The sequence below is a fragment of the Streptomyces sp. NPDC036822 genome (assembly GCF_055609145.1).
On the sequence record NZ_JBVJPY010000010.1, the window covers coordinates 113006 to 167903 of the forward strand.

General features: G+C 71.8%; 54 protein-coding genes, 3 tRNA genes, 1 pseudogene and 1 riboswitch (2 of these 59 cut by a window edge). Of the genes and pseudogenes, 21 read left to right on the plus strand and 37 right to left on the minus strand.

Annotated features, from left to right (window positions below):
* Nucleotides 1-765, minus strand: partial view of a glycosyl hydrolase family 18 protein gene (locus tag ACZ68P_RS22875; RefSeq protein ID WP_471008992.1) — the 5' end (the start) only. It extends 921 nt beyond the left edge of the window; the window shows 765 of its 1686 coding nt (coding positions 1-765); its start codon is at nucleotides 763-765; its stop codon lies beyond the left edge, outside the window.
* A gap of 255 nt (nucleotides 766-1020) precedes the next feature.
* Nucleotides 1021-2100, minus strand: coding sequence for an LLM class flavin-dependent oxidoreductase (locus tag ACZ68P_RS22880; protein ID WP_471008994.1), 1080 nt, complete (start codon nucleotides 2098-2100; stop codon nucleotides 1021-1023).
* 145 nt (nucleotides 2101-2245) lie between these two features.
* On the opposite strand from ACZ68P_RS22880, the gene ehuB reads away from it, so the two are divergent.
* The 6 genes from ehuB to ACZ68P_RS22910 all read left to right on the plus strand — a co-directional run bounded on the left by ehuB (nucleotide 2246) and on the right by ACZ68P_RS22910 (nucleotide 6287).
* Nucleotides 2246-3097, plus strand: a complete 852-nt coding sequence (ehuB, locus tag ACZ68P_RS22885; protein ID WP_471008997.1) for an ectoine/hydroxyectoine ABC transporter substrate-binding protein EhuB — start codon at nucleotides 2246-2248, stop codon at nucleotides 3095-3097.
* Nucleotides 3094-3753 (plus strand): ectoine/hydroxyectoine ABC transporter permease subunit EhuC, encoded by a 660-nt coding sequence (gene ehuC, locus ACZ68P_RS22890; protein WP_365715293.1) that lies wholly within the window; start codon nucleotides 3094-3096, stop codon nucleotides 3751-3753. The genes ehuB and ehuC overlap by 4 nt, the downstream gene beginning before the upstream one ends.
* Nucleotides 3750-4400 carry an ectoine/hydroxyectoine ABC transporter permease subunit EhuD gene (ehuD, locus tag ACZ68P_RS22895; protein ID WP_365715294.1) on the plus strand — a complete coding sequence of 217 codons (651 nt, stop codon included), beginning with the start codon at nucleotides 3750-3752 and terminating at the stop codon, nucleotides 4398-4400. Before ehuC ends, ehuD begins: the two co-directional genes overlap by 4 nt.
* Complete coding sequence (gene ehuA, locus ACZ68P_RS22900) at nucleotides 4390-5142, plus strand: ectoine/hydroxyectoine ABC transporter ATP-binding protein EhuA (protein ID WP_471009000.1); 753 nt, start codon at nucleotides 4390-4392, stop codon at nucleotides 5140-5142. The genes ehuD and ehuA overlap by 11 nt, the downstream gene beginning before the upstream one ends.
* A gap of 167 nt (nucleotides 5143-5309) precedes the next feature.
* Nucleotides 5310-6068, plus strand: coding sequence for an IclR family transcriptional regulator (locus ACZ68P_RS22905; RefSeq protein ID WP_471009003.1), 759 nt, complete (start codon nucleotides 5310-5312; stop codon nucleotides 6066-6068).
* A 145-nt stretch (nucleotides 6069-6213) separates the two neighbouring features.
* Nucleotides 6214-6287 (plus strand) — tRNA-Lys (locus ACZ68P_RS22910).
* Nucleotides 6288-6343: 56 nt separating this feature from the next.
* On the opposite strand, the gene ACZ68P_RS22915 is transcribed toward ACZ68P_RS22910, so the two are convergent.
* The 9 genes from ACZ68P_RS22915 to ACZ68P_RS22955 all read right to left on the minus strand — a co-directional run bounded on the left by ACZ68P_RS22915 (nucleotide 6344) and on the right by ACZ68P_RS22955 (nucleotide 17742).
* Nucleotides 6344-7006 (minus strand): response regulator, encoded by a 663-nt coding sequence (locus ACZ68P_RS22915; RefSeq protein WP_471009006.1) that lies wholly within the window; start codon nucleotides 7004-7006, stop codon nucleotides 6344-6346.
* Nucleotides 6937-8238 (minus strand): sensor histidine kinase, encoded by a 1302-nt coding sequence (locus tag ACZ68P_RS22920; RefSeq protein WP_471009008.1) that lies wholly within the window; start codon nucleotides 8236-8238, stop codon nucleotides 6937-6939. The genes ACZ68P_RS22915 and ACZ68P_RS22920 overlap by 70 nt, the downstream gene beginning before the upstream one ends.
* 200 nt (nucleotides 8239-8438) lie before the next feature.
* On the minus strand, nucleotides 8439-9920 hold the full coding sequence (locus tag ACZ68P_RS22925) for a SulP family inorganic anion transporter (RefSeq protein WP_471009011.1): 1482 nt from the start codon (nucleotides 9918-9920) through the stop codon (nucleotides 8439-8441).
* A gap of 11 nt (nucleotides 9921-9931) precedes the next feature.
* Complete coding sequence (locus tag ACZ68P_RS22930; RefSeq protein ID WP_471009013.1) at nucleotides 9932-10513, minus strand: carbonic anhydrase; 582 nt, start codon at nucleotides 10511-10513, stop codon at nucleotides 9932-9934.
* Between the two features lie 77 nt (nucleotides 10514-10590).
* Nucleotides 10591-10986: a hypothetical protein gene (locus ACZ68P_RS22935; protein WP_471009015.1), complete on the minus strand. Its 396-nt coding sequence runs from the start codon at nucleotides 10984-10986 to the stop codon at nucleotides 10591-10593.
* 135 nt (nucleotides 10987-11121) lie between these two features.
* Nucleotides 11122-12846, minus strand: a complete 1725-nt coding sequence (locus ACZ68P_RS22940) for an AMP-binding protein (RefSeq protein WP_471009018.1) — start codon at nucleotides 12844-12846, stop codon at nucleotides 11122-11124.
* A 25-nt stretch (nucleotides 12847-12871) separates the two neighbouring features.
* On the minus strand, nucleotides 12872-13462 hold the full coding sequence (locus ACZ68P_RS22945; RefSeq protein WP_471009020.1) for a lytic polysaccharide monooxygenase auxiliary activity family 9 protein: 591 nt from the start codon (nucleotides 13460-13462) through the stop codon (nucleotides 12872-12874).
* Between the two features lie 155 nt (nucleotides 13463-13617).
* Nucleotides 13618-15168 (minus strand): SPFH domain-containing protein, encoded by a 1551-nt coding sequence (locus ACZ68P_RS22950; protein WP_471009022.1) that lies wholly within the window; start codon nucleotides 15166-15168, stop codon nucleotides 13618-13620.
* Between the two features lie 1074 nt (nucleotides 15169-16242).
* Complete coding sequence (locus ACZ68P_RS22955; protein WP_471009024.1) at nucleotides 16243-17742, minus strand: peptidoglycan-binding protein; 1500 nt, start codon at nucleotides 17740-17742, stop codon at nucleotides 16243-16245.
* Between the two features lie 183 nt (nucleotides 17743-17925).
* On the opposite strand from ACZ68P_RS22955, the gene ACZ68P_RS22960 reads away from it, so the two are divergent.
* Nucleotides 17926-17999: transfer RNA gene (locus ACZ68P_RS22960), tRNA-Lys, on the plus strand.
* Nucleotides 18000-18065: 66 nt separating this feature from the next.
* On the opposite strand, the gene ACZ68P_RS22965 is transcribed toward ACZ68P_RS22960, so the two are convergent.
* From ACZ68P_RS22965 to ACZ68P_RS22990, 6 genes and pseudogenes are all read right to left on the minus strand, one after another.
* Entirely contained in the window at nucleotides 18066-18737 is a 672-nt protein-coding gene (locus ACZ68P_RS22965; RefSeq protein WP_471009027.1) for a class F sortase, read from the minus strand.
* Between the two features lie 10 nt (nucleotides 18738-18747).
* Nucleotides 18748-19437, minus strand: a complete 690-nt coding sequence (locus ACZ68P_RS22970) for a hypothetical protein (RefSeq protein ID WP_471009030.1) — start codon at nucleotides 19435-19437, stop codon at nucleotides 18748-18750.
* A 115-nt stretch (nucleotides 19438-19552) separates the two neighbouring features.
* A complete protein-coding gene (locus ACZ68P_RS22975) occupies nucleotides 19553-20332 on the minus strand; it encodes an HAD-IIA family hydrolase (protein ID WP_365715308.1) in 780 nt (259 codons plus the stop codon).
* A gap of 81 nt (nucleotides 20333-20413) precedes the next feature.
* Nucleotides 20414-21628, minus strand: a pseudogene (locus tag ACZ68P_RS22980) (alkaline phosphatase family protein); the annotation flags it as partial.
* Between the two features lie 144 nt (nucleotides 21629-21772).
* Nucleotides 21773-23065, minus strand: coding sequence for a hypothetical protein (locus ACZ68P_RS22985; RefSeq protein WP_471009033.1), 1293 nt, complete (start codon nucleotides 23063-23065; stop codon nucleotides 21773-21775).
* 124 nt (nucleotides 23066-23189) lie between these two features.
* Nucleotides 23190-24536 carry an ROK family transcriptional regulator gene (locus ACZ68P_RS22990; RefSeq protein ID WP_471009228.1) on the minus strand — a complete coding sequence of 449 codons (1347 nt, stop codon included), beginning with the start codon at nucleotides 24534-24536 and terminating at the stop codon, nucleotides 23190-23192.
* Nucleotides 24537-24613: 77 nt separating this feature from the next.
* Between ACZ68P_RS22990 and ACZ68P_RS22995 the strand changes: the two genes are divergently transcribed.
* Together ACZ68P_RS22995 and ACZ68P_RS23000 are read left to right on the plus strand one after the other, a co-directional pair.
* Nucleotides 24614-25699, plus strand: coding sequence for a Gfo/Idh/MocA family protein (locus tag ACZ68P_RS22995; protein WP_471009035.1), 1086 nt, complete (start codon nucleotides 24614-24616; stop codon nucleotides 25697-25699).
* A complete protein-coding gene (locus ACZ68P_RS23000) occupies nucleotides 25696-26214 on the plus strand; it encodes a heme-degrading domain-containing protein (RefSeq protein ID WP_471009037.1) in 519 nt (172 codons plus the stop codon). The genes ACZ68P_RS22995 and ACZ68P_RS23000 overlap by 4 nt, the downstream gene beginning before the upstream one ends.
* 373 nt (nucleotides 26215-26587) lie before the next feature.
* Here the strand turns inward: ACZ68P_RS23000 and ACZ68P_RS23005 are convergent, their stop codons facing one another.
* The 4 genes from ACZ68P_RS23005 to ACZ68P_RS23020 form a co-directional block, all read right to left on the minus strand.
* Nucleotides 26588-27445, minus strand: a complete 858-nt coding sequence (locus ACZ68P_RS23005) for a fumarylacetoacetate hydrolase family protein (RefSeq protein WP_471009039.1) — start codon at nucleotides 27443-27445, stop codon at nucleotides 26588-26590.
* Nucleotides 27446-27618: 173 nt separating this feature from the next.
* On the minus strand, nucleotides 27619-28296 hold the full coding sequence (locus ACZ68P_RS23010; protein ID WP_471009042.1) for a YidC/Oxa1 family membrane protein insertase: 678 nt from the start codon (nucleotides 28294-28296) through the stop codon (nucleotides 27619-27621).
* A 149-nt stretch (nucleotides 28297-28445) separates the two neighbouring features.
* Nucleotides 28446-28745 (minus strand): DUF6412 domain-containing protein, encoded by a 300-nt coding sequence (locus ACZ68P_RS23015; RefSeq protein ID WP_471009045.1) that lies wholly within the window; start codon nucleotides 28743-28745, stop codon nucleotides 28446-28448.
* Nucleotides 28746-28924: 179 nt separating this feature from the next.
* Nucleotides 28925-29698, minus strand: coding sequence for a class E sortase (locus ACZ68P_RS23020; RefSeq protein ID WP_471009048.1), 774 nt, complete (start codon nucleotides 29696-29698; stop codon nucleotides 28925-28927).
* A gap of 63 nt (nucleotides 29699-29761) precedes the next feature.
* On the opposite strand from ACZ68P_RS23020, the gene ACZ68P_RS23025 reads away from it, so the two are divergent.
* The 4 genes from ACZ68P_RS23025 (at nucleotide 29762) to ACZ68P_RS23040 (ending at nucleotide 34527) form a co-directional block, all read left to right on the plus strand.
* The gene (locus ACZ68P_RS23025) at nucleotides 29762-30769 is read left to right on the plus strand and encodes an SEC-C metal-binding domain-containing protein (protein ID WP_471009049.1); all 1008 of its coding nucleotides are present in this window, start codon (nucleotides 29762-29764) and stop codon (nucleotides 30767-30769) included.
* A gap of 93 nt (nucleotides 30770-30862) precedes the next feature.
* Complete coding sequence (locus ACZ68P_RS23030) at nucleotides 30863-34000, plus strand: DEAD/DEAH box helicase (protein ID WP_471009052.1); 3138 nt, start codon at nucleotides 30863-30865, stop codon at nucleotides 33998-34000.
* Complete coding sequence (locus ACZ68P_RS23035) at nucleotides 33970-34164, plus strand: excalibur calcium-binding domain-containing protein (RefSeq protein WP_471009055.1); 195 nt, start codon at nucleotides 33970-33972, stop codon at nucleotides 34162-34164. Before ACZ68P_RS23030 ends, ACZ68P_RS23035 begins: the two co-directional genes overlap by 31 nt.
* Before the next feature lie 51 nt (nucleotides 34165-34215).
* Nucleotides 34216-34527 carry a hypothetical protein gene (locus ACZ68P_RS23040; protein ID WP_365715331.1) on the plus strand — a complete coding sequence of 104 codons (312 nt, stop codon included), beginning with the start codon at nucleotides 34216-34218 and terminating at the stop codon, nucleotides 34525-34527.
* Between the two features lie 121 nt (nucleotides 34528-34648).
* Here the strand turns inward: ACZ68P_RS23040 and ACZ68P_RS23045 are convergent, their stop codons facing one another.
* The 4 genes from ACZ68P_RS23045 to ACZ68P_RS23060 form a co-directional block, all read right to left on the minus strand.
* On the minus strand, nucleotides 34649-35917 hold the full coding sequence (locus tag ACZ68P_RS23045; RefSeq protein ID WP_471009230.1) for a DUF445 domain-containing protein: 1269 nt from the start codon (nucleotides 35915-35917) through the stop codon (nucleotides 34649-34651).
* 98 nt (nucleotides 35918-36015) lie between these two features.
* Nucleotides 36016-37038 (minus strand): ABC transporter ATP-binding protein, encoded by a 1023-nt coding sequence (locus ACZ68P_RS23050; protein ID WP_471009058.1) that lies wholly within the window; start codon nucleotides 37036-37038, stop codon nucleotides 36016-36018.
* 2 nt (nucleotides 37039-37040) lie between these two features.
* The gene (locus ACZ68P_RS23055; RefSeq protein ID WP_471009061.1) at nucleotides 37041-37949 is read right to left on the minus strand and encodes an ABC transporter permease; all 909 of its coding nucleotides are present in this window, start codon (nucleotides 37947-37949) and stop codon (nucleotides 37041-37043) included.
* A complete protein-coding gene (locus tag ACZ68P_RS23060; RefSeq protein ID WP_471009232.1) occupies nucleotides 37942-38742 on the minus strand; it encodes an ABC transporter permease in 801 nt (266 codons plus the stop codon). Before ACZ68P_RS23060 ends, ACZ68P_RS23055 begins: the two co-directional genes overlap by 8 nt.
* Before the next feature lie 156 nt (nucleotides 38743-38898).
* Between ACZ68P_RS23060 and ACZ68P_RS23065 the strand changes: the two genes are divergently transcribed.
* Nucleotides 38899-41094 (plus strand): transglycosylase domain-containing protein, encoded by a 2196-nt coding sequence (locus ACZ68P_RS23065; protein ID WP_471009063.1) that lies wholly within the window; start codon nucleotides 38899-38901, stop codon nucleotides 41092-41094.
* A gap of 121 nt (nucleotides 41095-41215) precedes the next feature.
* Here the strand turns inward: ACZ68P_RS23065 and ACZ68P_RS23070 are convergent, their stop codons facing one another.
* From ACZ68P_RS23070 to ACZ68P_RS23080, 3 genes are all read right to left on the minus strand, one after another.
* Entirely contained in the window at nucleotides 41216-41536 is a 321-nt protein-coding gene (locus ACZ68P_RS23070; protein ID WP_471009065.1) for a DMT family transporter, read from the minus strand.
* Nucleotides 41537-41570: 34 nt separating this feature from the next.
* Nucleotides 41571-41647: riboswitch (guanidine-III (ykkC-III) riboswitch) on the minus strand.
* Between the two features lie 60 nt (nucleotides 41648-41707).
* The gene (locus ACZ68P_RS23075; protein ID WP_471009067.1) at nucleotides 41708-42046 is read right to left on the minus strand and encodes a GroES family chaperonin; all 339 of its coding nucleotides are present in this window, start codon (nucleotides 42044-42046) and stop codon (nucleotides 41708-41710) included.
* Nucleotides 42047-42105: 59 nt separating this feature from the next.
* The gene (locus ACZ68P_RS23080; RefSeq protein WP_365715336.1) at nucleotides 42106-42426 is read right to left on the minus strand and encodes a DUF3618 domain-containing protein; all 321 of its coding nucleotides are present in this window, start codon (nucleotides 42424-42426) and stop codon (nucleotides 42106-42108) included.
* 123 nt (nucleotides 42427-42549) lie between these two features.
* On the opposite strand from ACZ68P_RS23080, the gene bcp reads away from it, so the two are divergent.
* The 3 genes from bcp (at nucleotide 42550) to ACZ68P_RS23095 (ending at nucleotide 44797) form a co-directional block, all read left to right on the plus strand.
* Nucleotides 42550-43023: a thioredoxin-dependent thiol peroxidase gene (bcp, locus tag ACZ68P_RS23085; protein WP_365715337.1), complete on the plus strand. Its 474-nt coding sequence runs from the start codon at nucleotides 42550-42552 to the stop codon at nucleotides 43021-43023.
* 147 nt (nucleotides 43024-43170) lie between these two features.
* Nucleotides 43171-44667, plus strand: coding sequence for a glycine betaine/L-proline transporter ProP (gene proP / locus ACZ68P_RS23090; RefSeq protein WP_471009069.1), 1497 nt, complete (start codon nucleotides 43171-43173; stop codon nucleotides 44665-44667).
* Nucleotides 44668-44713: 46 nt separating this feature from the next.
* Nucleotides 44714-44797, plus strand: a tRNA-Leu gene (locus tag ACZ68P_RS23095).
* Between the two features lie 78 nt (nucleotides 44798-44875).
* On the opposite strand, the gene rdgB is transcribed toward ACZ68P_RS23095, so the two are convergent.
* The 4 genes from rdgB to ACZ68P_RS23115 all read right to left on the minus strand — a co-directional run bounded on the left by rdgB (nucleotide 44876) and on the right by ACZ68P_RS23115 (nucleotide 47076).
* Nucleotides 44876-45478, minus strand: coding sequence for an RdgB/HAM1 family non-canonical purine NTP pyrophosphatase (gene rdgB / locus ACZ68P_RS23100; RefSeq protein WP_471009072.1), 603 nt, complete (start codon nucleotides 45476-45478; stop codon nucleotides 44876-44878).
* 8 nt (nucleotides 45479-45486) lie between these two features.
* Nucleotides 45487-45867: a hypothetical protein gene (locus ACZ68P_RS23105; protein ID WP_365715340.1), complete on the minus strand. Its 381-nt coding sequence runs from the start codon at nucleotides 45865-45867 to the stop codon at nucleotides 45487-45489.
* Nucleotides 45868-46034: 167 nt separating this feature from the next.
* Nucleotides 46035-46766, minus strand: a complete 732-nt coding sequence (rph, locus tag ACZ68P_RS23110; protein WP_471009076.1) for a ribonuclease PH — start codon at nucleotides 46764-46766, stop codon at nucleotides 46035-46037.
* Between the two features lie 76 nt (nucleotides 46767-46842).
* A complete protein-coding gene (locus tag ACZ68P_RS23115) occupies nucleotides 46843-47076 on the minus strand; it encodes a PTS sugar transporter subunit IIB (protein ID WP_356604889.1) in 234 nt (77 codons plus the stop codon).
* A gap of 237 nt (nucleotides 47077-47313) precedes the next feature.
* On the opposite strand from ACZ68P_RS23115, the gene ACZ68P_RS23120 reads away from it, so the two are divergent.
* Both ACZ68P_RS23120 and ACZ68P_RS23125 read left to right on the plus strand, forming a co-directional pair.
* A complete protein-coding gene (locus tag ACZ68P_RS23120) occupies nucleotides 47314-48576 on the plus strand; it encodes a PTS transporter subunit EIIC (RefSeq protein ID WP_471009079.1) in 1263 nt (420 codons plus the stop codon).
* A gap of 285 nt (nucleotides 48577-48861) precedes the next feature.
* Nucleotides 48862-50127, plus strand: coding sequence for a PTS transporter subunit EIIC (locus ACZ68P_RS23125; RefSeq protein WP_471009082.1), 1266 nt, complete (start codon nucleotides 48862-48864; stop codon nucleotides 50125-50127).
* 78 nt (nucleotides 50128-50205) lie between these two features.
* Here ACZ68P_RS23125 and ACZ68P_RS23130 read toward each other — a convergent pair whose 3' ends face one another.
* A complete protein-coding gene (locus tag ACZ68P_RS23130; RefSeq protein WP_471009085.1) occupies nucleotides 50206-50958 on the minus strand; it encodes an MBL fold metallo-hydrolase in 753 nt (250 codons plus the stop codon).
* 245 nt (nucleotides 50959-51203) lie between these two features.
* Here ACZ68P_RS23130 and ACZ68P_RS23135 point away from each other — a divergent pair, with 245 nt between their 5' ends.
* Entirely contained in the window at nucleotides 51204-51722 is a 519-nt protein-coding gene (locus ACZ68P_RS23135) for a type II toxin-antitoxin system PemK/MazF family toxin (protein ID WP_471009088.1), read from the plus strand.
* A 43-nt stretch (nucleotides 51723-51765) separates the two neighbouring features.
* Here ACZ68P_RS23135 and ACZ68P_RS23140 read toward each other — a convergent pair whose 3' ends face one another.
* From ACZ68P_RS23140 to ACZ68P_RS23155, 4 genes are all read right to left on the minus strand, one after another.
* Nucleotides 51766-52716 (minus strand): PLP-dependent cysteine synthase family protein, encoded by a 951-nt coding sequence (locus tag ACZ68P_RS23140; protein WP_471009090.1) that lies wholly within the window; start codon nucleotides 52714-52716, stop codon nucleotides 51766-51768.
* 5 nt (nucleotides 52717-52721) lie between these two features.
* A complete protein-coding gene (locus ACZ68P_RS23145) occupies nucleotides 52722-53000 on the minus strand; it encodes a MoaD/ThiS family protein (RefSeq protein WP_365715347.1) in 279 nt (92 codons plus the stop codon).
* Between the two features lie 100 nt (nucleotides 53001-53100).
* Nucleotides 53101-53217: a putative leader peptide gene (locus ACZ68P_RS23150; RefSeq protein WP_332836496.1), complete on the minus strand. Its 117-nt coding sequence runs from the start codon at nucleotides 53215-53217 to the stop codon at nucleotides 53101-53103.
* Between the two features lie 119 nt (nucleotides 53218-53336).
* Entirely contained in the window at nucleotides 53337-54011 is a 675-nt protein-coding gene (locus ACZ68P_RS23155; protein ID WP_471009234.1) for an HD domain-containing protein, read from the minus strand.
* 35 nt (nucleotides 54012-54046) lie between these two features.
* On the opposite strand from ACZ68P_RS23155, the gene ACZ68P_RS23160 reads away from it, so the two are divergent.
* Nucleotides 54047-54898: the 5' portion of a GlxA family transcriptional regulator gene (locus ACZ68P_RS23160; protein ID WP_471009092.1), read on the plus strand. It continues 144 nt past the right edge of the window; the window shows 852 of its 996 coding nt (coding positions 1-852); it begins with the start codon at nucleotides 54047-54049; the stop codon falls past the right edge of the window.

The following is a 54898-nucleotide window of genomic DNA, read 5'->3' on the forward strand; positions in this document are numbered from 1 at the left end:
GCCGTACGCGTCGAGCTGCTTGCGGAACTCGGCGAGGAGCAGGGTGAAGTTCTGCTTGTCCTCCGGGCCGTAGTGGTTGCCGAGGTGGCCGCCGGAGGAGCCCGGGTACTCCCAGTCGATGTCGATGCCGTCGAAGATGCCCGCGGCGCTGCCGGGGCCGCCGAATCCGCCTTCGACCGGGAGGTTGCCCTTGAGGTACTGGTCGATGCAGGAGGAGACGAGCTTCTTGCGGCTGGCGTCCGTCTTCGCGGCGTCGTGGAAGAACTTGGAGTACGTCCAGCCGCCGAGGGAGATGTTGATCTTCAGGTGGGGGTACTTCGCCTTCAGTTCCTTGAACTGGTTGAAGACGCCCACGATGGGCTGGTCCCACTTGTCGGCCACGCCGTCGACGCTGTCGGCCGCGCTGAAGGACTTCTGGTAGTCGGCGTAGGAGTCGCCCGCACCGTCGCCCGCGTTGGGGTTGTTGTCGTCACCGGCGGCCTTGTTGGCCTCGAAACAGGTGAGTTCGGTGGGGTGGATGTTGCCGAACGAGTAATTGATGATGTCCAGGTTGCTCGCGATGCCCCGCGTGTCGAGGTGCTTGGGATAGAAGGCGTTCCCGTACACGCTCCACTGGTCGTAGTACGCGATTCTCACGCCGCCGGCGGAGGCGGTGGTGGCGGTGTCGGCTGCCTGGGCGGAGCCGAGGCCGACGGTCGCGGCAAGGGCTCCGGCGGCGAGGGCCGTGCTGAGGAGCGCGGCGATCAATGGCTTACGGGGGTGCACGTGCGGCCTCCGAGGGAGATACGAGGGGTACGCGGTACAGCAGTTGGAGCAGTGATAGCCCTCGTGTGAACAGCACGTCAATGGTCTGAACCAGATTGAGGACTAGACCAATTGGCGCGAGAAAGCCCTTGTCAGAGCCGTGCAGCACATAATCGAACCGCTCGCCACCACAGGTGACGAGCGGTTTAAGGTTCACTTAGGGGTGGCGGAGCCGCCTGTTCCGGTGTGAACCAACCGGCCCTCGGAATCCAGGTTTTACTCTGCCGGAACGTCTCCGTCCGGCATGCCGTAGGCGTCGGCGATCAACGCGTAGCTCCGCAGCCGGGCCTCCCCGCCGTGCGCGTTAGCCGTGATCATCAGCTCGTCGGCGCCGGTGCGCTTGCGCAGATCGTCCAGACCCGTCCGGACCTCGTCCGCCGTGCCGTGGACGACGTTCCCGAGCCAGCCGTCGACGAACTCCCGCTCCGCCGGACTGAAGTGGTACGCCTCCGCCTCCTCCGGCGTCGGGATCAGGCCGGGCCGGCCCGTCCGCAGCCGCAACATCGACAGCGCCCCGGTGAGGACCTGCCGACGGGCCTCCTTCGCGTCGTCGTTCGCCAGGGCGGACACGCCGATGAGGGCGTACGGCGCGTCGAGGACCTCCGAGGGCCGGAAGGAGTCCCGGTAGAGGTCGAGCGCGGGAAGCGTGTTCTGCGCGGAGAAGTGGTGGGCGAAGGCGAAGGGCAGGCCGAGCATGCCGGCGAGCCGCGCGCTGAAGCCGGAGGATCCGAGCAGCCAGAGCGGCGGACGGCCCTTCGGGCCCTGCACGGGGCCGGGCACGGCGTGTATCCGGGCGTAGGGATGGCCGTCCGGGAAGTCGTCGTCCAGGAACCGGGTGAGTTCGACGAGCTGTTGCGGGAAGTCGTCGGCGCCTTCGTTCAGCCGGTCCGTACGGCGCAGGGCGGCGGCCGTGGCCCCGTCCGTGCCGGGCGCCCGCCCGAGGCCGAGGTCGATCCGGCCCGGAGCGAGGGCCTCCAGCGTCCCGAACTGCTCGGCGATGACCAGCGGGGCGTGGTTGGGCAGCATCACGCCGCCCGAACCGAGACGGATGCGGCGGGTGTGCGCGGCAAGGTGGGCCAGGATCACGGCCGGCGAGGAGGAGGCGACGCCGGGCATGGAGTGGTGCTCCGCGACCCAGTGGCGGTGGTAGCCGCGCCGCTCGGCGAGCCGGCTGATCTCGACGCTGGCGGCCAGGGCCTGCGTCGCGGTCCGCCCGCTGCCGACGGTCACCAGGTCCAGTACGGACAGCGGCACGGGCGAGTCCCCGTGTGCCGTGCCCCGAATCGCGTCGCTCACCGTTGACGACCCTTCTGCGCAAAGACGTACGTACGAGCGAAGAGAACAGGAGGCTGTCTCCGCTTATTCCGCAGGATTGACATGTTCGGCTTCGGGTAGCCGCGCGCCCATGGCTCGAATAGGTCCACCCAGCAGGACACATCGCATGAAACGCCGTACCCTCCTCCTCGGCACCGCCGCGGGCGCCGGAGCGGCGCTCGGCGCGGCCGGCTGCGCGCGGGTCGCCTCCGGCGACGCCCTCGGCCGTCTCAGATCCCAGCGCACGGTCCGCCTCGGCATCGCCGGCGAGGTGCCCTACGGCTACGTCGACGAGCAGGGCGCGTTCACGGGCGAGGCCCCCGAGCTGGCCCGGGTGATCTTCCGGCGGCTCGGCATCGAGAACGTCCAGCCGGTGGCGACCGACTTCGCCTCCCTCATCCCCGGGCTCAACTCGCAGCAGTTCGACGTCGTCTCCGCCGGGATGTACATCAACAAGGAGCGCTGCGCACAGGTCATCTTCGCCGACCCCGAGTACCAGATGCTCGACTCCTTCATCGTCCGCAAGGACAACCCGAAGGGCCTGCGGTCGTACGAGGACGTCGTCCGCTCGAAGGCTCGCTTTGCCACCGGCAGCGGCTACGCCGAGATCGCCTACGCCGTCGCCGCCGGGTACCCGGAGAAGGACATCGTGATCCTCCAGGACCAGGTGGCCGGGCTGAACGCGGTCGAGTCCGGCCGCGTCGACGTGTTCGCCGCCACCGCGCTCACCGCCCGTTCCGTGGTGCGCAAATCGGCCAAGGCCGAGGCCACCGAGCCCTTCGCCGCCGTCGTGGACGGCGAGAAGAAGATCGACGGCGGCGGCTTCGCCTTCCGCCCCACGGACGTCACCCTGCGGGACGCCTTCAACGTCGAGCTGCACAAGATGAAGAGGAGCGGCGAACTCTTCCGGATCCTGCGGCGCTTCGGCTTCACCGAGGCCGAGATGACCACCCTGACCGCAGAGGAGCTGTGCCGATGACCGCAGGACTCTGGCAGAACTGGGTCCTGCCCGGCATCTGGATCACCCTCCAGCTCCTGATCGCCTCCGCCGCGCTCGCCGCGCTGGTCGCCTTCACCGTCGGCACGGCCCGCACCCACCGCAGCCGCGCGGTGCGCTTCCTCGCCGGGCTCTACACCGAGGTCTTCCGCGGCACCTCCGCGCTGATCCTGATGTTCTGGCTCTTCTTCGTGTTGCCGCCGCTGATCGGCTGGCAGCTCGTCCCGATGTGGGCGGCGATCCTCGCGCTCGGACTCTCCTACGGGGCCTACGGCGCCGAGATCGTGCGCGGCGGGCTGAACGCCGTACCGAAGGCGCAGCGGGAGGCGGGCATCGCGCTCAGCCTCACGCCCTGGCAGCGGCTGCGGCTCGTCCTGCTCCCGCAGGCCGTGCCCGAGATGATCCCGTCCTTCTGCAACCTGCTCGTCGAGCTGCTCAAGGGCACCGCCCTCGTCTCGCTGCTCGGCGTCGGCGACGTGTCCTTCGCCGCTTACCTGGTGCGGCTCGCGACCCAGGAGAGCGGCGGGATCTACACCGTCACCCTCCTCGTCTACTTCGTGATCGCGCTGGTGATCACCCGCTCCATGAAGGCCCTGGAGCGACGCACCAAGGCGAACCTGGGGGTGGTGGCCAAGTGAACTGGGACTGGTCCGCGGTGGCGGACTTCATGCCGCGCTTCTGGGAGGGGCTCCTCGTCACCCTCCAGGTGCTCGTCCTCGGCTCGCTGATCTCGTTCACGCTCGGTCTGGTGTGGGCGCTGGGCTTCCGGGCCCGCAGCCGGTTCGTACGGTGGCCGGTTCACGCCGTCACCGAGTTCGTCCGCACCACCCCGCTGCTCGTGCAGCTCTTCTTCCTCTTCTTCGTCCTGCCGGAGTGGGGCGTGCAGTTCTCCGCCCTGACCACCGGCACGCTCGCGATCGGCCTGCACTACTCGACGTACACCGCGCAGGTGTACCGGGCCGGCATCGATGCCGTCCCGGCCGGCCAGTGGGAGGCCGCGACCGCGCTCAGCCTGCCGCGCCACCGCACCTGGCTGACCGTGATCCTGCCGCAGGCGCTGCGCAGGATCGCGCCCGCGCTGGGCAACTACGTCATCGCGATGCTCAAGGACACCCCGCTCCTCGCCGGGATCAGCGTGCTGGAACTCCTCCAGCAGTCCCGCCTGGAGAGCGCGGCCACCTTCCAGTACACCGAGCCGCTCACGGTCGTCGGTGTGGCATTCGTCCTGATCGCCTATCCCGCCTCCCTGCTCGTCCGCACCCTGGAGCGCCGCCTTGCCCACTGACAACGACCATGACCTGATCCGCTTCGAGAACGTCACCAAGCGGTTCGGGGACAACACCGTCCTCGACGATCTCTGCTTCTCGGTCCGGGCCGGCGAGCACGTCACGCTGATCGGCCCCTCCGGTTCCGGCAAGACGACGATCCTGCGGCTCCTGATGACCTTGGAGAAGCCCGACGCGGGAACGATCCAGGTGAACGGCGGCAAGCTGTACCCGGCCGACGAGAAGCACCGGCGCGAGGTCCGCAAGAAGATCGGCATGGTCTTCCAGCACTTCAACCTCTTCCCCCATATGTCGGTGTTGCGCAACATCACCGAGGCGCCGGTCCGGAGCCTCGGCAAGAGCCGCGAGGAGGCCGAGGCGCGCGGCCGGGAGCTGCTCGACATGGTCGGTCTGGGCGACAAGTGCGAGGCCAGACCCGCACAGCTGTCCGGCGGACAGCAGCAGCGGGTGGCGATCGCGCGGGCGCTCGCGATGGAGCCGAAGGTGCTGCTGCTGGACGAGGTCACCTCCGCGCTGGACCCCGAGCTGGTGGCCGGCGTGCTCGACCTCCTTCGGGACATCGCGCGGACGACGGACATCACCATGATCTGCGTGACGCACGAGATGAACTTCGCCCGGGACATCTCCGACCAGGTGCTGATGTTCGACGGCGGAAAGGTGATCGAGTCCGGTTCTCCGGAAAAAATCTTCTCGGAACCGGCCCACGAACGTACGCGCGAGTTTCTCGGTGCGGTGCTCTGACCTGAGCCTCTGTCGGTCAAGTGTGCCCCTGACATATGCCAGGGTGGTGCGCCCCAGCGCATGGCGCTGGGGCACCGCATCAAACTCGCCAACAGCCGCCCCGCAAACGGCGCTTGACGGCTATCGTGGTACGGAAGCTTGCGGTCACAACCTGGTAGGGGGAAACCGTGGCGCTGAAGCCCGAGCCCACCGCGCCGTTCCACTCGGTGCAATACGCCCTGCGCGTCCTCGAGACGCTCTCACGGCACGGTGGCGGGGTGACGGACGTCCAGATCGCGCGTGAGACCGGTCTGCCCGTCGCCCACCTGACGTCCCTGCTGCTGATGCTGCGCCGCGAGGGGTACGTCGAGCAGGTCGCCGACGGCGCCTATGTGATCGGCGACTCGCTCGTCCTCCTGGGTTCCGGCATGACCCGCCGCGAGGCCCTGGAGGGCAAGCTCCAGGAGACGCTGACCGAGCTGCGCGACTCCGTCGGCGCCGCGGTCTACATCAGCCGGTACATCGACGGCGAGGTGAAGATCACCCAGTTCGCCGACGGTCCGCGTACGCCCAAGGTCAACGAGTGGGTGGACTTCCGCTCGGCCGCGCACGCCAGCGCGGTCGGCAAGTGCCTGCTCACGCAGCTCGACCAGAACGGCCGCCGGGACCACCTCTCGCGCCACAAGATCGCCCGGCTGACCTCCCGGACGATCACCAACGAGAAGGTGCTCTTCTCCAAGCTGGACAGCCAGCCGCCGACCGTCCCTGTCCTCGACCTCCAGGAGTACGCCGTGGGCACGGTGTGCGCGGCGGTTCCGCTGACGGCGGGCGCGTCCGTGGGGTGCCTCGCGCTCTCCCTGCCCATCGAGCACGCCCACCGGCTGCGCTCGGCGGCCGACACGCTGGACCGAAGAGCGGCTCCGGTGGTGCTCTCACTGGCGATCTAGGGAGGGATCCCCGGGGTGCGGCCGTTGGCAGGGCCGGGCCCGGCGTGACCGGCATCCCCGGGGGCCGCCAGGTGCCCGCAGGGGGTGCTGTGCGGCGTGGTCATGAGCACCCCGGGGGACCAGGTAGTATTTTATCTGTCAGCAGGCGCCGCTAGCTCAGTTGGTTAGAGCAGCTGACTCTTAATCAGCGGGTCCGGGGTTCGAGTCCCTGGCGGCGCACAGACGGAAGAAGCCCCTCGCGGAAGCGGGGGGCTTCCTCGTGCGCGCTCCCGCCCTCACGCGCGCAGGTAGGTGAGGACGGCGAGGACCCTGCGGTGGGTGTCCTCGGCGGGCGGCAGGTTCAGCTTCGCCAGGATGTTGCCGATGTGCTTGCCGACGGCGGCCTCGGTGACGACGAGCCGGCGGGCCGTCTCGCCGTTCGAGTGGCCTTCGGCGACCAGGGCGAGCACCTCGCGCTCGCGCGGCGTCAGCGCCGCCAGCGGGTCGCGGTGGCGGCGCAGCAGCTGCCGCACCACCTCGGGGTCGACGACCGTCCCCCCGGCCGCGACCCGGGTGACGGCGTCGAGGAACTCCTCGACCTGGCCCACCCGGTCCTTCAGCAGGTACCCCACGCCGGTGCCGTCGCCCGCGTCGAGGAGATCGGCGGCGTAGGTCCGCTGGACGTACTGGCTCAGCACGAGGACGGGCAGCGCCGGGCGCTCGGCGCGCAGCGCGACGGCCGCGCGCAGCCCCTCGTCCTGGAATCCGGGCGGCATCCGCACGTCGGTGACGACGATGTCCGGATCGTGCGCGGCGACGGCGTCGCTCAGGGCCTCGGCGTCGCCGACGGCGGCGACGACCTCGTGGCCGAAACGGGCCAGGAGCCCGATCAGCCCTTCGCGGAGGAGGACGCTGTCCTCGGCGAGGACGACGCGGAGGGGGCGGGCAGCGGTCGGCACGGGATCTCCACTCGTAGGACGGTCGGTCCGCCCGGCGGGCTCATGATCGTCAGTGTGCCATCGAGGACCGCGAGCCGGTCGGCCAGTCCGGTGAGGCCGGTGCCGTGCGCCGGGTCGGCGCCGCCGCGGCCGTCGTCGTCCACCTCGATCCGCAGAGTGCGGTGCTCGCACCGGGCGGTGATCCGGGCCCGGCCCGCGCCGCTGTGCTTGCCGATGTTGGCCAGGGCCTCGCACACGACGAAGTAGCCGGCGCTCTCGACGGGGGCGGGCAGGCGGGGCACGTCGATGTCGGTGTCCACCGGGACGGCGCAGCGGTCGGCGGCGTCGGCAAGGGCGGCGCCGAGGCCGTAGTCGGCGAGGACCTGCGGGTGGATGCCGTGGATGAGTTCGCGCAGGTCGGTCAGGACGTGCCCGGCCTCCGCGTGGGCCCGGGCGAGCTGCTCGGCGAGCGGTCCTGGCGGGGCGTCGAGGCGGGCGAGCCCCAGCGTCATGGTCAGGGCGACGAGGCGTTGCTGCGCTCCGTCGTGGAGATCGCGCTCGATCCGCCGCCGCTCGGCCTCGAAGGCCTCGACGAGCCGGGCCCGGGACGCGGTGACCTCGCCGATACGGTCCCGCAGTTCGGTCTCGCGGGGCGCGAGCAGCGCCCGGCCGAGGGCGGCGCGGGCCCCGGCGAGGGCGGCGACGGGGTGGAGGAGGGCGACGAGGAGGACGAGGCCGAGGAGGGCGGCGGCGAACGCCTCCGGATAGGAGGTGACGAGGTACGCCTTGACGACCTTGGCCTCTTCTCCGTCGACGGCCAGCTGGACGGGCGTGCTCATCAGGACCGCGGGCAGGCCGAGGCCCACCGCGAGGACGAGCGCGTCCAGCGGCCACAGGACGGTGGCGTGCAGCACGGCGTACGCGAGCTCCCGCCACGTGGCCTGTTCCCGCGCCCTCAGCCGGAGCCAGGCGGCCAGACCGGGGGCGTCGGGGACGCGGTGCGGGTCGACGGCGGGGTCGAGTTCGACAAGGCGGAGCCGGCGGCGCTCGATGCCGCCGAGGGCGACGCCGACGAGGAGGAGCAGCGGAAGGCCGACGAGGACGACGGAGAAACCGACAAGCAGGAGCAGCACGAGCAGGGCGGGAACACCGGTGACGACCCCGCTCGCCAGGTAGCCGGCGGACCGCCACGGCCACGCGGTACGGAGGTAGCGGCGCCGGGTCAGGGCCTGCCAGGGGGTGCGGGGCTGCATGCGCCCCACCGTAGGGGCCGGCCGGAGGGCGGGGCCATGGTGGTGGAGGGCGTCCGGGAGGTAGGGCTGGACCTACCTCCCGGACGGGCCGGGGGGCGGGAGGCCCCCGAAGCCCGGAGCGTGGCGGCTCGGGGCCGGGGCCTCGCGGCTCGGGCCCTCAGGGCTCGGCGGCTCCGGCGGGCTGGAGTGGGGCCCCTGGCTCAGACCGGCTCGGGGGCGGCGGCCTTCGTCAGGGCGGTGACCTTCACGGGTTCCGTGCCGGCCGTGCTGTGCCGTTCGGCCCAGGACTCCAGAGCGGTGCGGCACGCGTGGTCGAGGTGGTGCAGGCCGGACGTGTCCAGCTCGACCGGCCGGTCCTGGGGCAGCGCCTCCAGGCTGTCGAGGATCTTCGGCAGCCGCAGGAAGGTCGCGTTCCCCGTCAGGTACGCCTGGATCGGGCCGGCGCCCTTGTCGATGACCTCCAGTCGTATGTGCGACGTCTCCCACGCGGTCTTGATCACGGACAGCGCGAGGCCGATGAGCACGCCCTCGAACATGTTGACCGCGACGATCGCCACGGCCGTGACCACGAGGATCACCGCCTCGCCCCGGTGCGACCGCCACAGCGCGAGGAGCCCGCGGAAGGGGATCAGCTTCCAGCCCGCGTGGACGAGGATCCCCGCGAGGGCGGGCAGCGGGATCAGCGCGAGCGCCGCCGGCAGCAGCGCCGCGAACAGCAGCAGCCACACGCCGTGCAGCACCCGCGAGGCCTTCGTCCGGGCGCCCGCCGCCACGTTGGCCGAGCTGCGGACGATGACCGCGGTCATCGGCAGCGCACCGAGCACGCCGCAGATCGCGTTGCCCGTGCCCTGGGCCATCAGCTCCTTGTCGTACCGCGTGCGCGGTCCGTCGTGCAGCCGGTCCACCGCGGCCGCGCTGAACAGGCTCTCGGCGGAGGCGATGAGGGTGAAGGCGAGGACCGTGCCGATGACGGCCGGGGTGGCCAGGCCGCCGAAGGCGTCGGCGCCCGGCAGGCTCAGGGAGTCGATCAGGCCCTTCACCTCGACGGTGGCCACCGGCAGGCTGAGCACCGACGCGGCCACCGTCGCCACTATGACGGCGGCGAGCGCGCCCGGCACGGCCCGGACCTTCGTCGGCAGCCTCTTCCATCCGACGAGGACCGCGATGGTTCCGGCACCGAGCGCCAGCGAGGCCATCGCCTCGGGGCTGCCGACCGCCTCGACGGCGGCGGCCGGCAGACCCAGGATCTTGTCGAGCCCGGAGGCGGGGGCCTTGAGGCCGGCCGCCGCGTACACCTGGCCGGCGATGATCACCAGACCGATGCCGGCGAGCATGCCCTCGACGACCGAGACGGAGATCGCGCGGAACCAGCGCCCCAGCTTGAGGGCGCCCATGGCGAGCTGCAGGAGCCCGGCGGCCAGCACGATCACGCCGAGGGCGGGCAGGCCGAACTCGCTGACCGCTTCGAAGACCAGCACGGTCAGGCCGGCGGCCGGCCCGGACACCTGGAGGCTGCTGCCCGGCATCAGACCGGTGACGATGCCGCCGACGATGCCGGTGACGAGCCCGAGTTCGGCGGGGACGCCGGAGGCGACGGCGACGCCCACGCACAGCGGCAGGGCGACCAGGAAGACGACGATCGAGGCGGCGAAGTCCCGGCGGAGGTGGGGGAAGGCGGTCATGCGGTCCTCCCTCACAGCGCTTCGAACGAGTCGGTGGCCGCGCGGTGCTCGCGTACGGCGCCGGTGTGAACCTCGTAGTACCAGCCGTGCAGTCGCAGCCGGCCGGAGTCCAGCCGCTTGGCGACGCAGGGGTAGGAGCGCAGCCGCAGCAGCTGCGTCAGGACGTGGTGCTGCACGGCCTCCGCGACCGTCGGATCGGCCGGATCGGAGCACACCGGCTCCTCGGCGGCGTGCGCGAGCCAGTCGCGTACGGCGGGGACGGCGTCCAGGTCGTCGCCGCGCACGACCGCGCCGACGGCGCCGCAGTGCGAGTGGCCGCAGACCACGATGTGCTGGACACCGAGGACCTCCACGGCGTACTCGATGGTGGCCGCCTCGCCCGAAGGGGCCGCGGAGCCGTACGGCGGGACGATGTTGCCCGCGGTGCGCAGCTCGAAGAGCTGGCCGGGCCGGGCGCCGGTGATCAGGGCGGGTACCACCCTGGAGTCGGCGCAGGTGATGAAGAGGACCTCGGGGGACTGGCCTTGGGCCAGCCGGGCGAACTCCTCAGGGCGCTGTCCGAACGTACGGGCGTTGTCGATGAGGGGCTGCATGGCGTGGTGATTCCTCCTGGCGCGTCGTGGGGGACGCGTCGGTGCGGGCAGATGTGTGTGGGGGCTGCTTGCGCCGATCAGCAGCGGAACACCTGGAGCACGGCCGGAGCATGGGCTCTCGACGGCCTCGCCGAGGTGGGGTGCGGGGTTCCGGGCGCGGCCGGTTCGGACGCGACCGAGGCGGGTCGCGCCGGCGAGGGCCGCTCGGATATCCCTGCGTGGTCGGCGGCGCGCGAACGGTCCCGGGTGCGCAGGGGGCCGGTGGGGTCGCCGGGGTGACGGGCGTCGTGGCAGGTGACGATCGTGTCGCTCGGCGTCGCCTCGGAGATGACCGGCGCGACCTGGGCCTTGGCCACGGCATGACGTGGCGTATGCGCATATGCGAAGGACGCCGCGAAGGTGAGGAGCTGGACGGCGACCAGCACGGCGGCGAGGAGCGGGAAGGCGCTCCGGGCCGTCGGACCTCGGCGCATACGCCCCCTCCCTGCGGTTCGCGACATCCGGCGCATGCCAACAGTTGGTCAACGATCAGTCAAGGAAGACCATAGCCTGGCAAAGTCGTTTGCAGGGTTAACCGAACGTTACGAGCCGAAGAGAGCCCGAAAACCCTATGTTGAGGGGCGGTCCGGCAGGTGGCGGCCGTGGGCGGCGTAGTGGGTGCGGAGCTCCGACACGGCGGCGGAGGTCAGGCGCTCGTACGGGGCTCCGGGCGACGGGCGCCACCAGACCGGGTCGTCGCAGAGGAACGACTCCCGGCGCAGCACCATCCGGTGGATCTTGTTCGTGGCCGTCAGAGGAAGTTCGGGGACGACGCGGACGAAGCGCGGAGGCATCTTCGTCCCCAGGTCCGGCTGCGCGGCGAGGAAGCCCTCGAAGGCGGCCGGATCAAAAGCGGCCGGATCGAAGGCGGCCGCTCCCTCGGTGCCGGTGTTGGTGCCGGCATCGACACCGCTCCCCCGCAGGGCGATCGCCGCCATCACCTGGTCCCCCGCGACCGGGTCGGGTATCGCGTAGACGGCGACCCCGGCCGCCCTCTCCCAGCGGGCGAGGATGCCCTCGATCACCGCCGCGGCCAGGTTCTCGCCGTCGACCCGCAGCCGGTCGTCCGTGCGCCCCGCGAAGTACAGGAAGCCCCGCGCGTCCCGGTAGAAGAGGTCCCCCGTCCAGTACCAGCCGCCGCGCCGACGCGCCGCGTCCGCCTCCGGGTTGCGCCAGTACCCCTCGAAGGGGCTCGGCCCCCGGTTGACCAGTTCGCCGATCGCCGACCCGGCGTCGAGCAGGCCGCCCGACGGCGAGAGGACGGCCGGCGCGCACTCCTCTCCGGTCGCCGGGTCCACCACCGCGAGGTCGTCCCCGGGCGCGGCGCGCCCGACGGCCCCCGCCGGGGTGTCCGGGGTCCGCCGGATCGCCGCCCCGCCCTCCGAGGAGCCGTACCCCTCCACGAGCCGCGCCCCGAACCGCGCCTCGAACCGGGCGGCGTCCACGCTCCCCGCCTCCGTACCGAACCCGAGGCGCAGCCCGTGGGCCCGGTCGTCGGACCCGGCGGGCGTGGCCAGGAGGTACTGGATCGCCCGGCCCACATAGGTGAAGTAGGTCGCGCCGAACTCCCGCACGTCGGGCAGGAAGCGGGAGGCCGAGAACCGGGCCCGCAGCGCCACCCCCGCCCCGGCCACCAGCGCCGGGGCCCAGTCGGCGATCACCGCGTTGCCGTGGAACATCGGCATGCAGACGTAGTGGACGTCGTCGGGCCGTACGCCGAAGTGCGCGGCGAGGGAGCCGCCGGCGGCCGCCAGCCGCCGCTGGGTGCAGATCGCCGCCTTCGGCGCGCCGGTCGAGCCGGAGGTGAAGTAGAGCAGCATCCTGCTGTCGGGCCGGACCGGGCGGGCCACGGCCTCGCCCGGTTTCGCACCGTCGTAGGGCGCCAGGAGGGCGCGGTACGCCTCGGTGTCGGTCACCAGCAGACGTACGCCCGGCAGGGGAATCCCCTCGAGCAGGGGAAGGTACGCGCGCCGGGTGACCAGGATCCGGCACTCGGTGTGCACGATGTCGCGGGCCAGTTCGGCGCCGCGCCGGGTGGGGTTGATCCCGGCGACGGCGGCCCCCGCGAGGGCCGCCGCGCTCAGCCAGAGCGGGAACTCCGGTGAGTTGTCGAGCAGGACCCCGAGGTGCGGCTCCACACCCCGGGGCAACAGGTCCACGAGCAGCGCGGCTCGCGCGGCGGCGCCCGCTGCGACCTGATGGTGGGTGAGGGTGTGTTTCTCGTCCCTCAGCCCGGTCCTGTGGTCGCCCCATTGGCGCCGTACCAGCTCCGCCACGGTCTCCGCGCCGCTCATGGGCCGGACCATAACTGACTACCTGTCAGAACTGAACATCCGAGCAGGCGTAGAAGGCGTTCGTGGTGTCGGCGACCGTCCAGACCGCCAGGATGAGGTGCTTGCCGGTCTTGCCCGCCGGGATGGTCCCGGAGTGCGAGAGCGTGGCCGGCGGCTGCTGGCTGTTGTACGGGACGGTCAGGAAGGGCTGGGAGTCGAGCGCCGCCCGGGTGAGCGGCTTGGTCCTGTCCCAGCCGTTCTTGGTGATGTAGTACCGGAAATCGGTGGTGCGGTGGCGGGCGGTGAACTGCCAGCGGAAGCTGTAGCTCTGACCCGCCGTGACCTGGGTGGCGGGCCAGTTGCCGCCGCGCGGGTCGTCCAGTTGGGAGAACTGCGAGAGGCCGGCCGAGCAGAGCCTTCCGTCGGCGGGGCCGGCGGCGGGGAAGCCCTTGGGACCCTCGACCGACTGCGGCTCCCACTGGATGTTGCCGCAGTTGGTCACGGTGCCGTTGGCGCAGAGCTTCTGCCTGCTGATCGGGGAGTCGGTGTAGCCATGACTGCTGGCGCTGCTCGTGGCGAAGAGGGAGGCGCCGGCGACGCCGAGCGCCACCGCCGCCACGCCTATCTTTTTGCGCATGCTGTCGCTCCTGGTGAACGTGGGGGAGTTCGATGAGCTGTGCTGCACGCGTGCGGCTGTCGTGCGGGTACCGCCACGGGACTTCCGCGGTCGTACCTATTCCGGTCTAGACCAAGTACCAAAGTATTGACGGAACTTGCCTCTGTCCAGCCCCGTCACGCACCGTCTCCCGGGGCGGAGCGACCGGTGTAGAACGCCACCGTCAGGTCCTTGACCAGCGCCTTGCGCTCGTAGTCGTCCAGCTCCACCAGACCACGCGTGGTCAGCCGGTGGACCACGTCGTCCACCGCGTCCACGACCGCGGTGAGCACGCTGTCCCGGTGCTTGGCGTCGATGGCGGCGATCCGCCGGCGCTGCATCGCCGCCGCGAGTTCGGGGGCGTACTCGATGCGGGTCGGCTGCGCCGAGAACACGTCGATGCCGACCGGCGCGCACTCCGCGGACAGCAGCCGGGTCAGGGCCTCGCCGACCGCCTCCGCGTCCCGCAGGGTCGGGGCGTCCTCGTGGAAGGCGTCGGCGGGAAGCTGGGACAGGACCCTGGCCATGGCCGCCTCGACCTGCTCGCGCAGGTACTCCTCGTGGCCCTCGACACCGAGCGCGGCGCGGACGGTGTCCCGGACGCGCCAGACGACGAGGACGACGACGTCGAGGGCGGTCCCCTTGGCGTCCACGGCGGGGAGCGGCTCGCTGCGCCAGTGGCGGAGGCGGACGTCGACCCGGCGGCGCAGGAAGAGCGGGCTGATCCAGACGAGACCGGTACGGCGGACACTGCCCCGGTAGTCGCCGAAGAGGGTCAGGACCCAGGCGTAGCCGACGCGGCCTCGGCCGAGACCGCCGAGGGAGAAGAGGGTCGCCAGGACGCCGAGGGCGAGCAGGCCCCACTCACCGAGATGGATGCCGTCGTACGGACGCGGGGCCAGGCGGAGCATCCGGTCGAGCGACCCGGGCAGGGCCCCGGTCCACCAGACGACGGCCGCGCAGCCGGCGAGCGACAGCAGGCCGGCGAGGATCCCGAGCCACCCCGGCAGGGCCCGGCCTGGCCGCTCGACGAGCTGGGGGTCGGCGGTGGGGGCGGGACGCGCGGGCTCCGGCCGGGCGTGCCTGGGGAGCGACGGCTTGAGGACGCCGGAGTGGGGGACATCGGCCCTGGGCGTGCCGGGCCTGGCCGTGGAGGTCCCGAAGGGCACCGGGGCCGCGAGCGCGACGGTCGCCGGACCGCCGTCGTCGTCCTCCCGGCGGGCGCCGCCGCCGGACGACTCGGGCTCGTCCCGGAAGAGCAGGTGCACGGGGATCGACCCGGTCGTCTCGGTCCCGATCACCGTCTTGCGCCGCGTCCCCGTACGCGGCGGAGCCTGCGTGGTCCGCGGCGGCGTGACCTCGGCGACGACGGGGACGGTGACCGTACGGACACCCGCGGCGGCGATCCGCCCGAAGTCCGCGGTCCGCCGTCCGACGGGTCCCACGGGTCCGACGGAGGCCGGGTTCTCCCCGGAGGAGGGAGAGCCGGCGCCTGAACTGCCGTCGGTACCGGCGGCCAGGGCGGTGCTGATGCGTGCCTGCGGAGCGGCCGTACCGCCCCGGGAGGGGAAGGCGGCGTCCGTCGGTGCCGCCTCGCCGGCGTCCGCCACCGGGGCAGCGACGGAGGCGGCACCCGGGGAGCCCGCGGCGCCCGAGCCGGACGCGGGAGCGGTGCCGGAGTCGGTCACACGACCGGTGCCCGAGCCGTCCCGACGACCTGCGCCCCCCTCGGACGCCGGAGCGGCGCCGGGAATCCGGCCTACCGGCTCGCCTTCTGCCCGAGGAGGCCGACCGACCGGAGCACCGCCCGCGCCCACGGGGGTCACGCCATCCGGCACCCCACCCACCCCAGAAGCCCGGCCGACCGGCTCGCCTTCTGCCCGGGGAGCCCGACCGACCGGAGCACCGCCCGCGCCCGGGCCTCGGCCGGTCACGTCACCGCCCGGGCGAGGAGCCTGTGCGGCCGGAGCACCGGCGTCAGGGCCGGCGTCGGCGTCCGCGGGGGCGGGAGCGGCGGCCTTCGAGTCCGCAGCCGCGAGAGCCGTCGCGCCCGCCGGGCCGGTGCGCTCCACGCCGTCCGACGGGTCCGTGCGCGGCGCCGGGTCCGCGGGGGTCACCAGGTAGACGTGCGAGACCGGGTCCGTGAACGGCCTCAGGCCCGTGCGCGGTGGCGGGTTGACGGGGGGTGCCGTGTTGACCTGGGCCGCGCGAAGCCGCGGGTCCACGCCCGCCGGGTCCGCCCCCGTCCGTGTGGGGGCCGACCCGGTCGCCCGGGACGCGTCGCCCTCCTCCGGAATCAGACCGGCCGCGCCACCGCCCGTACCCCCGGCGGGCAGGCCGCCCCCACCCTCGTCACCCGGAGGGACCAGGCCCACGGGGTCCACCGGCTCCGACACGTTCACCGGTCCCGGCAGGTCGGGCTTCGGCAGGGGCTCGTCGCTCCTCGCCCCGGGTGCCGCGGCCGGGGCCGTCACCGCCGGGTCGTTCTCCGTCGCCGCGTCCGGTCCAGGCCCTTCGTGCGCACGCGGGACGGTGTCGGCCGCTTCCGGGCCGGGAGCGGGGGTTTCTTCCCCTTCGGGCTCGGGCGCGGGCTCGGGCTTCGGGGCCGGGGCGGACCGCTTCGGCCGCCACGCGCGGAGCTCGTCCGTCAGGCGTCTCGCCGTGCGGGCCGCGTCGCGCGAGGCCGCCGCGCCGCCGTCGGGCGCCGGGCCCAGCGGGTTCGGGGTCGATCGGGTCATTCGGTCCACCTCATGCTCTCGGGTTCATCGGAACAGGCGCCGCCAGGTCTCCGGGCCCGGGTAGCCGTCGGCCGCGCCGCCGCGCCATCCCTGTGCCCGCTGGAACGCCTCGACATTGCGACGGTCCGCCTCCGACCAGCGCGGACCGGGACCCGACAGGTAGTGCTTGCCGTAGCCCCGCTTCACCAGTTGTTTGCCCAGCTTCTCCACATATGCGTTGGACTGGCCCGTACGGAAGTAGCCACGCCCGGGGAACCCCGGCGCATGTGCGCTCGAGCCCCCCGAACCACCCGAACCGCCGATGTCCTTGCCCTGGCCGGTCACGAGCAGCCGCCAGGTGTGCGGTCCCGGCATCCCGTCCGCCTCCTTGCCCTGCCAGCCCTGCGCCCGCTGGAACGCCTGGGTCGCCAGCCGGTCCGCGTCGCTCCAGGCCGGCCCCGGACCCTGGCGGTAGTACTTCTTGGCGCCGCGCTCGACGAGCAGCCGCCCGAGCTGGGTGACGTAGGCGTTGCGGGCGCCGGGACCGAACATCGAACCGCCCGGGTACGGCGTCGCCGTCGTCCCCTGCCCCCCGCCGGCGCCGACCTCGCCCGATCCGGTGCCGGCGCTCACCACGGCCTTGTAGCGGTAGGCCTGATAGCGGTCGGAGTGGGTCCAGTACGCGAGCGGTGTCGCCTGCTGCCGGGTGCGCGGCTTGGTCTGCTCGTAGGCGACGTACGACGTGTGCGTGTAGTCCGTCCAGCCGCCGAAGATCGTGACGTGGGAACCCTTGGCCGGATCGGCGGGGTTGTGGAACAGCAGGATGTCGCCGGGCTGGAGTTCCGTGCGGTCGATCCGCTCGGCGAACCGGTCGAGGCTGCCGGTCCACTCGTTGGCGCGCAGGTTCCACGCCATCGAGATGTAGCCCGAGCAGTCCTGCCGGTAGCCGTCCGACCAGTACCGCTCCATCGAGTACGGCACCTGCGCGTTCACCCACCGCTTGGCCCGGTTGATGATCTCGGACCGCGTCGTCTTCCGCAGGGACTCGGTGGTGACCTGACTGGTCGTCGGGGTCGACACGGGGGACGGCTGCGGGCCGGGCCCGTGGGCTCCGGGCCGGGGGGTTCCGTGCAAGGGTCCGGTACCGCCCTGCGGGGTGTCGGGGGCCGGCGCGGCGGTTCCCGCGCCCCCTACGGCAGCGGAGGCGACCTGCTCGGTCGCCTCCGTCGCCCTCGTCGCCGTCGTCGCCGTCGTCGCCCTCGTCGCCGTCGTCGCCGTCGTGGCCCTCGTCGCCCCGGCCGCCTCCGCCGTCACGTCCGCAGGGCCCGCGGGCCCGGCCGGCCGGGCCAGCGCACCCACTCCCCCACCCCCCAGGACCACTCCCGCCGCCGTCACCAGGACCAGCGCCCGGCGCGCTCCGTGGGCCGCCGGATGACCACCCACCCGTACGGGCAGGCCGAGAGCGAGGTCGCGCCGCCGCTGGGCGCAGCCAGGGCAGCCACAGTCGGCCGCGGGCTCGTACTCCTCGAAGACCGGCACGCTCATGCGCATCCCCTCCACACTCGTCAAGATCTTTTGGCCTGCGATACGGGCGTCAGTGTCTCAACTGTCTGGACATATCGCATTTTGACGGATCGAAGGTAAAAAGCACGATACGACAGGCCGGGAAGCGGTCGGGAATGGTCAGGAGCACTCCCGGCCATCGGGTAAAGTTGTGCAGGTCAGCAGGCGCCGCTAGCTCAGTTGGTTAGAGCAGCTGACTCTTAATCAGCGGGTCCGGGGTTCGAGTCCCTGGCGGCGCACGCAGAGTCGAGGCCCCCTCACCGATGGTGAGGGGGCCTCGGTCGTTCCCGTTGGTGCCGCCGGGCTCAGGGCAGGTTCGTCACGCCCGTGAGGTAGGCGGAGACGACCACGTTCGCCGTGTACGCTCCGGCCGCGCGGTCGAAGCCGCCGCCGCAGGTGATCAGTCGCAGTTCGGCCCGGCCGGGCACCCGCGGGCCGTAGACCTCGTGGGCGTCGAAGCCGTCGCGGGGGACGACCCGGACGTCCTCGACGGTGAACTCGGCGACCGAGCCGTCCGACCGCCCGACACGGACCTTCGTCCCGGGGCGAGCCGAACCGAGTGGGTGGAACACGGCCGGACGGGTCGCGGTGTCGACGTGCCCGACGAGGAGCGCCGGCCCCTTTTCACCCGGTCGCGTCCCTCGCTCGAACCAGCCGACGGAGTGGGCCGTCTCGTACGGGGGCGCGGCCACCGCGCCCGTACGGTCCAGGCCACGCGGCACGACCGGGGCGGTGACGCCCAGGGCGGGGATGTCGAGCCGGTGCGGCGTCGCGGGCGGCAAGGGGGCGAGCGCGGGAGACAGGCCGGGCCCGAGCGGGCGGCCGACCGCGGCGATGTCGCCGTGGGCGGGCGGGGAGCCGCCCGCGGGCCCGTCGGCGCCCCCGCCGTCCCGGAGCGAGAGGGCGAGGAGCAGCACCGCCCAGGCGAGGCCGGTCAGCGCCCGGCCGGTGACGGCCGGCCGGGGGACGGGGGACACGGCCGGCGCCTCAGTCCGTGCGCGAGGCCGCGTCGTCGTCGCCGCGGCGGCGTGCACTGCGGAAGGCGACGGCCACGGCGGCGACCGCGGCCATGATCAGGCCGATCAGCGTGTACGGCGTGCCGAGGCCGCTCTCGGTCGCGGTCTGCGCGACGCTCGGCGCGGCGGGCGCGGCGAAGGCCACGGCGCCGCCCCCGCCCGCGTGGACCGGGGCGACCGGGGTGTGAGCGTGCGTCGGCCGGTACACCGGCTCGTCCCCGGGGTCGTGCGTCGGCCGGTGCGCGGGCGGATGCGTCGGCCGTGGCGAGGGCTTGTGGGTCGGCTGGTGCGTGGGCTTGTGGGGCCGCTGGACGTGGACCGCCCCGACGTCCCGGTGGTGGTGCCCGTCGCAGACCACGCTCACCTCGTACGTACCGGCGTCGAGCCCCGGCCGCACCGCGGTGCCGCCGAAGAGCGACGAGATGCCCCCGTCCCAGCCGGTCAGGCGGGCTTCGGCGACGAACGCCCGGGACGTGGCGGTGCCGGTCCTGCCGTGGCAGCCGTGGACGCGGATGCCGACTACGGCGCCGGGCCGGGCGGTGGACGGGGTGACCGTGACCTTCACTCCGTCGTGCGCGTACGCGCTGCCGGCGGTGGGCGCCAGTACGAGTACGACAGCCGCCGCCGCGGCACTCAGGGCAGTGGGACCAGAACGCATCATGACCTCCTGAGAGGCAGCGTCGCCCCGTTCCCGCCGTCACGCATCCGCAGCGGCGCGAACGGGGCCCGTCCGTGGGATCAGGCCCCGCCCGTCGTCACCCGTCGTCGCCCGACAGTCAGACGCGGTCCACGATGTCCGCGATCGAGTCCACGATCGTGGACGGCCGGAAGGGGTAGCGGTCCACCTCGGTCTGGGTCGTCAGGCCGGTGAGCACCAGGAAGGTCTGCATGCCCGCCTCCAGACCGGCCAGGATGTCCGTGTCCATCCGGTCGCCGATCATGGCGCTGGACTCGGAGTGGGCGCCGATGGCGTTGAGGCCGGTGCGCATCATCAGCGGGTTGGGCTTGCCCGCGAAGTACGGGTCCTTGCCGGTGGCCTTCGTGATGAGGGCGGCGACGGAGCCGGTGGCCGGGAGCGGGCCTTCGAGGGAGGGGCCGGTCTCGTCGGGGTTGGTGCAGATGAACCGGGCGCCGGCGTTGATCAGGCGGACCGCCTTGGTCATCGCCTCGAAGGAGTACGTCCGGGTCTCGCCGAGGACGACGTAGTCCGGGTCGTGGTCGGTGAGGACGTAGCCGATGTCGTGCAGCGCCGTGGTGAGGCCGGCCTCGCCGATCACGTACGCGGTGCCGCCCGGGCGCTGGTCGTCGAGGAACCGGGCGGTCGCGAGCGCCGAGGTCCAGATGTTCTCCACGGGCACGTCCAGGCCCATGCGGGCGAGGCGGGCGTGCAGGTCGCGTGCCGTGTAGATCGAGTTGTTCGTGAGGACCAGGAAGGGCTTCCCGGTCTCCCGCAGCTTCTTGATGAAGGCGTCCGCGCCGGGGATCGGGACGCCCTCGTGGATGAGGACGCCGTCCATGTCGGTCAGCCAGGATTCGATCGGCTTGCGCTCTGCCATGTGCGGGGACTCCTGCCGTACAAAATTCGTGCGGTGTGCTGGGGGCGCCGCGACAGCGCTGTGGCGACGCCCCCAGCCTAGTCAGGATGTCCTGATCTTGACCCCGTCGATCACCCAGTACCAGTTGTTGGACCCGGTGTAGCGGAAGCGGAAGCCGACGCTGGAGGCGCCCGCGGGGACGTTCACCGTGAGCGACTGGGGCTGGGAGATCACGTCGGAGGTGTAGTTCCGGACGACGGTCGGCGTCCCGCCGTTGAAGCTGACGAGGACCTGGGCGCTCTGGCCGCCCTCCTGGCGGTAGAGGGTGGTGAAGTCCAGCGTGACCTTCGAGGCGCCGGGGACGGTGTACGCGGGGGTGACCAGGGTCGAGTCGTACGTACCGGAGAAGCTCTTGTCGGCCCACTCGTCCGAGTCCGCGACCGCGAAGACCCCCCGGGAGCGGACGTTGAGCTCGCGGGACTGGTCGCGCTGGGCGGGGGACCAGAACTCGTCGGTGGCGAAGGCCCAGCCGCGCCATTCGGTCATGCCGCCGGTGCCCATGGCGTTGTTGATGACGGACCAGCCGCTGGGCGCGGTGTGCGTGAACCCGAGGACGCCGGCGGGGATGCCGGTCTCGTCGACGCGGCCGGTGAGCGATCCGTACAGCGCGTCGAAGGGGTCGGTGGAGCGCTGCTGGATCGGCTTGCCGTCCAGGCCCCAGGACGGGTCGGGGACGATGCCGAGCTGGTGGAAGACGGTGGCGGCGACGTCCACGAGGCGGGTGTCGACCGGGCGGGCGCCCGCGGCGATGCCGGGCCCCTGGGCGAGGACGAACGTGCGGCGCTCCTCGATGGAGGAGCCGCCGTGGCCGCCGGAGTCGACGTGGCCGTGGTCGGTGGTGACGATGACGGTCCAGCGCTCGGTGGCGTAGGAGGGGCGGGCTTTGATCGCGGCCAGCAGGCGGCCGAGGTAGCCGTCCTGGACGGCGATGGCGTCGAGGTACTTGCTGTGCGCGGCGCCGTAGGAGTGGCCGATCTCGTCGGTCTCGCCGAAGTAGACGAAGAGGACGTCGGGGTTCTGGTTGCGGAGGATGTCCTCGGTGGCGTCCGTGATGACCTTGTCGTTCACCACGTAGTTGTTGTTGTAGACCAGCTTGGCGTCGGCGCCGGGGGTGACCGTGCCGTGCGTGTCGAGCTCGGGCCAGTCGACGGCGGCGAAGAGCGAGAGGTCGGGGCGGACCTGGTGCAGCCGGGCGAGGAATCCGGGGTACGTGCCGTAGTTCTTGCCGGTGAAGGTGTTGTCCCTCACGCCGTGCTTGCTCCGGCATCCCGGAACACGGGCGCATCCCAGTCGGGTGAGGGGTCGGTCGAGTAGTCCACGGGCCGATCGTCGCAGACACGCGTGAACGGCAGGGTGTACGAGGGGTGACCCGCGGGGACCGGCGCTCGGCCGGGTCGGCGCTCAGCCGGCCGGACTGTCGGTCGGGTTGTCGGTCGGGGCGTCCGTCGGGTTGTCCGTCGCGGGGGCGGGTGCGGGGGTGGGCGGGGTATCGACGCCCGTACGGCGGCGGGTCGTGACCGTCAGGGCGGCGCCGGTGAGGAGCAGGGCGCCGGAGAAGGGGGCGAGGGTGAGGGCCAGGGCGCGGTCCGACGCGCCGCCGGTCCGGGCCAGTTCGGGCAGGGGACGGGCCGTCGGGTGGCCGCCCTCCTGGGAGGGGGCCGGGGCCGCACTGTCCGAGACCGAGTCCGAGGGGGGTTCCGGCGCCTTCTCCGTGGTGCCGGGCTCCTTGGGCTCCGCCGGGGCCTCCGGCGCCTTCGTCGGCGCCGGCTCCTTCGTCGGCTGCGGGTCCCTGTCCGCCTCGCCGCCGGCGGCGATCCGGAAGCGGTAGTCGTCCGACCTTCCGACCCAGTCGCCGTCGTCGCCGTTGCGCTGGACGACCGCCGCGTTGGCCACGACCTCGTTGGGCGCGGTGTCGGCGCGGAAGGCGAGCCGGACCGGCACGGTGACCGTGCGGCCCGCCGGGACGGAGAAGCCGGAGAAGTCGGCGAAGACGCCGATGTTCTCGTCCTGGTCGGTCCCCTCGAACGGGACCGGGCGCCAGAGGTCGGCCTCCGAGTCGTGGAACTCCAGGGTGATCTGGGCCGGCTGAAGGGTCCGGTCGCGGTCGGTGAGGGCCAGGACCGGGTGGATGCTGTGGCAGGACTCGGTCGTGGTGTTGGTGAGGTCGAGGTTCCACGTATGGACCTGGCCGGGGACGAACACGGCCGGCCCGCCGTGGATCCGGGTGTCGAGGGGGAAGTCGGGGTCCGACTCCTTGCCGCAGGTCGGCGGCGTGTCCCGCCGCTCGGAACCACCCCCGGGCCCGGGCCCGGGGGTGGCACCGGCGTCGGGGGCGATGCCGGTGCCGGGCCGGGTGCCGGTGCCGGTGCCGGCGCTGGGGAGGAGTCCTGGGCCAGTGCCGGTTCCGGTTCCTGGGAGGAGTCCGGAGCCGGTGCCGGAGAGCAGCCCGGGACCGGAGTCGGAGCCGGAGAGCAGCCAGGGGCCGGAGTCGGCGCCGAGCCGTGCGGGGGGCCGCGGACCGGCGTCCGGACGCACGCCGGGGCCGGCGCCGGGGTCGGCCTCCGCGCCCGGGCCGGGCTCCGCGGAGAGGGAGGCGGGCGCGGCCGCGGGGGCGGGTCCGGCGGTGAGCGCGAGCACGGCGGTGCCGGTCGTCGCCGCCGTCACACCGAGGGCGAGGGCGTTGCGCAGTCGCATGGGCGGGTGCCTTTGCTGCTCACGGGCGTACGGGACGGCCGCGACGTTGCCATGCGGGGCCGCCGGGGCCGGGGAGCGGCGCGAGGGGCACCCCCGTACGAACGATGCAATCCGCCCGATCAGCCTATTTTCCGAAGAGTGCGGAGAGGATGAGCTGGGCCGCGCCCTCGGCGACCGTGTGCGGGGTCCCGGCGACGGAGACCGGGACGGGGAGGCCGAGGCCGGCGAGCACCCGGTGCGCCCCGTCGGCGAACGCGGCGGGGGCCGTGAGGACGGACCGGCCGCCGAGGAGGACGCGGTCGATGTCGAGCAGCCGGACGAGGTTCGCCGCGCCCGTCCCGAGGACCCGCGCGGCTTCGGCGAGGTCGCCCCGGGCGACGGCCGCCAGGCACAGGACCTCCAGGCAGCCGTGCCCGCCGCAGTCGCACGGGGGCCCGTCGAGCCGCACGGTCTGGTGCCCGAACTCCCCGGCTCCGGTGCGGGCCCCGCGCAGCAGCCGGCCCCCTAGGACGAGGCCGGCGCCGAGTCCCGTACCGAGGTGGACGTAGGCGAAGGAGTCGGCGGCGGGCGAGCGCAGGGCGAGGCCGAGGGCGGCGGCGTTGGTGTCCTTGTCGAGTTCGACGGGCATCCCGAGCCGCCGGGCCAGCTCGTCCCGCAGGGGGTAGCCGTCCCACTCCGGGAAGCCGGTGACCCGCCCGGGCACCCCGGCGAGGTGGTCGAGCGGCCCGGGCATGGCCACGCCGACCCCGACGACGGCAGGCGGCACCACGCCGCCCGCCTCCGTCCGGGGGCCCGGCCGGCGGTCCGCCGCGGCGCGGGGAGCCGGAGGGTGACCGGCCGCCGCGGCGGGGGCCGGCCGACGGTCCGCCGCCGTGGCGGACGTACCGGAAGCCGGCCGACGGCCGGCCGCCAGGCCAGGCACCGACGGCCCTCCGCCCGCCGCCGTACTGCCCGGCGGCCACCCGTCCGACGCCGTGCCTCCCCACTTCGTGCCGTCCGCCGCCCCCCGGTCCTCCGCCCCCGTGACGGGTGAGCGCAGGGCCGAGACCTCCCGTTCGATCGCGTCGAGGACCGCGTCCGCGCCCGCCCCCAGGTCGAGGGGCGCGTGCCGGGTCGCGACGCGGGTGCCCGCGAGGTCGAGGAGGACCGCCGTGATCTCGTCGCGGTCGAGGTGGACGCCGATCGCGTACGCCGCCGACGGCACCAGGCACAGCACCGTACGGGGCTTCCCGCCGGTCGAGGCGCGGTGGCCGGCCTCCCGCGCCAGCCCTTCCCCCCGCAGCCGCCCCGTGATCTTGCTGACCGCCTGCGGGGTGAGTCCGGTCCGTTCGGCCAGCTCCAGCCGGCTGATCCCGTCCTCCCCCGCCGTGCGCAGCAGATCGAGCACCAGCGCCGCGTTGTGGCTGCGCAGTGCCGGCAGGTTCACGCCGGCCGTCGCCGCGTCCCGGCCTCTGCTCTCCCACTGGTCCACGTGCTCGTTCTCCCTCTCCACCCGCCCATTGTCCCCTGTGCTTGCACTTTGGCAACAGCGTTGCTTAAGTGGATGGCATGACTGGCACCGGCCCCCGCACCCCCCTCCGCGTCGGACTCGTCGGCTACGGCCTCGCGGGCTCCGTCTTCCACGCCCCGCTGATCGAGGCCACCGCGGGCCTCACCCTCGACACGGTCACGACCGGCAACCCCGAGCGTCAGGAGCAGGTGCGCGCCGCGCACCCCGGCGTACGGGTCGCCGACTCCCCCGACGAGCTGTGGGCGCGGGCGGACGAACTCGATCTGATCGTCGTCGCCTCCCCCAACAAGACGCACGTCCCCGTCGCGACCGCCGCGCTCCGGGCCGGCCTCCCCGTCGTCGTCGACAAGCCGGTGGCGGGCACGGCCGCCGAGGCCCGCGAGCTCGCCGCCCTCGCGGACGAGCGGGGCCTGCTCCTCTCCGTCTTCCAGAACCGCCGCTGGGACAACGACTTCCGCACCCTCCGCAAGCTCGTCGCGGACGGCGAGCTCGGCGAGGTGCAGCGCTTCGAGTCCCGCTTCGAGCGCTGGCGCCCGCAGCTCAAGGGCGGCTGGCGCGAGTCCGGCGCCCCGGAGGAGATCGGCGGTCTCCTCTACGACCTCGGCAGCCACGTCGTCGACCAGGCCCTGGTCCTGTTCGGTCCGGCCGTGCGCGTCTACGCCGAGTCGGACGTCCGCCGTCCGGGCGCCGAGACCGACGACGACACGTTCCTCGCGATCACCCACGCGAACGGCGTCCGCTCCCACCTGTACGTGAGCGCCACGACCGCGCAGCTCGGCCCGCGCTTCCGCGTCCTCGGCTCCCGCGCCGGTTTCGTGAAGTACGGGCTCGACCCCCAGGAGGCCGCCCTGCGCGAAGGCCGGCGCCCGGCGCCCGGCACGCCCTGGGGCGTGGAGGCGCCGTCGGTGTGGGGCAAGATCGGCGCCGGCGAATCCCCCCTGACCGGCGGCGGGACCCCGGTCGAGACCCTGCCGGGCGACTACCCGGCGTACTACGCGGCCATCGACGCGGCCCTGCGCGGGACCGGCGACAACCCGGTCACCGCTCGGGAGGCCGCGGCCACGCTCGACGTCCTGGAGGCGGCGAAGCGGTCCGCGCGCGAGGGAATCACGGTGGCGCTGTGAGCGGCGGGAACACGAGGCCCGCGGCGGGCGCGGAGAGCACACCGGCCACCGAGATCGCCGAGCTGGAGGCGCAGGAGGCCCGGCTGGTCCTCCCCCGCTTCACGTACGAGGACGCCTGGGCGCTCGGCACCCTCCTCGTCGAGCTGGCCCGCGAGCGCCGAGCGCCCGTGGCGATCGACATCCGGCGCGGTGCGCAGCAGCTCTTCCACTGCGCGCTGCCGGGGTCGAGCGCGGACAACGACGCGTGGATCGACCGCAAGCGGCGGGTCGTGGAGCGCTACGCCGAGAGCTCGTTCCTGGTCGGTGCCCGGTTCCGCGCGAAGGGGACGACGTTCGAGCAGTCCTCGCGCCTGGACCCCGACCGGTACGCCGCGCACGGCGGCTCGTTCCCGGTCGCGGTCGAGGGCGCGGGCGTGATCGGTTCGGTCACCGTCTCCGGACTGCCCCAGGCGGAGGACCACGCCATGGTGGTCCAGGCACTCGAACGCCTGAAGGCGACGTCGGCGGGGGCGTAGGACCCGAGACGGCGGAGGGCCTGCGCGCGGACGAGGGCGGGGACCCGCGCCCGGACGACGGCCGGGGCCCGCGCCCGGACGAGGGCGCGGGCCCGGACGCGCGGACGTCCCCGTGGGCGCGGCGGGTGCACATGCGCGCGGCCCCGAGCTCGGAGCCGGAAGCCCGGCGGCCTCCCGCCCGGAGCCGGGACGTGCCCGCGGGCTTGGCACGCCCACACGCGCGCGGACTTGAGCCTGAGCCGGGGCCCCCAGGCCCGGCGCCGCGTCGTGCGCGCGGGCCCGGAGCCCGGCGCCGGGGGCCACCTGGCCCCTGGCCCCAAGCCGGGCCCAGCCGCTCAGCCCGGCCTCCGGCTTCCGGCCCCCGGCCTCCGGCTCAGGCGTCCTTCAGCTCCTGGCGCTGGCGGCCGAGGCCCTCGATCTCCAGCTCGACCACGTCACCGGCCCGCAGGTACGGCTTCGGCTCCGGCTGCCCCATCGCCACGCCCGCCGGCGTGCCGGTGTTGATGACGTCGCCCGGGTGCAGCGTCATGAACCGGCTGACGTACCGCACGACCTCCGCGACCGGGAAGATCTGGTCGGACGTGTTGCCGTCCTGCTTCAGCTCGCCGTTGACCCACAGTTTGAGTCCGAGCGCCTGCGGGTCCGCCACCTCGTCGACGGTGACCAGCCAGGGGCCGAGCGGGTTGAACGTCTCGCAGTTCTTCCCCTTGTCCCACGTCCCGCCCCGCTCGATCTGGAACTCGCGCTCCGAGACGTCGTGGGCGACGGCGTAACCGGCGACGTGCGCGAGCGCCTGCTCGTCGGTCTCCAGGTAGCGGGCGGTGCGGCCGATGACGATGGCGAGCTCCACCTCCCAGTCGGTCTTCACGCTGTCCCGCGGTACGAGCACGGTGTCGTCCGGACCCACGACCGTGTCGGCGGCCTTGAGGAAGACGACCGGCTCGGCGGGGGTCGCGGCGCCCGTCTCCGCGGCGTGGCCGTGGTAGTTCAGCCCGATGCACACGACCTTGCCGATCCGGCCGACCGGCGGGCCGATCCGCAGCCCGGTCGCGTCGAGCGCGGGCAGCACTCCGGCGCCCGCGGCCGCCCGGATCCGGTCGAGCGCGGACGCGTCGGCGAGCAGCCCTCCGTCGATGTCGTCGACCAGCGCGGACAGGTCGCGGAGCGTTCCGTCCTGGTCGAGCAGGGCGGGACGCTCGGCGCCCGCCGGCCCGACACGCAGCAGCTTCATGGTCTTCTCCCTGTGGTCGAGGTGGGCCCGGGGCGGGCCCCGGTGGCCCCGGCCGATGGAGTGCGGCCATCGGAGGATTGGTCGATCCTCCAAGAGTTCCGACCACTCTGCAATACCCCGTTCACAACCTGGACCCTTACCGGGCGGTAGTCCGCCGGGCCCGAGCAGCCGGTTCAGAGCAGCAGCGCCCGCTCCACGACGGTCCAGGTGGTGCTGGTGACGATGTACAGCGCGGCGGCGAGCGGCACGACCGCCACGGTGACGAGCGTCCCGAACGCGAACAGCGGCATGACCTTGGCGACGACCCCCGCGCCCGGCCCTTCGGGCAGGAAGGCCGCGGTCTCGGCCATCTGCCGCTTCGTGCGCCGGTAGCTGAAGGTGGCCACGGCGGCGACGAACGCGAACAGCGCGACGTACACCAGCCCGGCGGGACCCAGCGGGCCGCCGTCGCCGAGCGCGTCGGCCCAGCGGTCGCCGAGCGGGGCGGCGAAGAGGCGGTGGCCGGCCATCCGGTCACCCGCGAAGAGGTAGTACATCAGCAGGAAGGCGGGAAGCTGGAGCAGGCTGGGAAGCACCCCCGAGAACGGCGAGACGTTCTCGCGGGCGTGCAGCGCGCCGACCTCCTCGCGCAGCCGCTCGGGGTTCCGGGCGTGCTTCTCGCGCAGGTCGGCGAGTTGCGGGGCGATGCGGGTGCGGGCCTTCTGCCCCCGGGCCGCGGCCCGGGCGAGGGGATGGATCGCAAGCCGTACGAGCGCGGTGAAGAGGACGATCGCGGCGGCGGTCGCCGCGGTCGCGAACAGCGGCTGGAGGAGGTCGGCGAGGTGCTCGACCAGGGAGGCGAAAACGGACATGGGAGCCCTCCGAGGGGTCTCGTCGTGCCGGAAGGGAGAAGTCGGTCGGCAGGACGGAACCGCGGGGGAAGGCGTCGTACGGGGACGTCACGCGTACGGGACGTCCACGCGTCCGCGTACGACCCCTGCCGCGCGTACGGGGTGTACCGCTACGCGCCCGCGGCCGTCGGGAGGAGACGGCCGGGTGCCCGGGGCCTGCGGCGGCCCGAGGCGTCGGGGTCGCGCTGCGGCAGGAAGGCGGTGCGTTGCTCGCGGTCGCGCAGGGCGGTGCGTACGCGCGTCGGCGGCACGGCGGGAACCGTGCGGGCGCCGAGGAGGGTGTGGACGACGGCCGCGGCGGCGAGGGCGACGGCGGCGGGGACGGCGGAGCCGTCGGAGAGGAGCAGATCGGCGAGGGCGAGGAGGCAGAAGAGGGGCGCGATGACGCGCGGGGCCAGGCCCTTGAGCATCGTCCCCACCCCTCATCACGTCGTGCAGGCCCGGCGGCGTTGTCGACAGTCCGCGGCCTCTCAGCGCTACAGACGATCGTTCTACACGATCAGTTCCCAGGGGGACGAGGAGCTCTGGTGAGGACGGCGGTCACGGTGGGGGTGGCGCGCGGCCGGTCCGGTGGTCCCGGCCGGTCCGGTCACCGCGACGCCGCGAGCGTCGCCCACACGATCAGCCGGTAGGCGGAGCTGAACTCGGGCGTGCACGTCGTCAGGGTGAGGTAGGAGCCGGGCGAGGAGTACCCGTACGAGGGCTTGACCAGGGAGCGCGGGACGGGCGCGATGACGCCGGTGTCCCGCGGGGCCGTCCGCGGCAGCACCTGGTCGACGCGGTAGACGTACTCCCGCTCCCGGGTCCGCACGATGATCTCGTCCCCGACCCTCAGCCGGTCGAGGTACCGGAAGGGTTCGCCGTGGGTGTTGCGATGCCCGGCGAGCGCGAAGTTCCCCGGGCGGCCCGGCCCGGCGGTGCCCGGATAGTGGCCGACGTACCCCTTGTCGAGGACGGACCGCTTGCCGATGCCACGGGCGACGGGGGCGGTGAGGCCGATGCGCGGGATCCGGAGGACGGCGTACGCGGACGAGCCGGCCCGCGCCGGCGGCGCGGGGCGGGCCTCCGGCGGCGGCGCCGCCACGGGAGGGGACTCCTCGCCCGCGCCGGATTCCTCGGGAACGGGCTCGGGCCGCACCTCGGGTGATCCCTCCCACTCCCGCTCCAGGGCGCGGACCCGCTCCGTGGCCGTGGCCCGGGCCTGCTGGTTCGTCCACCAGAGCTGGTGGACGACGAGGAGGAGGACGACGACACCGCAGGTGACGACGGCTTCGGCGCAGACCCACAGCACGCGGGCGGGCGCGGCGCGCGCCCCGCGCGTCTGGACGACCACCGGCACCCTCGTACGCACCCTGTCCCGCACGCGGGGCACCCTAGGCGCTGACGCGCCAACTCTCCAGGGGGCCACAGCAGTACGGTATTCACCATGCGCCCCGACACGCCTGCCGACCACGCCACCGAAGCCGAGCGCCTGCTGCGCACCGCCGAGCGGTACCCGCAGGACCGGGAACCGCTGCTCCTGCGGGCGGCGGCCCACCTGGAACTGTCGGGCGACCGCGCCCGCGCGACAACCCTGTACGACACCCTGCTCGCGTCCGGGCCGTCGGACCCGCACCTGATCAGGGCCCTGAAGGCGGCGAACCTCTGGGAGTACGGCCACGAGGCCGAGGCCCGGGCGATCATCGAGGGCGTGCGCACCTCGGCGCCCGAGGAGGCCGAGCCGTGGGAGATCGTCGCCGAGACGCTCGAGTCGCACGACGAGCTGGAGGAGTCGGAGGCGGTCTTCACGGAGGCGACGACGCTCCTGCTGGGCTCCGCGCCGGACTCCCGGGAGATCCCGCACGCCACCCAGTCGCTCCTGAAGTCCCGCCACCGGGTCCGCCGGATGCTGGCCCTCCCCCACGACGACTGGGACATGCTGGCGGACACCGTCCACACGGCGGACGTCCCCCTGGACGAGCTCCACGACCCCAAGCGCCTGTGGTCCCTGGGCTCCTCGGACCCGGCCGAACTCCAGGCCGAGATCACCCGCCTTCGCGCGGAACTGGGCTCGTACCGCACGGCCCTCTCCCGCCCCTTCCCGGTGGCGGTCCTCCACTGGCCGGAGGCGGAACTGGACGAGCTCCTCGCGGCCTACCCGGAACTGGAGGCCGAGTACCCCACGTACCGCGCCCACCTCACCGACATCGAGGCCTCCCTCCGCGAACTCGCCCAGGCCGGCACCACCAACCTCGGCATCGTCCCGGCCACGGTCCCCTCCTACGAGGCCTTCGCCGCCTCCGAGGCCTCCTCCCCGGCCAACGCGGACCTGCTCCCCCAGTACGCCACCACCCTGGCGGCCCGGGGCAGGGCGACGGCCTGGCCGCCGTCGAGCACGGCGGCGTGCTGGTGCGGATCGGGGAGGACGTACGGGGACTGCCACGGCTCGGAGTAGCGGCCCCTCCTCTCCCCGAAGAATTTCCAGTGCCGTGAACAGGCTGTCGGCGTCACCTGATATCACTGGGAAGCCTGCGGGGAGGGGACGACAGTGACGGATCCGATCGACACCAGTGCGCCGATTTCAGGCCTCTACGAGCAACTCATCACTCTGCGTCTTGAGAAACAGCTCAAGGGCCTGACGGACCAGGGTTGGCACGCGATCGATGACACCGTGGGGACCGAGTCGTCGCCTCACGTCATCGCGCGGCACGTGGCGGACACCCTGCGGCGTGTCCTGGAGGGCTTGCCCACAGCGGACCGCGTGCACGCGGCCAACCACATCCTCGAGTCGATGAACAGCATCGAAGGTGCTCAGGAGTGGGTCGACCTGGTGTCCGAAGGGCCGCGCCAATTGCTCGCCATCGCTGAGCAAGAGGCCAAGGGTGTGTATCGGATCAGGCCTGCAACGCCCTTGTCGGAGACGGCGCTCATCACCAATGCGCCTGAAGACCCGAGCCTGGGTTTTGAACTTCGTGCCGAGCTTGCCACCGCAGATCGAATCGACCTTCTCTGCGCCTTCGTGAAGTGGCACGGCCTGCGAGTCATCGAGCAGTCCCTCGAAGCGGCACACGCTCGCGGCGTCCCCATACGAGTCATCACCACCACGTACATCGGCGCCACCGAGCGGAGAGCCCTCGACCGGCTCGTACGGAAGTTCAACGCCGAGGTGCGAGTCAACTACGAACTGCGCTCCACGCGACTCCACGCTAAAGCCTGGCTCTTCCGACGGAACAGCGGTTACGACACCGCCTACGTCGGCAGCTCCAATCTCTCCAAGGCCGCACTCCTCGATGGTCTGGAGTGGAACGTCCGCCTCTCCTCCATCGCTACCCCGGACGTTCTACGCAAGTTCGAAGCCACATTCAACTCCTACTGGAGTGACCCGGCCTTTGAGGCCTACGACCCCGACAGCGACGCAGCGCGCCTCGACGAAGCCCTCCAGTTGGCCGGTCGCGGCACCCACGCCATCGCAGGACAGCGGATCACCCTCTCGGGGCTCGACGTACGCCCCTACCCTCACCAGCGCGACATGCTGGAACGACTCGAGGTGGAGCGCGAGGTCCACGACCGGCACCGAAATCTGCTGGTCGCTGCCACGGGGACGGGCAAGACCGTCATGGCTGCTCTCGACTACAAGCATCTGCGGCAGAAGCACGGGCGCGACCTCCGGCTCCTCTTCATCGCCCATCGGCAGGAGATCCTCCGCCAGTCCCTCCGCACGTACCAAGACGTCCTGGTCGATGCGAACTTCGGTGAAGAGCTGCACAGCAGCCTCGTCCCGCAGGAGTGGAATCACGTCTTCGCCAGCATCCAGTCGCTCAACACGCGCACTCTGGAGCAGCTTGCCCCCGACCATTTCGACGTCATCGTCATCGACGAGTTCCACCACGGCGTGTCGCCCACCTACCGAAGAATCATCGAGCACTTCACCCCCCTTGAGCTCCTCGGTCTGACGGCCACCCCGGAGCGCATGGACGGGCGCAACGTTCAGGATGAGTTCTTCGGGGGACGCATCGCGGCGGAGATGCGCCTGTGGGAGGCGCTGGAGAACGACCTTCTGAGCCCCTTCCACTACTTCGGCGTTACTGACAACACCGACTTGAGCGCCCTCACCTGGAAGCGTGGGGCCTACGACTCCTCCGCCCTCAGCAACTTGTTCACGGGCAACGATGCCCGGGCGCGCCTCGTCGTGCAGGCAATCATGGACAAGGTCACCGATCCAGGTTCCATGCGTGCACTCGGATTCTGCGTCTCGGTCGCCCATGCCCACTTCATGGCGGAGTTCTTCCGCCGCGCCGGGCTCAACGCCGTGGCGCTGTCAGGTGAGACCCCGAAAGAGGCGCGCAGGGAGGCCCTCTCCGCCCTGAGCTCCGGGGACATACAGGTCATCTTCTCTGTCGACCTCTTCAACGAGGGGCTGGATATCCCAGACGTCGACACCTTGCTCCTGCTGCGCCCCACGTCGAGCGCCACTGTGTTTCTGCAGCAGCTGGGGCGCGGACTTCGACGGAGTGAGGGCAAGGCGGTTCTCACTGTCCTGGACTTCATCGGACAGCATCGGAAGGAGTTCCGCTTCGAAGAGCAGTTCCGCGCCCTGACCAACCTGACGAGGAACCGTCTGCTCGCAAACATCGAGCACGACTTCCCCCAACTGCCCTCTGGCTGTCAGATCATCCTTGAGTCGAAGGCCAAGGAACGGATTATCGACAACATCCGGAGCCAGATCAGCGTGAACGTCACCCAGCTGGCACTGGAAGTCCGGCGATACGGCGAACCTCGACTCTCCGAGTACCTCAGCGAGAGCGGACGCGAGCTCAAGGAGTTGTACCGCGGCAACGGCAACTCCTGGACCGGCCTCCTCCGCCGAGCGAGCCTGCTTCCCCAGCAGGGACCCGAAGGCGAGGCAGCGCTACTCAAGCGCGTCTCGGCATTTCTGCACGTCGACGACCCTATGCGGGTCGCGGCCTACACCAAGCTCCTCTCGGATGACGCTCCCGCCTTCGTCGAACTCACCGACATCGAGCAGGCTTATGCCCGAATGCTCTACTTCTCGCTGTGGCCCCTGGGCGGCTTCTCGGACTACCAAGAGGCGCTGGACTCCCTCCGTCCGCAGCACGCGTTCCGAGACGAAGTCCGGCAAGTTCTGGCCCACGTCCTCGAACGCACGGACCACGTTCCGATCCCGCTCATGGGCTCCCTGGCCGGCCACCCCCTGATGATCCACGCCTCCTACAGTCGGGAGGAGATCCTCCCCGCCCTGGGGCAGTCCTTCATCGACGGCTTCATGCCCGCCCATTTCCGCGAGGGAGTGAGGTGGTGCGAGAACATCCAGACGGACGCACTCCTGATCACTCTGGAGAAGGACGAAAAGGATTTCTCGCCGCAGACCCGCTATCGGGACTACGCGATGAACGACACCCTCTTCCACTGGGAGTCACAGAACCAGACCTCCGAATCCTCTCCGACGGGCATCCGCTACCAGACCCATCGAGAGAAGGGCTCCCACGTGCTGCTCTTCGTCCGCCGTTACAAGAAGACGGACATAGGTGGCCCTCAGCCCTGGATGCTCCTGGGACCGGCCGAGTACGTCGAACACAAGGGCAGCAAGCCGATGGCAATCACCTGGAAGCTCAAGCACGAGATCCCCGCCGACGTATGGACGTACTCAGCGATCGCTGCTGGCTGACGAGACCCCCGACCCGACCCGTGCGAAGAAGGCCGCTCCTCCCACCCGTCCACTACCGGAACTGCTCCGCCGCTCGCGCCGCGGGCGCGGCTCCCGTGCGGCGGGGCGACCCCGGGTATGGGCGCCACCTCGACCGGGACGGGGACGGCGTCGCCTGTGAGTAGCCACCCACGGAGTCGTACCGTAGGTGGTCCGTCGATCCGAAAGGCCCCGTCATGCCCCGCGTCCCCTCCCCCGCCATAGCCGCCGCCGGACTCGTCGGCGGGTACGCCGTCGCCCGGTGGACCAGGAAGCGGCCGCTCGGGGGCGTCGTGCTGGCCGGGGCCGGCGCCGTCGCCGTGCGGGAGTGGCGGGAGGCCGCCGGAGGGAAGGCGGCCGCCGGGCTCGCGGTCGCGTACGTCGCCGCGTTCGCCGGGTCCCACCCGCTGGCCAAGAAGGTCGGCGCGTGGCCGGCGGTGTTCACCGTCGCGGGCGCCGTGGCCGGGGCCTCCTGGGCGGTCACCCGCGTCACCCGCGACAAGGGCTGAACGCCCCGCCCCCGCCGTCCGTACTACCGGGCATCTCCCCACAGTCGCCGGGCGGGTGAGCCGGAACTCACCCGCCCCGCGCACCACCTCGGCCGGACGCCCACCGTCGCGCGCACCCCACTCATCCGCCCAGCGCGTGGCTCACCGTGTAGATCAGCAGGCCCGCCAGCGCGCCGACCACCGTGCCGTTGATGCGGATGAACTGCAGGTCGCGGCCGATGTTCGCCTCGATCTTCTTCGAGGTCTGGTCGGCGTCCCAGCTCGCGATCGTGTCCGTGATCAGCGAGGTGATCTCGTTGCGGTAGGTCGTGACCACGTACGCCGCCGCGTCCTCGACCCAGCCCTCCACCTTCGCCTGGAGGCGGGTGTCCGTCACCAGGCGCTCGCCCAGGGAGATCAGGGAGGCCCGGGCGCGCAGGCGCAGTTGGCTCTGGTCGTCCTCCGCCGCCGCGATGATCAGGCCGCGGACCGAGGCCCAGGCGGAGTCGATGATGTCCTGGATCTCCTGGCGGGCCAGCAGCTCCGCCTTCATGCGCTCCACGCGCCCCCGGGTGTCCGTGTCCGCCTGGAGGTCGGTGGCGAAGTCCGTCAGGAAGCGGTCGATCGCGGCGCGCGCCGGGTGGGCCGGCATGTCCCGCATCTCGGTGACGAAGCGGAGCAGTTCCTTGTAGACGCGCTCGCCCACCCTGCGGTCCACGAAGCGGGGCGTCCAGCCGGGCGCGCCGCCCTGGACCGCGTCCATCACGGAGTCCCCGTGGTAGACGAGCCAGTCGTGTGCCCGGGCGCAGACCAGGTCCACGGCCCGGTGGTGGGCTCCGTCGGTGACGACCTTCTCCAGGGTCTTGCCGATGCCGGGGGCGATCTCCGCCGCCTCCGCCCGCCGGGTGATCGCCTCGCCCACCACCGCCTGGACGTCGGAGTCACGCAGGACGGTCAGCGCGCCGCGCAGCGCGGTGGCGAGTTCCCTGGTGACCCGGTCGGCGTGGGCCGGGTCGGCGAGCCAGGCGCCGACGCGGCCGGCGATGCCCAGCGCGTGCAGCCGGCCCCGTACCACCTCGGCCGACAGGAAGTTCTCGCCGACGAACGATCCCAGCGTGACGCCCAGCTGGTCCTTCTTGGTCGGGATGATCGCCGTGTGCGGGATGGGCAGTCCGAGGGGGCGGCGGAAGAGCGCCGTCACCGCGAACCAGTCGGCCAGCGCGCCCACCATGCCCGCCTCAGCCGCCGCGGCCACATAGCCGGCCCAGGGACCGAACCCCGAGTTCTCCGCCCAGGTGGCCAGGGCGTAGATCACGGCGACCAGGAGCAGCAGGCCGGTCGCGATCGTCTTCATACGGCGGACGCCGCGGCCGCGCTCCGCGTCCGCCGCCGTATACGCGAACGCCGCCATCGCCGGCCGTGGCTCACCCCCGGCCCCCGCGCCGTCGCCCGCGCCCGTGCCCGAGCCGGTCTCGGAACTCCTGTCGCTCTCCACCGCACCTCCCTCTCTCAGGGACTCCCCGCACGTACGCCGAGTTCCCCCTCCCCGTACATCTTCGCGATCACGGCCTCGATATCCGGCTCCCGCACCGACAGATCCACCAGCGGATACCTTGCCGCCACCGCCGCCACGATCGGCGCCGCCGAGGCGGACGACGGGAAGGCGAGCACCTGACGCGGACCTTCCGACCGTACGAAGCGCGCCCCCGGCACCTCGATCGGCGGCAGTTCCCGCTCCAGGTCCACCACGAGCAGCCGCTCGCTCTCCCCCACCGCGTGCAGTCCCGCCAGCTCCCCGTCGTACATCAGCCGGCCGTGGTCGATGACCATCACCCGCTTGCACAGCTGCTCGATGTCCGTCAGATCATGCGTGGTGAGCAGCACGGTCGTGCCCCGTGAGGCGTTCAGCTCGCGCAGGAACTCCCGTACCCGCGCCTTCGACACCACGTCGAGGCCGATCGTCGGCTCGTCGAGGTACAGAACCTCCGGGTCGTGCAGCAGCGCGGCCGCGATGTCCCCGCGCATCCGCTGGCCGAGGGAGAGCTGGCGTACGGGGACGTCGAGGAGGTCCTTCAGCTCCAGGAGTTCGACGCAGCGGGCGAGGTTCGCGGCGAAGCGGTCGTCCGGGATGCGGTACATCCGGTGCATCAGGCGGTACGAGTCCTTCAGCGGCAGGTCCCACCACAGCGTGGTGCGCTGCCCGAACACCACCCCGATGCGCTGCGCGAGCCGCGTCCGCTCGCGCGAGGGGTCGATCCCCGCGACCCGCAGCCGGCCGGCGCTCGGGGTCAGGATGCCGGTCAGCATCTTGATCGTCGTCGACTTGCCGGCGCCGTTCGGGCCGATGTAGCCGACCATCTCGCCGCGCGCCACGTCGAAGCTGATCCCGTCGACGGCGCGGACCTCCCGCTTCTCGCGGCGGACGAGGCCCACCTTGCGGCGCACCGAGAACACCTTCTCGACGTCCCGCAGCTCGATGAAGCCCCCGGCGCCGGGGGGACCGTCGGAATGGACGGGGTCGATGAAGGACACGGTCAGCTCCCTGTCGATCGGTACGAACGAAGTCCCACCCGCCACACCAGGCCGGCGAGCCCGCAGCACACCGCCGCGACCAGCGGTGACGCGAACGCCGCCGCGTCCGGCACTCCGGCCGGCGCCTCGCGGCCGAGGATGTACAGCGCCGGCAGCCAGTTCACGAACGCCAGCGGCACGACGTACACGACCCCGCGCACCAGCTCCTGCGCGAAGATCGACGGCGGGTACTGCAGCAGCGTGTTGCCGCCGTAGCTGAACGCGTTGGTGACCTCGGCGGCGTCCTGCGCCCAGAACAGGACCGAGGCGCCCACGACCATGACGGCCCCGAAGATCAGCGCGCCGCACACGATCGTCACCGGGAGCAGCAGCACCTTCACCACCGTCCACTCCACGTCGAGGACCAGCAGGCCCCAGACCAGCACCAGCAGCCCCTGCGCGACCCGGCCGAGCCGGCGCAGGGCGAACTGGTCCGCCGCCACCTGCGCGAGGACGGGGGCCGGGCGCATCAGGAAGGTGTCGAGCGAGCCGTCGCGCACCCGCTTGCCCATCCGCTGGAGGGAGCCCATCGTCAGGTCGGTGAGGCCGAAGGACGTGCTGGTCGTCCCGTACAGGAAGGCCACCTCGCCGAACGAGAAGCCGCCGAGGCCCCGCACCTGACCGAACATCAGCAGGATGACGACGAAGTCGAAGAAGGTGACGGTGAAGCTGGAGAAGACGGTCAGCGCGAAGGAGGCCCGGTAGGTCATCGTCGACCTGATCCACATCCCGGCCACCATCCGGTACGTACGCCAGGAGTCGACCGCCGCCCGCCGGAGCGCCGCCCCACGGGAAGCCGGGCGGGCCGCCCCCTTCCCGGGGGTACGCGCCGGACCGGCAGCCACCCCCTCGCGCGCGGAGACGTCAGCCACCCTGCACCACCACCTTCCGCGTCGCCGCCCACTGCGCCGCCCGCCCCGCCGCGAGCAGCACCACCGCCCAGCAGCCCTGGAACGCGTACGCGCCGAGCAGCCCCCACCCCTCGTACCGCTCCAGAAACACGTCCGCCGGGATCTGGAGCATCGACGCCCACGGCAGCACCCGCGCCAGCTCGCCCAGCGCGCCCGGGAAGACGTTGAGGGGCAGCAGCATCCCGGAGAAGAACAGGCCGCCCAGCCAGGCCACCTGGGCCACGCCCTGCCCGTCGAGGAGCCAGAACGCGCTCATCGCGACCAGGTACCAGACGGCGAAGCTGACGATCGAACCCAGCGCGACGGCGAGCAGGAACGCGAGCCAGGTCAGCGGCCGCGCGGGCAGCCTGAAGTCGAAGACGAGCGCTCCGACGGCCATCGGCACGACCCCGCGGCCCAGCAGCAGGTACGCGGACCGGCCCGCGTTGTCCGAGAACCACCAGGCCTGCAGGTCGGCGGGCCGGTAGAGATCGACGGCGATGTCACCCGTACGGATCCGCTCCATCACCTCTTCCTGGAACCCGCCGCCCATCAGTCCGCAGGCGGCGAGCAGCGCCTGACCGATCCACACATAGGCGAGCGCGTCGTCCATGTCGTACCCGCCGAGCAGGGGCCTCTCGTCCCAGAGGGCGATGTAGGTGTACGACAGGATGAAACCGAAGACGGTGTTGGTGAACACCCCCGCGGCCGTGGCCATGCGATACGTGGCATGGCGCCGGAAACCCCCCGCGGCGACCGTCGCGTACAGCCGCACCACACACGCTCCCTCCGACCGGCACCGAAGCGCACGACCCTAGCGGGGCGCGTACCGCCATCGCGAGCGGATTTCGAGTCGTATTCAAGGCTTCTGTCCCTGTACGTGCAGTATGGGATGGCCACGCCCCCTTCATCCGGTACGGGAGCCGCACACATGAGCGACGGCCAGTCTCGGCAGCCCGGTTGGGAGCCGAGGGATCCCACCCTCCCCACCGAGCCCACCCCACCGCCCCGGCCGCGCGGGCCCGGGACCGGAAGGAAGGCCCGCCGCCGGACCCGGGGGCGGCGCGTCCTGCGCTTCCTGCTCGGGAGCCTGCTGCTCGTCGTCCTGCTGCTGGCCGGCGGGTTCGCCGCCGGTTACCTGCTGGTGGACATCCCGCCCGCCAACGCCGCCGCCACCGCCCAGTCCAACCTGTACCTCTACGCGGACGGCACCCCCCTCGCCCGCGACGGCGACGTCAACCGCGAGAACGTACGCCTCGAACGGGTCCCGGAGACCGTCCGGCACGCCGTACTGGCCGCGGAGGACCGCGACTTCTACTCCCAGCCCGCCGTCGACCCCAAGGCCATGCTCCGCGCCGCCTGGAACACCCTGCGGGGCAAGGGCAGACAGTCCGGCTCGACCATCACCCAGCAGTACGTCAAGAACTACTACCTGGTCCAGGAACAGACCGTCACCCGCAAGGTGAAGGAGTTCTTCATCGCCATCAAGCTCAACCGCGAGAAGAGCAAGGACGAGATCTTCGAGGGCTATCTGAACACCAGTTACTTCGGCCGCAACGCCTACGGCATCCAGGCGGCCGCGCACGCCTACTACGACAAGGACGTGCAGGACCTCGACATCCCCGAGGCCGCCTACCTCGCCTCGCTCCTCAACGCCCCCACCGCCTACGACGTGGCCGCCCGCCCCGAGAACCGGTCCAAGGTGCTCGCCCGCTGGAACTACGTCCTGAGCGGCATGGTGAAGGAGCGGTGGCTCACCCCCGCCGCCCGGGCCGCCGCCGTCTTCCCGGCACCGCCGGCCGCCCGCCCCGCGACCGGCCTCTCCGGCCAGCGCGGCTACGTCGTCCAGGCCGTCGGGGACCACCTCGCGGCCCGGGGCGTCATCGACGCGAAGACCCTGGCCGGTGGCGGGTACCGCATCACGACCACCCTGGAGAAGCCGAAACAGGACGCCTTCGTCACCGCCGTCGACGAGGAGGTCATGTCCCGGCTCGACCCGGAGCGCAACCCCGTCGACCGCTTCGTCCGGGTCGGGGGCGCGGCGATCGACCCCGCCACCGGCCGGGTCGTCGCCCTGTACGGCGGCGTCGACTACACCCGGCAGTACGTCAACAACGCCACCCGCCGCGACTACCAGGTCGGCTCCACCTTCAAGCCCTTCGTCCTCGCGGCGGCCGTCGAGAACGCGGCGCAGACACAGGACGGCCGCGCGATCACCCCCAACACCTACTACGACGGCACCAACAAACGCCCGGTCGAAGGGTGGAACGGCGACCTCTACGACCCGGCCAACGAGGACGACCTCTCCTACGGCCCCCTCACCCTCCGCTCGGCCACCGATCAGTCCGTCAACGCGGTGTACGCCCAGCTGGCGGTGGACGTCGGGCCCGACGAGGTCAAGGAGACGGCCATCGCCCTCGGGCTGCCCGCCAAGACCCCCGACCTCAACGCCACCCCCTCGATCGCCCTCGGCCCGGCCACCGCCAGCGCCCTGGACATGGCACAGGCGTACGCGACCCTCGCCGACCACGGCACGCACCGCGCGTACACCCTGGTGGACCGGATCAGCCGGGACGGCCGGGAGCTGGAGATCCCCGCCCGGGAGACCCGGCAGGCGGTCGGCCGGGAGGCCGCCGACACCACCACGTCGGTCCTGCGCGGAGTGGTGGAGAGCGGTACGGGCAAGGCGGCGCTGACCGCGGGCCGGCCGGCGGCCGGCAAGACCGGCACGGCGGAGGAGGACCGGGCCGCCTGGTTCGCCGGCTTCACCCCCGACCTGGCGACCGTGGTCACGCTGATGGGCCAGGACCCCAAGACCGGGCGGCAGAAACCGCTGTACGGCGCGCTCGGCCTGCCCCGCATCGACGGGGGCGGGGCGCCGGCCGCGATCTGGGGCCACTTCACCCGGGAGGCTCTGGCCGGCACGGCGCCGAAGGAGTTCGAGCTCCAGCTCGCGCCGGGCGCGGAGGAGATGCCCGAACCGGCGGACCCGCTGGATCCGGAAGGCTGGGAACACCAGGAGCAGGCCGGCGAGGCCGGCCGCCCCGACGGACGGCAGCACCCCGGCCGCCCCGACGCGCCGGAGGCCGGCGACCGCGTCGAGCGGTTCCCGTCCACCGGCCGGTAACGGCAGCCCGGACGCGGTCCAGGGGGTGGCTTGCCGATCTTGCCGGGCGCTACCCCCGGCCGCGTCGGCAGGACACGACCTAGTGCCCGGAGGTCGCGTCCGGACCCACCCCTGAAACGACCTAGTGCCCGGAGGTCGCCTTCAGGCCCACCACCGCGACCAGCAGCAGGCAGACGAAGAAGATCCGCGCGGCGGTCACCGGCTCGCCGAGCACCACCATGCCGAGCACCGCCGCACCGGCCGCGCCGATGCCCACCCAGACGCCGTAGGCCGTACCGATCGGCAGCGTCTTCGCGGCATGGGAGAGCAGCATCATGGAGGCGACGATCCCGGCGGCGGTGAAGACGCTCGGCCAGAGACGGGTGAAGCCGTCGGTGTACTTCATACCGATCGACCAGCCGACCTCGAGCAGACCGGCGATGACGAGAAGAACCCAGGCCATGACGACGAACACCTCCGCGAGACGGATCAACAGGGGTGCGTCGTCTTTGCGTGTCCTGCGTCAGGCCCGGTACGGCGCGTCTCGTCGGGTGTCCCCAGCGTAGCAAAAGACGGACAAAAGACCTGGTGACAGCGGTCACCAGGCCTCACGTCCGCGGCTGCACGTCCGGAGCTACAGATACAGGCCCGTGGAATCCGTGGACCCCTGGAAGCGGTCGGCCGCCACCGCGTGCAGGTCGCGCTCGCGCATCAGGACGTACGCCACCCCCCGCACCTCGACCTCGGCACGGTCCTCGGGGTCGTACAGAACCCGGTCACCGGTCTCGACCGTACGGACGTTCTGGCCGACGGCGACGACCTCGGCCCAGGCCAGCCGGCGCCCGACCGCGGCCGTGGCCGGGATCAGGATGCCGCCGCCCGAGCGCCGCTCACCCTCGGGAGAGTCGGTCCGGACCAGGACACGGTCGTACAGCATCCTGATGGGCAGCTTGTCGTGCGTGTTCTCGCTCACGCCCCGAACCTACCTGCCCGGGCGTGTCGGCCGTACCCGGGTCGGGACAGTGCCACGCGTCATCCCCTGCGCCTTCGCGACGAGGTCGCGAGCAGCCCCACCAGGGCCACGGCGACCAGGGCCACCGGCACCACCCGTTCCAGGCGCGGCGCGCCGTCGGCGTGCGTGAAGCGCGCCTTCACACCGGAGACGGTCCGGTTCACGGCGACGAACGCCCGTCCGGCGGTGTGGTCGACCGTCGAGGCGACCCTCGCCTTCGCGTCGCCGATGATCGTCTTCGGGTGCATCCGAATACCGATCTCGTCGAGAGTCTCGGCAAGCTGGTCGCGCCGGCGGACGATGTCCGCCTCGATCTGCGCAGGGGTCCTGGCGTCCGACACCGCGCTGCCTCCGTTGTCGTCATCGGTTCGTTGATGGACAGTCTGTCAGCTTCCGCGCTCCCGGGTTGGCCTCGACCCCCATTAGGCTCTTCCGGCGTACGCGTACTTCCTCCGAGGAGAGCCATGAGCGAGCGACTTCAGCCCGGCGACACCGCCCCCGCCTTCACCCTGCCCGACGCGGACGGCAACGAGGTCTCGCTGGCCGACCACAAGGGCCGCAAGGTCATCGTCTACTTCTACCCCGCCGCCCTCACGCCGGGCTGCACCAAGCAGGCCTGCGACTTCACGGACAACCTGGACGTGCTCGCCGCCGCGGGCTACGACGTCATCGGCGTGTCCCCCGACAAGCCGGAGAAGCTCGCGAAGTTCCGCGAGAAGGAGTCCCTGCGGGTGACCCTCGTCGGCGACCCGTCGAAGGAGGTCCTGGAGGCCTACGGCGCCTTCGGCGAGAAGAAGCTGTACGGCAAGACCGTCACGGGCGTCATCCGCTCCACGGTCGTCGTCGACGAGGACGGCAAGGTCGAGCGCGCCCTCTACAACGTGAAGGCCACCGGCCACGTCGCCAAGATCCTCAAGGACCTGGCCATCCAGCCCTGACCTGCCCCTACGTCCCCGCACGCGGGGGCCCGACGTACCGGCCGGAGGTGACGGAGGTCCCATCGGAAGGTGACTTCCGTTTGTGAACGGCGTGACCGCGCAGATGTTCCTCTTGGAGTTCCACGCCCCGAGAAAGGACGTACGGTCATGCCGGCCACCGACCGCGACAACGCGGCCGACCCCGATGCCCTCAAACGCCACCCGCGGCTGTTCCGGGCCATCACCCGTCGGCAGCGACCCCGGCTGCGCCGGACGGACATCACGGTGACCGACGAGGCGGCCGTCAAACGAGCCGTGAAGGCGGCGTCGCTCGGGAACGCCATGGAGTGGTTCGACTTCGGCATCTACGCCTATCTCGCCGTCACCCTCGGTCACGTCTTCTTCCCGTCAGGGAACGACACCGTCCAGCTGCTGTCCTCGTTCGCGACCTTCGCCGTCGCGTTCCTCGTCCGCCCGCTCGGCGGCATGTTCTTCGGCCCGATGGGTGACAGGCTCGGCCGCAAGAAGGTCCTGGCCCTGACCATGATCCTCATGGCGGTCGGCACGTTCGCGATCGGCCTCATCCCGTCCTACGCCTCGATCGGCTTCTGGGCGCCCGCCCTGCTGGTCTTCTTCCGGATGCTCCAGGGCTTCTCCACCGGCGGCGAGTACGGCGGCGCCTCGACCTTCATCGCGGAGTACGCCCCCGACCGGCGCCGCGGCTTCTTCGGGAGCTTCCTGGAGTTCGGCACCCTGGCGGGCTACGTCGCCGCGGCCGGACTGGTCACGGCCCTGAGCGCCTGGCTCGGCACCGACACCATGGAGGCCTGGGGCTGGCGCGTCCCGTTCCTCGTGGCCGGACCGCTCGGCCTGGTGGGGCTCTACCTGCGGCTGCGGCTCGACGAGACACCCGCCTTCCAGAAGCTGGAGAGCGAGTCGGCGCACGCCTCGGAGGCGGCGGACACCGTCGAGACCTCCGCCAAGGGCGACCTGGCCAAGATCTTCCGGCAGCAGTGGCCGACGCTGATCCTCTGCATCGCGCTGGTCGGCGCCTACAACATCACCGACTACATGCTGCTGTCGTACATGCCGACGTACCTCTCCGACGAACTCGGCTACAGCGAGACGCACGGGCTGCTCATCCTGCTGCTGGTGATGGTCCTCCTGATGCTGATCATCACTCAGGTGGGTCGGCTCAACGACCGCTTCGGGCGCAAGCCCGTCCTGATGGCGGGCATGCTCGGCTTCCTCTTCCTCTCGCTCCCCGCCTTCCTGCTGATCGGCCAGGGCGGTGTCCCCGCGATCACGGCCGGCATGCTGATGCTCGGCCTGTCCCTGGTCTGCATGCTGGGCACGATGTCGGCCGCACTCCCCGCGCTCTTCCCGACGAACGTGCGCTACGGCTCCCTGTCGGTCGGCTACAACCTCTCGGCGTCGCTGTTCGGCGGGACGACCCCGCTGGTCATCACCGCGCTGATCGGCGCGACCGGCAGCAACCTGATGCCCGCGTACTACGCGATGGGCGCGGCGCTCGTCGGCGTCGTGGCGGTGGCCTGCATGAAGGAGACCGCGCGAAAGCCGCTGGAGGGCTCACCGCCGTCGGTGGAGACCGAGGAGGAGGCGGCGGAACTGGTCCTGGCCCAGGCGCCCGCACCGAAGTTCTGAGCCTCCCGCCTGCGCGGCTGGCCCGCCCACTACGATGGACGCGCACGCGGCCGTGGTGGAACTGGCAGACATGCTGGGTTTAGGTCCCAGTGGGGTAACACCCGTGAGGGTTCGAATCCCTCCGGCCGCACCGCATGCGAAAGGGCCGCACCGGTCGGTGCGGCCCTTCCGCATGGTCACGGCGCTCCAGGCGCCGCGCCCCCTCGTCTCAGCCCAGCAGCTCCCTGACCACCGGCACCAGTGCCCTGAACGCCTTCCCCCGGTGGCTGATCGCGTTCTTCTGCTGCGGCGTCAGCTCCGCGCACGTCACCTCGTGGCCCTCCGGCTGGAGGATCGGGTCGTAGCCGAAGCCGTTCGTGCCGGCCGGGGCGTGGCGCAGGGTGCCCGGCATGCGGCCCTCGACCACGCGTTCGGTGCCGTCGGGGAGGGCGAGGGCCGCGGCGCAGGCGAAGTGGGCGCCGCGGTGCGGGGTGTCGATGTCGGCGAGCTGGGCGAGGAGGAGTTCGAGGTTGGCCCGGTCGTCGCCGTGGGTGCCGGCCCAGCGGGCGGAGAAGATGCCGGGGGCGCCGCCCAGGACGTCGACGCAGAGGCCGGAGTCGTCGGCGACGGCGGGGAGGCCGGTGGCCTGGGCGAGGGCGTGGGCTTTGAGGAGGGCGTTCTCGGCGAAGGTGACGCCGGTCTCCTTGACGTCGGGGATCTCCGGGTAGGCGTCCGCGCCGACGAGGTCGTGGGGCAGACCTGCGTCGGCGAGGATCGCGTGGAGTTCGGTGATCTTTCCGGCGTTACGGGTGGCGAGGATCAGACGGGTCATGGTGCCGATTATCCCGGCGTGCAGACCTTGCCGATCTCGGTGGCGGCGTCGGTGACGGGCTTGATGTCGGGGGTGGTGTCGCCGTTGTTCACGGCGGTGCGGACGGACTCGACGCCCTTGGTGAGGTCGTCGACGGCCTTGGAGAGGTCGGCGTTGTCCGTGGTGTCCTTGAGGTTGCCCAGTTCGGTGGAGATGTCGTTGAGGGCTTCGTTGAGCTGGGTCGGGTCGTTGGAGGCGTTGGAGACGGCCTGCTGGAGCTTGTCGACGCTGGTGGCTATCGCGTCGGCGGTGGCGACGCAGTCCATGGCCTTGTCGAGGGCTCCGCAGCCGACGAGGGTGGTGGTGAGTACGGCGGCGGTGGCCACGGCGAGTGCGAGTCGGCGCTTCAAGTCAGGTCCTCCCCTGGTGTGCGGAACGGGCGCACGGTCGTGCCGTGCGCCCGTGTCACGAAGGACGCCGGTGTGGGCCTTCGTGGTTGCCACGGCGGGCCGTGGCGGGTGGGTCGCGGTGAGTGCGGGTCGCCGGTCGCTGGACGCCGGTCGCCGGTCGCGAGGGGCTACAGCGTTCCTTCGAGGGCCTGGCGCTGGAGTTCGGCGAGTTCGGCGCAGCCACCGGAGGCCAGGTCGAGGAGGGCGTTGAGCTCCTTGCGGTCGAAGGGCTCGGCTTCGGCGGTGCCCTGGACCTCGACGAAGCGGCCGTCGCCGGTGCAGACGACGTTCATGTCGGTCTCCGCGCGGACGTCCTCTTCGTAGCAGAGGTCGAGGAGCGGGATGCCGTCGACGATGCCGACGGAGACGGCGGCGACGGTGCCGGTGAGGGGCTTGCGGCCGGCCTTGACGAGCTTCTTGGCCTGGGCCCAGGTGATGGCGTCGGCGAGGGCGACGTAGGCGCCGGTGATGGCGGCGGTGCGGGTGCCGCCGTCGGCCTGGAGGACGTCGCAGTCGAGGACGATGGTGTTCTCGCCGAGCGCCTTGTAGTCGATGACGGCGCGCAGCGAGCGGCCGATGAGGCGGGAGATCTCGTGCGTGCGGCCGCCGATCTTGCCGCGGACGGATTCGCGGTCGCCCCGGGTGTTGGTGGAGCGGGGGAGCATCGAGTACTCGCCGGTGACCCAGCCCTCTCCGCTGCCCTTGCGCCAGCGGGGGACGCCTTCGGTGACGGAGGCGGTGCAGAAGACCTTGGTGTCACCGAAGGAGACGAGGACGGAGCCCTCGGCGTGCTTGCTCCATCCGCGTTCGATGGTGACGGGGCGGAGCTGTTCGGCAGTACGGCCGTCGATACGAGACATGGGTCGAGCGTAGCCGTACGCGAGGGAGGGCCCGTTCCCCTGCCGGAACGGGCCCTCCTTCAGGTGAGGGGGTGGCTCACATCATGTCTTCGATGTCGGCGGCGATGGGGTCGGCGTCGGTACCGATGACGACCTGGATCGCGGTGCCCATCTTGACGACGCCGTGGGCGCCGGCGGCCTTGAGGGCGGCTTCGTCGACCTTGGTGGGGTCGATGACCTCGGTGCGCAGGCGGGTGATGCAGCCTTCGACCTCTTCGATGTTGTCGATGCCGCCGAGCCCGGCGACGATCTTCTCAGCCTTGCTGGCCATGTGTCTCTCCCTGTCCGTTCCGTTCGGAGAACGTAAGTCTCGGCGCACCCACGGTCCGCTTTGTCACGGTAACCCACGGTTGGCCCAACTTCGCGAGCGGGTGCACGGGTTCTGCCGAATGATGACGATCACCGGCGCCCTGCCCTGAGCGGGCTCCGGGGAGCCTATCGCAACTGGTCTACACCAGTGTGCAACGCGAGCCGGGGCGCGCTTGTTCCGGGACCAGGGAGGACGCCGATGAGTAGCGACAGTGCCACCGCACCGCGCAAGAACTGGCGGAACGGCCTCTTCCAGGGGCTTCAGAAGGTGGGTCGCAGCCTCCAGCTTCCCGTGGCCGTCCTGCCGGCGGCCGGACTGCTGGTCAGCCTGGGCAATCTCTTCGCCGCGTATCTGCACGGCGATTTCTGGGAGAAGACCTCGGCCGTGCTGCTGGGAGGCGGCACCGCGATCCTCGACGGGTCGTTCGGCCTGCCGCTGCTCTTCTGCATCGGTGTCGCGATCGGTTTCGCGAAGAAGGCGGACGGCTCCACGGCGCTGGCGGCGGTGGTCGGCTTCCTCGTCTACTTCAACGTCCTGAAGGTCTTCCCGCGTGAGGGGACGGTGACGCCGGAGCTGCCGGAGGGGGTCCCGCAGAATCCCGGGGTGCTGGGCGGCATTCTGATCGGCCTGCTGACGGCGGTGGTCTGGCAGCGCTTCCACCGCACGAAGCTGGTGGACTGGCTCGGCTTCTTCAACGGCCGCCGACTGGTCCCGATCATGATGGCGTTCTTCTGCGTCGTGCTCGGCGTGCTGTTCGGGCTGCTCTGGGAGCCGGTGGGCGACGCTCTGACCTGGTTCGCGAAGCAGCTGATCGATCTCGGCGCCTGGGGCTCGGCCATCTTCGGTGTCGCCAACCGGCTGCTGATCCCGATCGGCATGCACCAGTTCATCAACACCTTCTTCTGGTTCCAGGCGGGCGAGTACACCAAGGCGGACGGCACGGTGGTCCAGGGCGACCTGACGCGCTTCTTCGCGGAGGACCCGTCGGCGGGTCAGTTCATGTCGGGCTTCTTCCCGATCATGATGTTCGGCCTGCCGGCCGCCGCGCTCGCCATCGCCCACTGCGCGCGGCCCGAGCGCCGCAAGGAGGTGACGGGCCTGATGATCTCGGTGGCCCTCACCTCGTTCGTCACCGGTGTGACCGAGCCGCTGGAGTTCTCGTTCATGTTCGCCGCGCCGCTGCTCTACGGTCTGCACGCGCTGCTGACGGGTGCGTCGATGGGGATCACCTGGGCGCTCGGGGTGCACGCGGGCTTCAGCTTCTCGGCGGGGCTGATCGACTACGTCGTCAACTGGCATCTGGACACCAAGCCATGGCTGATCATTCCGATCGGACTGGGCTTCGCCGTCGTCTACTACGTGCTGTTCCGCTTCCTGATCACGAAGTTCGACATCCCGACGCCGGGCCGGGAGCCGGTCGAGGTGGAGGAGCAGCTGGAGCGGGACATCACGAAGCCGTAACCCCCAAGCCCCCGGATCCCCTCGGCGCGGAGGGCCTCGGACCCGCTTTCCCATGGTCGACAAGGCCCCTGGACCTCATGGTCCGGGGGCCTTCCGTCGTGCCTGCCCGGCTATGGCTGAGTCCACAGAATTCGCAGGTTCCTTATCTAAGTCTCACGTGCTAAAACTGGTCTACACCACTCATTGGTGTAGACCACGCGGTCCAGACCACCGCGTTCCACGAGACGCCGCCGTCGCCCCCTTTCACTGTCCTCTGGCGGCGCCTTGCCTTACTGGAGGAAGTTGATGAGTACGGCCACCGCCCAGGCCGCCGCTCCCGCGAAGAAGCGCGGATCCGGCCTGTTCCAGGGCCTGCAGAAGGTCGGTCGCAGCCTGCAGCTGCCGATCGCCGTCCTGCCGGCCGCGGGTATCTTGCTCCGTCTCGGCCAGCCCGACGTCTTCGGCGCCGACGGGCTCGGATGGGACAAGGTCGCCTCCGTGTTCGCCACGGCCGGCGGCGCTGTCTTCGACAACCTGCCGATGCTGTTCTGCATAGGCGTGGCCATCGGCTTCGCCAAGAAGGCCGACGGCTCCACCGCCCTCGCCGCCCTCGTCGGCTTCCTTGTCTACGCCAACGTCCTCAAGGCCTTCCCGGTGACCGAGGCCGTCGTGAACACGACCGCCAACAAGGGCGTCGACGTCGCGGCCACGTACAACAACCCGGGCGTCCTCGGCGGCATCCTCATGGGTCTGCTCGCCGCGGTGCTGTGGCAGAAGTTCCACCGCACCAAGCTGGTCGACTGGCTCGGCTTCTTCAACGGCCGCCGTCTCGTCCCGATCATCATGGCCTTCGTCGGCACCGCGGTGGGCGTCGTCTTCGGTCTGGTCTGGGAGCCGATCGGCAACGGCATCTCCAGCTTCGGCGAGTGGATGACGGGCCTCGGCGCCGCCGGTGCCGGCCTGTTCGGCCTGATCAACCGCGCGCTGATCCCGGTCGGCATGCACCAGTTCGTGAACACCGTCTCCTGGTTCCAGATCGGTGACTTCACCAACGCGGCCGGCGAGGTCGTCCACGGTGACCTGAACCGCTTCTTCGCGGGTGACCCGAGCGCCGGAATCTTCATGTCCGGCTTCTTCCCGATCATGATGTTCGGCCTCCCGGCCGCCGCGCTCGCCATCGCGCACTCCGCTCGCCCGGAGCGCCGCAAGGCCGTGACCGGCATGATGGTCTCCCTCGCGCTGACCTCCTTCGTCACCGGCGTGACCGAGCCGATCGAGTTCTCGTTCATGTTCATCGCGCCGCTCCTGTACGCGATCCACGCGATCCTGACCGCCGTCTCGATGGCCGTCACCTGGGCCCTCGGCGTCCACGCGGGCTTCACGTTCTCCGCGGGCGCCATCGACTACCTCCTGAACTGGAACCTCGCGACGAAGCCGTGGCTGATCATCCCGATCGGCCTGGTCTTCGCGGTGGTCTACTACGTCCTCTTCCGCTTCGCGATCACCAAGTTCAACCTCACCACCCCGGGCCGCGAGCCCGAGGAGGAGATCGAGGACCTCACCAAGGCGTGAGCCTCACCCGTACGACGGAAGGGCCCCGGAACCGCACAGGTTCCGGGGCCCTCCCCGTTGCGCGGTGGCCGGCGCCGGTCAGATCTCGTAGACCGCGCCCGGCCGCGCCAGCTCCGTCGGGCCGCTGTAGACCGCGCGCGCGTCCGCCAGGTTCAGGGCGCCGTCCGTCCACGGCGGGATGTGGGTCAGCACCAGCCGGCCGACCGAGGAACGGGCCGCCTCCGCCCCCGCCTCCCGGCCGTTGAGGTGCAGCGCCGGGATGTCCTCCTTGCCGTGGGTGAAGGACGCCTCGCACAGGAACAGGTCCGTCCCCGCTGCCAGTTCGTGCAGCGCGTCGCACACCCCGGTGTCCCCGGAGTACGTCAGGGAACGGCCGCCGTGCTCGATCCGGATGCCGTACGCCTCCACCGGGTGGCACACCTTCTCCGTACGGACGGTGAACGGGCCGAGCTCGAAGGTGCCCGACGTCAGCGTCCGGAAGTCGAAGACCTCGCTCATCGCCTTCTCCGAAGGGGTGTCCGCGTACGCCGTGGTCAGACGCTGCTCGGCGCCTTCCGGGGCGAAGACGGGGAGCGCGTCGCAGCGGCCGCCCTCGTGGCGGTAGTAGCGGGCGACGAAGTAGCCGCACATGTCGATGCAGTGGTCGGCGTGGAGATGGCTGAGGAAGATGGCGTCGAGGTCGTACAGACCGATGTGGCGCTGCAGCTCGCCCAGGGCGCCGTTGCCCATGTCGAGGAGCAGCCGGAAGCCGTCGGCCTCTACGAGGTAGCTCGAACAGGCCGAATCCGCGGACGGGAACGACCCGGAGCAGCCGACGACGGTGAGCTTCATGGAGCGTGAACCTCCGAGGAAGGGCGTCCGTGGACGGTGCGGGACAGTCGCTGGGGAGTCACTGGAGAGTCGCTGAGCGGTCACTGAGGGAGAGATCGTGCGATCTGCCGAGCCTACGGCTCACGCAGGCCCGTCGCTCCTCGTGAGTGCCCCGTTGTGGGCGAACTCACGGGCGCTGTCACCGGTTCGGATGGACCTGGGGGCGCGGGGGCGCGGGCGGGGGGCCGCCGGTAACGTCGTGGGGTATGGACACGTCATGGTGGCCGGCGCTCGTCGCGGTCGTGGTGCTCGCGCTGGTCGTCGCGCTGGTGGACGGCCTCAAGCGCTCGCGCTCACGCCCCCGGGGCCGTGACCGGGGGCCCGGAAGCCCGTCGCGCAGGCCGCCCGGGCGGCCGTCGGGGCCGCGGCGCGCGCCCGCGAAGAGGCCCGGGACAGCGCCCGCGAAGGCGCCCGGCCGGGTGCCGCGGGCCGGTGAGATCTGGTGGGCCGACGTGCCCTACGAGGACGGCCCCGGGTCGAAGGACCGGCCGTGCCTGGTGCTCTCGCTCCGCGGCGACCAGGCGCTCGTCGTCAAGATCACCAGCAAGTACCACGACGAGCGGCCGGGGGTGATCGCGTTGCCGCCGGGGGCCGTGGGCGACGCGCACGGGCGGCCGAGCTTCCTGGAGACGGACGAGCTGCGGGAGGTCCCGGTGCGGGAGTTCCGCCGCAGAGTGGGAACGGCGGACCCGGTCGTATGGGACCGGGTCCGCCATCTGGCGTGAGCGCCGAGGTCCGCGCGCCGGGGAACCGGGGCGGGACGGGCTCTCAGGCCCAGAGCTGGCCCTGGAGCGTCTCGATCGCTTCCTCCGTCGTCGCGGCGGTGTAGACGCCCGTCGACAGGTACTTCCAGCCGCCGTCGGCGACGACGAAGGCGATGTCCGCGCTCTCGCCGGCCTTCACGGCCTTGTTGCCCATGCCGATCGCCGCGTGCAGCGCCGCGCCCGTCGAGACGCCCGCGAAGATGCCCTCCTGCTGGAGGAGCTCGCGGGTCCGGGTGACGGCGTCGGCCGAGCCGACCGAGAAGCGGGTGGTGAGGACGGAGGCGTCGTAGAGCTCCGGCACGAAGCCCTCGTCCAGGTTCCGCAGGCCGTAGACCAGGTCGTCGTACCGCGGCTCGGCGGCGACGATCTTGACGTCGGGCTTGTGCTCGCGCAGGTAGCGGCCGACGCCCATGAGGGTGCCGGTGGTGCCGAGGCCCGCCACGAAGTGCGTGATGGAGGGCAGGTCGGCGAGGATCTCGGGGCCGGTGGTGGCGTAGTGCGCGCCCGCGTTGTCGGGGTTGCCGTACTGGTAGAGCATCACCCACGAGGGGTTCTGCGTCGCCAGCTCCTTGGCGACCCGTACCGCCGTGTTCGACCCGCCCGCCGCGGGGGACGAGATGATCTCCGCCCCCCACATGGCGAGCAGCTGGCGCCGCTCCTCGCTGGTGTTCTCCGGCATGACGCAGACGATGCGGTAGCCCTTGAGCTTCGCCGCCATGGCGAGGGAGATGCCGGTGTTGCCGCTGGTCGGCTCCAGGATCGTGCAGCCGGGGGTGAGCCGGCCGTCCTTCTCCGCCTGCTCGATCATGTGGAGCGCGGGGCGGTCCTTGACCGAGCCGGTGGGATTGCGGTCCTCCAGCTTGGCCCAGATGCGGACGTCGTCCGAGGGTGAGAGCCGGGGCAGGCGGACCAGGGGCGTGTTGCCGACCGCCGCCAGCGGGGAGTCGTAACGCATGTGGATCAGACCATGCCGCCGGCGACGGCCGGCAGGATCGTGACGTTGTCACCGTCGGTGAGCTTGGTGTCGATGCCGTCGAGGAAGCGGACGTCCTCGTCGTTCAGGTAGACGTTGACGAAGCGGCGCAGGCTGCCCCCGTCCACGATGCGGGCCTCGATCCCGGTGTGGCGGGACTCCAGGTCGGCGAAGAGCTCGGCGAGGGTCTCACCGCTGCCCTCGACGGCCTTGGCGCCGTCGGTGTAGGTGCGGAGGATGGTCGGGATGCGGACCTCGATGGCCATGGCGTGGGCTCCTGTCGGGAGTGACGTGGTGGGCGCGCGGCTGGGGCCCCCGCGCGGAAGGGGGTCGTGCTGGAGGTGCGCTCGGGCCGTAGATCGGTGGTCAGAGCGCGGCGCGGGACGTACACATCGCGCTGGCGAGGCGGCACAGGTCGACGTGCAGACGGGCCACGAGCAGGGGTGTGCCCGGCGTCTGTTCGCTCACGTCGTGGGAAACCATGCGGTCATCGTATCGATTCCCGGTCCGGGTTCCGGAATGTGATCTCACATGACGGACAGTTGCTGCTCGCCAGTCGGACGGGGTGCGGGCGCGGCGGCCGGGGGCCCCTGGTGGGGCCGTCACTCGGGCCAGGCGGAGCCCTCGATGGTGGTGACGAAGTCGCCGGGGACGAAGCCGGGAACGAAGCGCCGCAGCACGTCCGCCTTCACGTTGCCGAACGTCGTCTCCGGCCTGGGCGCGATCCCCTCGGCGAAGGCGCCCAGGATCCGGCGCTTGAAGTCGGGGCGGGGGTGGAGCGCGACGATCGCCGCCCGGTCCTCGGGGGAGACGACGGCGGGGTCGTCGTAGCCGATGCCCAGCACGTCGTACTCCACGCCGGCGGTCACGAGCGCCACCTCCGGCTCCATGAACTGCGGGATGCCGGGGGTGGTGTGCAGGGCGATCGCCGTCCAGACGCGCCGTACCGCGTCCTCGCCGACCCCGTACGAGCGGAGGAAGGCGGCGGCCTCCTCCGCTCCGTCGACCTCGAAGCGGCGGCCGCTGTCGCGGTGGGCCTCGCGGAGGCCGAGGTCGTGGAACATCGCGCCGACGTAGAGGAGTTCGAGGTCGACGTCGAGTCCTCGGGCGCGGCCCTGGAGGGCTCCGAAGAGGTGGACGCGGCGGGAGTGGTGGTAGATCAGCTCGCTCGTGGTGTCGCGGACCAGCTCGGTGGCGGCGGTGGCGATCGCGCTGTCGGGGACGATCTCGTCGAGGTTCATGGCCCCAGCCTCCTCGGCGCGGTCCGCCCCCGCCATGTCCTTGAGGACGGGTGTCCCACACAATCGGACACATGGCACACACCGTGGTGGTCCTCGCCTTCGACGGCGTCCGTCTGCTCGACGTCTCCGCGCCCCTGGAGGTGTTCGGCACGGCCGGCCCGGCCTACGCCGTCCGCGTCTGCACGCCGGGCGGGCGGGACGTGCGGACCTCGACCGGGCTCCGCCTCGGCGCCGATCTGGCGGCGGAGGAGGTCACGGCGGCGGACACGCTCGTGGTGCCCGGCGCGGTGGACGTGGAGCGGTGCGTGCGCGCCCCGGGGACGGTGGCGCACGTCGCCGCGCTCGCTCCCCGGGCGAAGCGGGTCGCGGCGGTGTGCACGGGGGCCTTCGCGCTCGCCGCCGCGGGGCTCCTCGAGGGGCGGCGGGCGACGACGCACTGGGAGCACGCGGCCGAGCTGGCGCGCCGCCACCCCGGGGTGGAGGTGACCCCGGACGCGATCTTCGTCGAGGACGGGCCGGTCTTCACCTCGGCGGGGGTGAGCGCCGGGATCGACCTGTGCCTGGCGCTGGTGGAGCGGGACCGGGGTCCGGCGGCGGCCCGGGCGGTCGCCCGTGACCTGGTGGTGTTCCTCCAGCGGCCGGGCGGCCAGTCGCAGTTCTCGGCCGCCTCGCGCACGCCCCCGACCGGTCATCCGCTGGTGCGGCCGCTGCTCGACGCGGTGGCAGCCGACCCGGGCGCCGACCACAGTGCCACGGCGCTCGCGCATCGGGCGGGGGTCAGCGTCCGCCACCTGGCCCGGCTGTTCCGGGAGCAGACCGGCGCGACTCCGGCCGGATACGTGGAGCGGGTCCGGGTGGAGGCGGCCCGGCTCCTGCTGGAGGGCGGGGCGAGCGTCACCGGTGCGGCGGCGCGCAGCGGGCTC

Excerpts from the sequence above, each read along its gene's own strand:
- ACZ68P_RS23035 (WP_471009055.1), top strand. The coding sequence starts at position 33,970 with ATGGACGTACTCAGCGATCGCTGCTGGCTGACGAGACCCCCGACCCGA.
- ACZ68P_RS23140 (WP_471009090.1), bottom strand. The coding sequence starts at position 52,716 with ATGCGTTACGACTCCCCGCTGGCGGCGGTCGGCAACACGCCCCTGGTC.
- ACZ68P_RS22925 (WP_471009011.1), bottom strand. The coding sequence starts at position 9,920 with ATGACCGCCTTCCCCCACCTCCGCCGGGACTTCGCCGCCTCGATCGTC.
- ACZ68P_RS22955 (WP_471009024.1), bottom strand. The coding sequence starts at position 17,742 with ATGAGCGTGCCGGTCTTCGAGGAGTACGAGCCCGCGGCCGACTGTGGC.
- ACZ68P_RS22985 (WP_471009033.1), bottom strand. The coding sequence starts at position 23,065 with ATGCGACTGCGCAACGCCCTCGCCCTCGGTGTGACGGCGGCGACGACC.
- ACZ68P_RS23155 (WP_471009234.1), bottom strand. The coding sequence starts at position 54,011 with ATGGCGGGGGCGGACCGCGCCGAGGAGGCTGGGGCCATGAACCTCGAC.
- proP (WP_471009069.1), top strand. The coding sequence starts at position 43,171 with ATGCCGGCCACCGACCGCGACAACGCGGCCGACCCCGATGCCCTCAAA.
- ACZ68P_RS22995 (WP_471009035.1), top strand. The coding sequence starts at position 24,614 with ATGACTGGCACCGGCCCCCGCACCCCCCTCCGCGTCGGACTCGTCGGC.
- bcp (WP_365715337.1), top strand. The coding sequence starts at position 42,550 with ATGAGCGAGCGACTTCAGCCCGGCGACACCGCCCCCGCCTTCACCCTG.
- ACZ68P_RS23145 (WP_365715347.1), bottom strand. The coding sequence starts at position 53,000 with ATGGCCATCGAGGTCCGCATCCCGACCATCCTCCGCACCTACACCGAC.
- ACZ68P_RS22975 (WP_365715308.1), bottom strand. The coding sequence starts at position 20,332 with ATGGCAGAGCGCAAGCCGATCGAATCCTGGCTGACCGACATGGACGGC.
- rdgB (WP_471009072.1), bottom strand. The coding sequence starts at position 45,478 with ATGACCCGTCTGATCCTCGCCACCCGTAACGCCGGAAAGATCACCGAA.
- rph (WP_471009076.1), bottom strand. The coding sequence starts at position 46,766 with ATGTCTCGTATCGACGGCCGTACTGCCGAACAGCTCCGCCCCGTCACC.
- ACZ68P_RS23150 (WP_332836496.1), bottom strand. The coding sequence starts at position 53,217 with ATGGTTTCCCACGACGTGAGCGAACAGACGCCGGGCACACCCCTGCTC.
- ACZ68P_RS23130 (WP_471009085.1), bottom strand. The coding sequence starts at position 50,958 with ATGAAGCTCACCGTCGTCGGCTGCTCCGGGTCGTTCCCGTCCGCGGAT.
- ACZ68P_RS22920 (WP_471009008.1), bottom strand. The coding sequence starts at position 8,238 with ATGCAGCCCCGCACCCCCTGGCAGGCCCTGACCCGGCGCCGCTACCTC.
- ACZ68P_RS23065 (WP_471009063.1), top strand. The coding sequence starts at position 38,899 with ATGAGCGACGGCCAGTCTCGGCAGCCCGGTTGGGAGCCGAGGGATCCC.
- ACZ68P_RS23015 (WP_471009045.1), bottom strand. The coding sequence starts at position 28,745 with ATGCTCAAGGGCCTGGCCCCGCGCGTCATCGCGCCCCTCTTCTGCCTC.
- ehuC (WP_365715293.1), top strand. The coding sequence starts at position 3,094 with ATGACCGCAGGACTCTGGCAGAACTGGGTCCTGCCCGGCATCTGGATC.
- ACZ68P_RS23025 (WP_471009049.1), top strand. The coding sequence starts at position 29,762 with ATGCGCCCCGACACGCCTGCCGACCACGCCACCGAAGCCGAGCGCCTG.
- ACZ68P_RS23125 (WP_471009082.1), top strand. The coding sequence starts at position 48,862 with ATGAGTACGGCCACCGCCCAGGCCGCCGCTCCCGCGAAGAAGCGCGGA.
- ACZ68P_RS22935 (WP_471009015.1), bottom strand. The coding sequence starts at position 10,986 with ATGCGCCGAGGTCCGACGGCCCGGAGCGCCTTCCCGCTCCTCGCCGCC.
- ACZ68P_RS23120 (WP_471009079.1), top strand. The coding sequence starts at position 47,314 with ATGAGTAGCGACAGTGCCACCGCACCGCGCAAGAACTGGCGGAACGGC.
- ACZ68P_RS23010 (WP_471009042.1), bottom strand. The coding sequence starts at position 28,296 with ATGTCCGTTTTCGCCTCCCTGGTCGAGCACCTCGCCGACCTCCTCCAG.
- ACZ68P_RS22940 (WP_471009018.1), bottom strand. The coding sequence starts at position 12,846 with ATGAGCGGCGCGGAGACCGTGGCGGAGCTGGTACGGCGCCAATGGGGC.
- ACZ68P_RS22945 (WP_471009020.1), bottom strand. The coding sequence starts at position 13,462 with ATGCGCAAAAAGATAGGCGTGGCGGCGGTGGCGCTCGGCGTCGCCGGC.
- ACZ68P_RS23070 (WP_471009065.1), bottom strand. The coding sequence starts at position 41,536 with ATGGCCTGGGTTCTTCTCGTCATCGCCGGTCTGCTCGAGGTCGGCTGG.
- ACZ68P_RS23045 (WP_471009230.1), bottom strand. The coding sequence starts at position 35,917 with ATGGCGGCGTTCGCGTATACGGCGGCGGACGCGGAGCGCGGCCGCGGC.
- ACZ68P_RS23135 (WP_471009088.1), top strand. The coding sequence starts at position 51,204 with ATGGACACGTCATGGTGGCCGGCGCTCGTCGCGGTCGTGGTGCTCGCG.
- ACZ68P_RS22930 (WP_471009013.1), bottom strand. The coding sequence starts at position 10,513 with ATGCAGCCCCTCATCGACAACGCCCGTACGTTCGGACAGCGCCCTGAG.
- ACZ68P_RS23040 (WP_365715331.1), top strand. The coding sequence starts at position 34,216 with ATGCCCCGCGTCCCCTCCCCCGCCATAGCCGCCGCCGGACTCGTCGGC.
- ehuB (WP_471008997.1), top strand. The coding sequence starts at position 2,246 with ATGAAACGCCGTACCCTCCTCCTCGGCACCGCCGCGGGCGCCGGAGCG.
- ACZ68P_RS23005 (WP_471009039.1), bottom strand. The coding sequence starts at position 27,445 with ATGAAGCTGCTGCGTGTCGGGCCGGCGGGCGCCGAGCGTCCCGCCCTG.
- ACZ68P_RS23115 (WP_356604889.1), bottom strand. The coding sequence starts at position 47,076 with ATGGCCAGCAAGGCTGAGAAGATCGTCGCCGGGCTCGGCGGCATCGAC.
- ACZ68P_RS22970 (WP_471009030.1), bottom strand. The coding sequence starts at position 19,437 with ATGATGCGTTCTGGTCCCACTGCCCTGAGTGCCGCGGCGGCGGCTGTC.